This is a genomic window from Achromobacter sp. 18P8.1.1 (assembly GCF_057799415.1).
Genome location: NZ_JBYOKH010000023.1, coordinates 1 through 55,971 on the forward strand (window position 1 = coordinate 1; position 55,971 = coordinate 55,971).

54 protein-coding genes and 4 tRNA genes (1 of these 58 only partly in view) are annotated in these 55,971 nt (G+C 65.2%); 29 read left to right on the forward strand and 29 right to left on the reverse strand.

Annotated features, from left to right (window positions below; translation table 11 throughout):
• The 7 genes from AC27VE_RS15895 to AC27VE_RS15925 form a co-directional block, all read left to right on the forward strand.
• A partial coding sequence (locus AC27VE_RS15895; protein ID WP_488704397.1) for a 3-hydroxyacyl-CoA dehydrogenase family protein occupies window positions 1–1,350 on the forward strand: 1,350 nt, incomplete at its 5' end.
• 64 nt (window positions 1,351–1,414) lie between these two features.
• Window positions 1,415–2,737 (forward strand): OmpP1/FadL family transporter, encoded by a 1,323-nt coding sequence (locus AC27VE_RS15900; protein ID WP_088589072.1) that lies wholly within the window; start codon window positions 1,415–1,417, stop codon window positions 2,735–2,737.
• A 54-nt stretch (window positions 2,738–2,791) separates the two neighbouring features.
• A complete protein-coding gene (locus tag AC27VE_RS15905; protein ID WP_488704398.1) occupies window positions 2,792–5,182 on the forward strand; it encodes a 3-hydroxyacyl-CoA dehydrogenase/enoyl-CoA hydratase family protein in 2,391 nt (796 codons plus the stop codon).
• Window positions 5,183–5,344: 162 nt separating this feature from the next.
• Complete coding sequence (locus tag AC27VE_RS15910; protein WP_488704399.1) at window positions 5,345–6,544, forward strand: acetyl-CoA C-acyltransferase; 1,200 nt, start codon at window positions 5,345–5,347, stop codon at window positions 6,542–6,544.
• Entirely contained in the window at window positions 6,544–7,089 is a 546-nt protein-coding gene (locus tag AC27VE_RS15915) for a DUF4442 domain-containing protein (RefSeq protein WP_035213518.1), read from the forward strand. The genes AC27VE_RS15910 and AC27VE_RS15915 overlap by 1 nt, the downstream gene beginning before the upstream one ends.
• Complete coding sequence (locus AC27VE_RS15920; RefSeq protein ID WP_006225545.1) at window positions 7,053–7,643, forward strand: chalcone isomerase family protein; 591 nt, start codon at window positions 7,053–7,055, stop codon at window positions 7,641–7,643. The genes AC27VE_RS15915 and AC27VE_RS15920 overlap by 37 nt, the downstream gene beginning before the upstream one ends.
• A gap of 8 nt (window positions 7,644–7,651) precedes the next feature.
• Window positions 7,652–9,358, forward strand: coding sequence for an AMP-binding protein (locus AC27VE_RS15925; protein ID WP_488704400.1), 1,707 nt, complete (start codon window positions 7,652–7,654; stop codon window positions 9,356–9,358).
• A gap of 12 nt (window positions 9,359–9,370) precedes the next feature.
• Here AC27VE_RS15925 and AC27VE_RS15930 read toward each other — a convergent pair whose 3' ends face one another.
• Together AC27VE_RS15930 and AC27VE_RS15935 are read right to left on the reverse strand one after the other, a co-directional pair.
• Entirely contained in the window at window positions 9,371–10,939 is a 1,569-nt protein-coding gene (locus tag AC27VE_RS15930) for a sulfatase-like hydrolase/transferase (protein ID WP_488704401.1), read from the reverse strand.
• A gap of 11 nt (window positions 10,940–10,950) precedes the next feature.
• Window positions 10,951–11,925, reverse strand: coding sequence for a Bug family tripartite tricarboxylate transporter substrate binding protein (locus AC27VE_RS15935; protein ID WP_088589077.1), 975 nt, complete (start codon window positions 11,923–11,925; stop codon window positions 10,951–10,953).
• Window positions 11,926–12,053: 128 nt separating this feature from the next.
• Between AC27VE_RS15935 and AC27VE_RS15940 the strand changes: the two genes are divergently transcribed.
• From AC27VE_RS15940 to AC27VE_RS15965, 6 genes are all read left to right on the forward strand, one after another.
• On the forward strand, window positions 12,054–12,587 hold the full coding sequence (locus AC27VE_RS15940) for a MarR family winged helix-turn-helix transcriptional regulator (protein WP_088589078.1): 534 nt from the start codon (window positions 12,054–12,056) through the stop codon (window positions 12,585–12,587).
• A gap of 243 nt (window positions 12,588–12,830) precedes the next feature.
• Complete coding sequence (locus AC27VE_RS15945; RefSeq protein WP_488704402.1) at window positions 12,831–14,966, forward strand: TonB-dependent siderophore receptor; 2,136 nt, start codon at window positions 12,831–12,833, stop codon at window positions 14,964–14,966.
• A gap of 184 nt (window positions 14,967–15,150) precedes the next feature.
• Window positions 15,151–16,146 (forward strand): 2-keto-3-deoxygluconate permease, encoded by a 996-nt coding sequence (locus AC27VE_RS15950; RefSeq protein WP_315136115.1) that lies wholly within the window; start codon window positions 15,151–15,153, stop codon window positions 16,144–16,146.
• Window positions 16,143–17,360, forward strand: coding sequence for a D-threonate kinase (gene dtnK / locus AC27VE_RS15955; protein ID WP_488704403.1), 1,218 nt, complete (start codon window positions 16,143–16,145; stop codon window positions 17,358–17,360). The genes AC27VE_RS15950 and dtnK overlap by 4 nt, the downstream gene beginning before the upstream one ends.
• On the forward strand, window positions 17,357–18,409 hold the full coding sequence (gene pdxA, locus AC27VE_RS15960; protein WP_488704404.1) for a 4-hydroxythreonine-4-phosphate dehydrogenase PdxA: 1,053 nt from the start codon (window positions 17,357–17,359) through the stop codon (window positions 18,407–18,409). Before dtnK ends, pdxA begins: the two co-directional genes overlap by 4 nt.
• Window positions 18,410–18,414: 5 nt before the next feature.
• Complete coding sequence (locus tag AC27VE_RS15965; RefSeq protein ID WP_488704405.1) at window positions 18,415–19,323, forward strand: GntR family transcriptional regulator; 909 nt, start codon at window positions 18,415–18,417, stop codon at window positions 19,321–19,323.
• A gap of 78 nt (window positions 19,324–19,401) precedes the next feature.
• On the opposite strand, the gene AC27VE_RS15970 is transcribed toward AC27VE_RS15965, so the two are convergent.
• Genes AC27VE_RS15970 through AC27VE_RS15990 form a run of 5 tightly spaced genes read right to left on the reverse strand, consistent with a single transcriptional unit; the run spans window position 19,402 to window position 24,398 of the window.
• Window positions 19,402–20,907 carry a class I adenylate-forming enzyme family protein gene (locus tag AC27VE_RS15970; protein WP_488704406.1) on the reverse strand — a complete coding sequence of 502 codons (1,506 nt, stop codon included), beginning with the start codon at window positions 20,905–20,907 and terminating at the stop codon, window positions 19,402–19,404.
• Between the two features lie 9 nt (window positions 20,908–20,916).
• Complete coding sequence (locus AC27VE_RS15975) at window positions 20,917–21,651, reverse strand: CoA-transferase subunit beta (protein ID WP_488704407.1); 735 nt, start codon at window positions 21,649–21,651, stop codon at window positions 20,917–20,919.
• A complete protein-coding gene (locus tag AC27VE_RS15980) occupies window positions 21,644–22,477 on the reverse strand; it encodes a CoA transferase subunit A (protein ID WP_088589083.1) in 834 nt (277 codons plus the stop codon). Before AC27VE_RS15980 ends, AC27VE_RS15975 begins: the two co-directional genes overlap by 8 nt.
• A 32-nt stretch (window positions 22,478–22,509) precedes the next feature.
• Window positions 22,510–23,232 carry an enoyl-CoA hydratase/isomerase family protein gene (locus tag AC27VE_RS15985; protein WP_488704408.1) on the reverse strand — a complete coding sequence of 241 codons (723 nt, stop codon included), beginning with the start codon at window positions 23,230–23,232 and terminating at the stop codon, window positions 22,510–22,512.
• Window positions 23,229–24,398: a CaiB/BaiF CoA transferase family protein gene (locus tag AC27VE_RS15990; protein ID WP_315136131.1), complete on the reverse strand. Its 1,170-nt coding sequence runs from the start codon at window positions 24,396–24,398 to the stop codon at window positions 23,229–23,231. Before AC27VE_RS15990 ends, AC27VE_RS15985 begins: the two co-directional genes overlap by 4 nt.
• Before the next feature lie 300 nt (window positions 24,399–24,698).
• Here AC27VE_RS15990 and AC27VE_RS15995 point away from each other — a divergent pair, with 300 nt between their 5' ends.
• Window positions 24,699–25,664, forward strand: a complete 966-nt coding sequence (locus AC27VE_RS15995) for a Bug family tripartite tricarboxylate transporter substrate binding protein (protein WP_006225530.1) — start codon at window positions 24,699–24,701, stop codon at window positions 25,662–25,664.
• Window positions 25,661–27,322: an FAD/NAD(P)-binding protein gene (locus AC27VE_RS16000; RefSeq protein ID WP_488704409.1), complete on the forward strand. Its 1,662-nt coding sequence runs from the start codon at window positions 25,661–25,663 to the stop codon at window positions 27,320–27,322. The genes AC27VE_RS15995 and AC27VE_RS16000 overlap by 4 nt, the downstream gene beginning before the upstream one ends.
• On the opposite strand, the gene AC27VE_RS16005 is transcribed toward AC27VE_RS16000, so the two are convergent.
• Window positions 27,231–27,995, reverse strand: a complete 765-nt coding sequence (locus AC27VE_RS16005; protein WP_006225528.1) for an IclR family transcriptional regulator — start codon at window positions 27,993–27,995, stop codon at window positions 27,231–27,233. The genes AC27VE_RS16000 and AC27VE_RS16005 overlap by 92 nt on opposite strands.
• A 77-nt stretch (window positions 27,996–28,072) precedes the next feature.
• Entirely contained in the window at window positions 28,073–28,699 is a 627-nt protein-coding gene (locus tag AC27VE_RS16010; RefSeq protein WP_488704410.1) for a cysteine dioxygenase family protein, read from the reverse strand.
• Between the two features lie 169 nt (window positions 28,700–28,868).
• Between AC27VE_RS16010 and AC27VE_RS16015 the strand changes: the two genes are divergently transcribed.
• The 3 genes from AC27VE_RS16015 to AC27VE_RS16025 all read left to right on the forward strand — a co-directional run bounded on the left by AC27VE_RS16015 (window position 28,869) and on the right by AC27VE_RS16025 (window position 30,793).
• Window positions 28,869–29,654 (forward strand): SIR2 family NAD-dependent protein deacylase, encoded by a 786-nt coding sequence (locus AC27VE_RS16015; protein WP_488704411.1) that lies wholly within the window; start codon window positions 28,869–28,871, stop codon window positions 29,652–29,654.
• 196 nt (window positions 29,655–29,850) lie between these two features.
• Window positions 29,851–30,450: a helix-turn-helix domain-containing protein gene (locus AC27VE_RS16020; RefSeq protein WP_088589275.1), complete on the forward strand. Its 600-nt coding sequence runs from the start codon at window positions 29,851–29,853 to the stop codon at window positions 30,448–30,450.
• 94 nt (window positions 30,451–30,544) lie between these two features.
• Window positions 30,545–30,793, forward strand: a complete 249-nt coding sequence (locus AC27VE_RS16025) for a hypothetical protein (protein ID WP_175216741.1) — start codon at window positions 30,545–30,547, stop codon at window positions 30,791–30,793.
• Between the two features lie 9 nt (window positions 30,794–30,802).
• Here AC27VE_RS16025 and AC27VE_RS16030 read toward each other — a convergent pair whose 3' ends face one another.
• Window positions 30,803–31,687, reverse strand: coding sequence for a LysR family transcriptional regulator (locus AC27VE_RS16030; protein WP_488704412.1), 885 nt, complete (start codon window positions 31,685–31,687; stop codon window positions 30,803–30,805).
• A gap of 144 nt (window positions 31,688–31,831) precedes the next feature.
• On the opposite strand from AC27VE_RS16030, the gene AC27VE_RS16035 reads away from it, so the two are divergent.
• Window positions 31,832–32,428, forward strand: a complete 597-nt coding sequence (locus AC27VE_RS16035; RefSeq protein WP_088589092.1) for a short chain dehydrogenase — start codon at window positions 31,832–31,834, stop codon at window positions 32,426–32,428.
• A gap of 149 nt (window positions 32,429–32,577) precedes the next feature.
• Here the strand turns inward: AC27VE_RS16035 and AC27VE_RS16040 are convergent.
• Window positions 32,578–32,654, reverse strand: a tRNA-Arg gene (locus AC27VE_RS16040).
• A 185-nt stretch (window positions 32,655–32,839) separates the two neighbouring features.
• Here AC27VE_RS16040 and AC27VE_RS16045 point away from each other — a divergent pair.
• Window positions 32,840–33,070 carry a DUF3079 domain-containing protein gene (locus tag AC27VE_RS16045; protein ID WP_488704413.1) on the forward strand — a complete coding sequence of 77 codons (231 nt, stop codon included), beginning with the start codon at window positions 32,840–32,842 and terminating at the stop codon, window positions 33,068–33,070.
• Window positions 33,071–33,166: 96 nt separating this feature from the next.
• On the opposite strand, the gene AC27VE_RS16050 is transcribed toward AC27VE_RS16045, so the two are convergent.
• Both AC27VE_RS16050 and AC27VE_RS16055 read right to left on the reverse strand, forming a co-directional pair.
• Window positions 33,167–33,243, reverse strand: a tRNA-Arg gene (locus AC27VE_RS16050).
• Between the two features lie 125 nt (window positions 33,244–33,368).
• Window positions 33,369–33,445: transfer RNA gene (locus tag AC27VE_RS16055), tRNA-Arg, on the reverse strand.
• Between the two features lie 263 nt (window positions 33,446–33,708).
• Between AC27VE_RS16055 and acpA the strand changes: the two genes are divergently transcribed.
• On the forward strand, window positions 33,709–35,445 hold the full coding sequence (gene acpA / locus AC27VE_RS16060) for an acid phosphatase (RefSeq protein WP_488704414.1): 1,737 nt from the start codon (window positions 33,709–33,711) through the stop codon (window positions 35,443–35,445).
• Between the two features lie 42 nt (window positions 35,446–35,487).
• Here acpA and AC27VE_RS16065 read toward each other — a convergent pair whose 3' ends face one another.
• Together AC27VE_RS16065 and AC27VE_RS16070 are read right to left on the reverse strand one after the other, a co-directional pair.
• Window positions 35,488–36,291, reverse strand: a complete 804-nt coding sequence (locus AC27VE_RS16065; RefSeq protein ID WP_488704415.1) for an ankyrin repeat domain-containing protein — start codon at window positions 36,289–36,291, stop codon at window positions 35,488–35,490.
• A gap of 9 nt (window positions 36,292–36,300) precedes the next feature.
• The gene (locus tag AC27VE_RS16070; protein ID WP_488704416.1) at window positions 36,301–36,819 is read right to left on the reverse strand and encodes a DUF2199 domain-containing protein; all 519 of its coding nucleotides are present in this window, start codon (window positions 36,817–36,819) and stop codon (window positions 36,301–36,303) included.
• Between the two features lie 108 nt (window positions 36,820–36,927).
• On the opposite strand from AC27VE_RS16070, the gene mnmH reads away from it, so the two are divergent.
• Together mnmH and AC27VE_RS16080 are read left to right on the forward strand one after the other, a co-directional pair.
• Window positions 36,928–37,974: a tRNA 2-selenouridine(34) synthase MnmH gene (gene mnmH, locus AC27VE_RS16075; protein WP_488704417.1), complete on the forward strand. Its 1,047-nt coding sequence runs from the start codon at window positions 36,928–36,930 to the stop codon at window positions 37,972–37,974.
• Between the two features lie 61 nt (window positions 37,975–38,035).
• The gene (locus AC27VE_RS16080) at window positions 38,036–38,476 is read left to right on the forward strand and encodes a GNAT family N-acetyltransferase (protein ID WP_488704418.1); all 441 of its coding nucleotides are present in this window, start codon (window positions 38,036–38,038) and stop codon (window positions 38,474–38,476) included.
• Window positions 38,477–38,743: 267 nt separating this feature from the next.
• On the opposite strand, the gene AC27VE_RS16085 is transcribed toward AC27VE_RS16080, so the two are convergent.
• On the reverse strand, window positions 38,744–39,397 hold the full coding sequence (locus AC27VE_RS16085; protein ID WP_488704419.1) for a DUF2026 family protein: 654 nt from the start codon (window positions 39,395–39,397) through the stop codon (window positions 38,744–38,746).
• Window positions 39,398–39,558: 161 nt separating this feature from the next.
• Here AC27VE_RS16085 and AC27VE_RS16090 point away from each other — a divergent pair, with 161 nt between their 5' ends.
• Window positions 39,559–40,101: a hypothetical protein gene (locus AC27VE_RS16090; RefSeq protein WP_488704420.1), complete on the forward strand. Its 543-nt coding sequence runs from the start codon at window positions 39,559–39,561 to the stop codon at window positions 40,099–40,101.
• A 331-nt stretch (window positions 40,102–40,432) separates the two neighbouring features.
• On the opposite strand, the gene AC27VE_RS16095 is transcribed toward AC27VE_RS16090, so the two are convergent.
• The 3 genes from AC27VE_RS16095 to AC27VE_RS16105 form a co-directional block, all read right to left on the reverse strand.
• Window positions 40,433–40,609 carry a hypothetical protein gene (locus AC27VE_RS16095; RefSeq protein ID WP_488704421.1) on the reverse strand — a complete coding sequence of 59 codons (177 nt, stop codon included), beginning with the start codon at window positions 40,607–40,609 and terminating at the stop codon, window positions 40,433–40,435.
• 64 nt (window positions 40,610–40,673) lie between these two features.
• A complete protein-coding gene (locus AC27VE_RS16100; protein ID WP_488704422.1) occupies window positions 40,674–41,030 on the reverse strand; it encodes a hypothetical protein in 357 nt (118 codons plus the stop codon).
• Window positions 41,031–41,153: 123 nt separating this feature from the next.
• Window positions 41,154–41,528: a hypothetical protein gene (locus AC27VE_RS16105; RefSeq protein ID WP_488704423.1), complete on the reverse strand. Its 375-nt coding sequence runs from the start codon at window positions 41,526–41,528 to the stop codon at window positions 41,154–41,156.
• 219 nt (window positions 41,529–41,747) lie between these two features.
• On the opposite strand from AC27VE_RS16105, the gene AC27VE_RS16110 reads away from it, so the two are divergent.
• Window positions 41,748–42,011 (forward strand): VOC family protein, encoded by a 264-nt coding sequence (locus AC27VE_RS16110; protein WP_488704424.1) that lies wholly within the window; start codon window positions 41,748–41,750, stop codon window positions 42,009–42,011.
• Window positions 42,012–42,276: 265 nt separating this feature from the next.
• Here the strand turns inward: AC27VE_RS16110 and AC27VE_RS16115 are convergent.
• From AC27VE_RS16115 to cysS, 6 genes are all read right to left on the reverse strand, one after another.
• Window positions 42,277–42,369: transfer RNA gene (locus AC27VE_RS16115), tRNA-Ser, on the reverse strand.
• Window positions 42,370–42,459: 90 nt separating this feature from the next.
• Entirely contained in the window at window positions 42,460–43,725 is a 1,266-nt protein-coding gene (locus AC27VE_RS16120) for an aspartate kinase (RefSeq protein WP_006225514.1), read from the reverse strand.
• Window positions 43,726–43,871: 146 nt separating this feature from the next.
• Window positions 43,872–44,867 (reverse strand): tRNA lysidine(34) synthetase TilS, encoded by a 996-nt coding sequence (gene tilS / locus AC27VE_RS16125; RefSeq protein WP_488704437.1) that lies wholly within the window; start codon window positions 44,865–44,867, stop codon window positions 43,872–43,874.
• A gap of 150 nt (window positions 44,868–45,017) precedes the next feature.
• A complete protein-coding gene (locus AC27VE_RS16130) occupies window positions 45,018–45,983 on the reverse strand; it encodes an acetyl-CoA carboxylase carboxyltransferase subunit alpha (RefSeq protein ID WP_006225512.1) in 966 nt (321 codons plus the stop codon).
• Window positions 45,984–46,019: 36 nt separating this feature from the next.
• A complete protein-coding gene (locus tag AC27VE_RS16135) occupies window positions 46,020–46,664 on the reverse strand; it encodes a DNA-3-methyladenine glycosylase family protein (protein WP_006225511.1) in 645 nt (214 codons plus the stop codon).
• 20 nt (window positions 46,665–46,684) lie between these two features.
• On the reverse strand, window positions 46,685–48,139 hold the full coding sequence (gene cysS, locus AC27VE_RS16140) for a cysteine--tRNA ligase (RefSeq protein WP_488704425.1): 1,455 nt from the start codon (window positions 48,137–48,139) through the stop codon (window positions 46,685–46,687).
• A gap of 352 nt (window positions 48,140–48,491) precedes the next feature.
• Here cysS and AC27VE_RS16145 point away from each other — a divergent pair, with 352 nt between their 5' ends.
• The 3 genes from AC27VE_RS16145 to AC27VE_RS16155 all read left to right on the forward strand — a co-directional run bounded on the left by AC27VE_RS16145 (window position 48,492) and on the right by AC27VE_RS16155 (window position 50,579).
• Window positions 48,492–49,175 carry a tetratricopeptide repeat protein gene (locus AC27VE_RS16145; protein ID WP_488704426.1) on the forward strand — a complete coding sequence of 228 codons (684 nt, stop codon included), beginning with the start codon at window positions 48,492–48,494 and terminating at the stop codon, window positions 49,173–49,175.
• Between the two features lie 134 nt (window positions 49,176–49,309).
• A complete protein-coding gene (locus AC27VE_RS16150; protein WP_006225507.1) occupies window positions 49,310–49,819 on the forward strand; it encodes a peptidylprolyl isomerase in 510 nt (169 codons plus the stop codon).
• Window positions 49,812–50,579 carry a UDP-2,3-diacylglucosamine diphosphatase gene (locus AC27VE_RS16155; protein ID WP_427957223.1) on the forward strand — a complete coding sequence of 256 codons (768 nt, stop codon included), beginning with the start codon at window positions 49,812–49,814 and terminating at the stop codon, window positions 50,577–50,579. The genes AC27VE_RS16150 and AC27VE_RS16155 overlap by 8 nt, the downstream gene beginning before the upstream one ends.
• 84 nt (window positions 50,580–50,663) lie before the next feature.
• Here AC27VE_RS16155 and AC27VE_RS16160 read toward each other — a convergent pair whose 3' ends face one another.
• From AC27VE_RS16160 to AC27VE_RS16170, 3 genes are all read right to left on the reverse strand, one after another.
• Entirely contained in the window at window positions 50,664–51,527 is an 864-nt protein-coding gene (locus tag AC27VE_RS16160; protein ID WP_315136169.1) for an undecaprenyl-diphosphate phosphatase, read from the reverse strand.
• Window positions 51,528–51,545: 18 nt separating this feature from the next.
• Window positions 51,546–53,132, reverse strand: coding sequence for a TerC family protein (locus tag AC27VE_RS16165; protein ID WP_006225504.1), 1,587 nt, complete (start codon window positions 53,130–53,132; stop codon window positions 51,546–51,548).
• 154 nt (window positions 53,133–53,286) lie between these two features.
• On the reverse strand, window positions 53,287–54,072 hold the full coding sequence (locus AC27VE_RS16170; protein WP_088589102.1) for an inositol monophosphatase family protein: 786 nt from the start codon (window positions 54,070–54,072) through the stop codon (window positions 53,287–53,289).
• 132 nt (window positions 54,073–54,204) lie between these two features.
• Here AC27VE_RS16170 and AC27VE_RS16175 point away from each other — a divergent pair, with 132 nt between their 5' ends.
• Complete coding sequence (locus tag AC27VE_RS16175; RefSeq protein WP_085946950.1) at window positions 54,205–54,996, forward strand: RNA methyltransferase; 792 nt, start codon at window positions 54,205–54,207, stop codon at window positions 54,994–54,996.
• A gap of 64 nt (window positions 54,997–55,060) precedes the next feature.
• Here the strand turns inward: AC27VE_RS16175 and AC27VE_RS16180 are convergent, their stop codons facing one another.
• A protein-coding gene (locus AC27VE_RS16180) for a Bug family tripartite tricarboxylate transporter substrate binding protein (RefSeq protein ID WP_006225501.1) crosses the window boundary here: on the reverse strand, window positions 55,061–55,971 show its 3' portion. 79 nt of this gene lie beyond the right edge of the window; only the last 911 of its 990 coding nucleotides appear in the window; its start codon lies beyond the right edge, outside the window — the gene reads right to left on this strand; it ends in the stop codon at window positions 55,061–55,063.

The following is a 55,971-nucleotide window of genomic DNA, read 5'->3' on the forward strand; positions in this document are numbered from 1 at the left end:
TCGAACAAGCCGCCGCGCCGTGCGCGCGGCCTGGGCGGGCTGGCCAACCACTGGCCGCTCAAATCCATCGTGGCTAACCGGGCCCGCAAGCAGATCGCCACCAAGGATCCCCTGGGCCACTACCCCGCCGCGCCCGCCATCGTGACGCTGTGGGAAAAGCATGGCGGCAACGCCCTGCTGGCGCCCGAGCTGATCGACGGCATCATCGCGTCGGACACCGCCCGCAATCTGCTGCGCGTATTCCGCCTGCAGGAACGCCTGAAGGCCAATGGCAAGCAAACGGGCGTCACGCCCGCTCGCCACGTCCACGTGGTGGGCGCCGGCGTCATGGGCGGCGACATCGCCGCCTGGTGCGCCTTCAAGGGCTTGACGGTTACGTTGCAAGACCAGGACATGTCACGCATCGCCCCGGCCATCCAGCGCGCAGCCACGCTGTATGCGCGCCGCCTGAAAGACCCGCGCCTGGCGCGCGCGGCGTTCGACCGGTTGATCCCCGACCCGGCGGGCAATGGCGTGCCGCTGGCCGACATCGTCATCGAAGCCATCAGCGAACAGCCGGAAGCCAAGCGTTCGCTGTACCGGTCGCTGGAGCCCCGCATGAAGCCGGGCGCGCTGCTGGCCACCAACACCTCCAGCCTGTCGCTTGAAACCCTGCGCGCCGGTTTGGCGCGCCCCGAGCAACTGATCGGCATCCACTTCTTCAACCCGGTGGCCAAGATGCCCTTGGTCGAAGTGGTGCATGCCGAGGGCGACGCCAGCGACGCGCTCACGCGTGCCTGCGCCTTCGTCGGCCAGATCGACAAGCTGGCGCTGCCCGTCAAGAGCGCCCCCGGTTTCCTCGTCAACGCCGTGCTGGCGCCGTACATGCTGCAGGCCATGCGCAGCGTGGATGACGGCGTCGCGCCGGAGACCGTGGACGCCGCCATGGTGGCGTTCGGCATGCCGATGGGACCGCTGGAATTGGCCGACACCGTGGGCCTGGACATCGCGCGCGCGGCGGGCGAGGAACTGGCCGGCGGCGCCGAGCCTCCGCGCTGCCTGGCGGAACGGCTGGCGCGCGGCGACCTGGGCAAGAAAAGCGGCAAGGGCTTCTACACCTGGCGTGATGGCAAACCGGTCAAGCAAGGCGGGGCCAGCCCGGCCGCCGCACCGGCGGGCCTGGCGAAGCGCCTGATCCAACCGCTGATCGACGCTACCCGGCAACGTGTGGAAGCGGGCGTCGTGGCCGATGCCGACCTGGCCGACGCGGGCGTGATTTTCGGAACGGGGTTCGCGCCATTCACGGGCGGACCCCTGCATTACCAAGGCAGCAACCCCAAGCACAGCAGTGAAACGGCTCACGCCGATTAGACCGGCCCGACAAGCAGACCGGCAGTGCAATAGAGACATACATCCAACTCGAGGAGGCAGTACCATGCGCAGACGTTCATTGTCCCTGAGCACCTTGTCGGCCATTGTGGTCGGCCTGGGCGCATCCGCAACGTCCTACGCCGCCGGCTTTCAGCTTTTAGAGCAGAACGCCAGCGGGCTGGGCAACGCGTACGCGGGCTCGGCGGCAAACCCGGAAAACGCCAGCATCATCTACTACAACCCGGCAGGGATGACCTATCTGCCCGGCATCAACTTCTCGGGCGGGGTCAACCTCATCAAGCCCTCGTTCAAGTTCTCGGACAACGGCAACAGCCGCAACCCCAGCGTGCCCGGCATTCCCGGCTCTGGCCTGAACGGGTCGGTGCCCACCGGCGGCAACGGCGGCGACGCCGGCAACCTGGGCGTCGTCCCCAACCTCTACGCCTCCTGGCAGTTGAACGAGCAGTGGTACGTCGGCCTGGGCGTCGGCGCCCCGTTCGGCCTGATGACCGAATACGACGACGGCTGGGTCGGCCAGTACCACTCCAACAAGTTCGAGATCAAGACCATCAACGTGAACCCGTCGATCGCCTACAAGGTCAACGACAAGTTCTCGATGGGCTTCGGCGTGAACTGGCAGCACATCGACGCCAACTACAAGAAGAAAACGGTGGTGCCGATCGCCGGCCTGCCGCTGGCCACCAACGGCGATGCGGACCTGAATCTGAAGGGCGACGCCTGGGGCTGGAACGTGGGCTTCATGCTGCAACCGACGGAAGACACGCGCATCGGCCTGTCGTACCGCTCGAAGATCAAGCACACGGCCAAGGGCGATACCGACATCACCAGCATCGGCCCGACCAAGGCATCGGTCTCGTTCGACGCCAAGGCCTCGGTGGACCTGCCTGACTCGCTGATCCTCAGCGCCACGCATCAGCTGAACGAGCGGTGGGAGCTGCTGGGCGACGTGTCGTGGACGGGCTGGAGCAGCATCCCCGACCTGAAGATCCGCAACTCGGGCGCCGGCGCTCGCGACGACGACCTGCCACTGAACTTCCGCGACACGTGGCGCGTCGCCGTGGGCGCGAACTACAAGTTCGCTCCCGACTGGAAGTGGAAATTCGGCCTGGCCTATGACCAGTCGCCGGTCCACAAGGAAGCCGACCGCCCGACGTCGTTGCCCGACAACGACCGCTATTGGTTCTCGACCGGCGTGCAATGGGCCGCCACCAAGAACACGACGCTGGACCTGGGCTACACCTACCTGTACCTGCGCAAGACGGACATCGACACGACGTCCGGCAATCAGCTGACCAAGGGCCGCGTGGCGGGCACCTATGACAGCAGCGGCCACATCGTGGGCCTGCAACTGTCGTCCCGCTTCTAGCCTTGCACGGGCGGGCGGCCTCGCGCCGCCCGCCCGCTTTTCCAGGAGAATCCCTTGAGCAAGTTCGTCGTCAAACACGTCGCCGTCCTGGGTGCCGGCGTCATGGGCGCGCAGATCGCCGCCCACCTGGCCAATGCCGGCGTGCCCGTCACGCTGTTCGATCTGGCCGCGGCCGAAGGCGACCGCAACGGCATCGTCAAGAAGGCGCTGGCCGGGCTGAAAAAACTGGAACCCGCGCCGCTGGCCGGCGCGGCCCGCATCGCCCTGATCACCCCCGCGAACTACGACGACCATCTGGACGCGCTGCGCGGCTGCGACCTGGTCATCGAGGCCATCGCCGAACGCATGGACTGGAAGACGGCGCTGTACGAACGCATCGCCCCGCATGTGTCGCCCGACGCCATCATCGCCTCGAATACGTCCGGCCTGTCCATCGACGCGCTGGCCAACGCGCTGCCCGCGAGCTTGCGCGACCGCTTCTGCGGCATCCATTTCTTCAATCCGCCCCGCTACATGCGGCTGGTGGAGATCATCGCCACGTCCCACACCCAGCCTGCGGTGCTGGACCAGCTGGAAACCTGGCTGACGTCCACGCTGGGCAAGGGCGTGGTCCGCGCGCTGGACACGCCCAACTTCGTGGCCAACCGCATCGGCGTGTTCTCGATCCTGGCGGCCATGCACCACACCGCACGCCTGGGGCTGGGGTTTGACGAAGTCGATGCGCTGACCGGCCCGAAGATCGGCCGCCCCAAGAGCGCCACCTACCGCACGGCGGACGTCGTCGGCCTGGACACGCTGGCCCACGTGGTCGGCACGATGGAAAAGAACCTGCCCGACGACCCCTGGCACCGCTACTTTGCATTGCCCGCCTGGTTGTCCGCCTTGATCCAGAAAGGCGCGCTGGGCCAGAAGACCGGCGCCGGCGTCTACCGCAAGCAGGGCAAGGACATTCTGGTGCTGGACCTGAAGGCGCAAGACTACCGGCCCAGCGCCGGCAAGCTGGCCGATGAGGTCGCCGCGCTGCTGAAGGAACGCGACCCCGCCCGCCGCTTTGCCGCACTGCGCGCCAGCGAGCATCCGCAGGCGCAGTTCCTGTGGAGCCTGTTCCGCGACATCTTCCATTACAGCGCCGTGCAGCTTGAGCACGTGGCCGACAATGCACGCGACCTGGACCTGGCCATGCGGTGGGGCTTCGGCTGGGCGCAAGGCCCGTTCGAAACCTGGCAGGCCGCCGGCTGGCAAGCGATCGCCGCCGCGGTGGCCGAAGACATCGCCGCCGGCCGAGCCATGAGCGACGCCCCCCTGCCCGCCTGGGCGCTGGAACCCGGCCGCAAAGGCGTGCACACGCCGGAAGGCTCGTATTCCGCGCGCACCGGCCGCCTGCATCCGCGTTCGGCCCTGCCGGTGTACCGCCGTCAATTGTTCCCGGAACGCGTGTTCGGCGAAGGGGCCGACGACCGCGGCGTCACGGTGTGGGAGAACGAGGGCGTGCGCCTGTGGAATCTGCCCGACGTGGACACCGGGATCGCAATCCTGTCCGTCACGTCCAAGAACCACACACTGGGCGGCGAAGTGCTGGAAGGCGTGCTGCAAGCAGTCGCCCGCGCCGAGCGCGAATTCGACGGCCTGGTGATCTGGCACGAGCCCCCCTTCGCGGTCGGCGCCAACCTGCAGCAAGTGGTCGAGGCTTGCGCAGCCGGCCAATTCGACATGCTGGAAGCCATGGTGGAAAAATTCCAGCGTGCCTCCCAATCGTTCAAGTACGCGCAGATCCCCACCGTCGCTGCCGTGCAGGGCATGGCGCTGGGCGGCGGCTGCGAATTCCTGATGCACGCCTCGCACCGCGTGCTGGCATTGGAGAGCTATATCGGCCTGGTGGAAGCAGGCGTCGGCCTGATCCCGGCAGGCGGCGGCAGCAAGGAGTTCGCCGGTCGCGCGGCCGCCTTGGCCGCCAAGACCGCCACCCCCGGCGAGGTGTTCCCCTACCTGCAACCCATCTTCCAGACGATTGCTACGGCGCAAGTGGCCAAAAGCGGACTGGAAGCCATCGACACGGGTTTTGCGCGCGAGCAGGACATCGTGCTGTTCCATCCCGACGAGCTGCTTTATGTGGCCATCGGCCAGGCACGCGCCGCGGCCCAGGCCGGCTACACGCCGCCGCCCCGCCTGGCGAACATCCCGGTGGCGGGCCGCAACGGCATCGCCAACTTCGAGATGGTGCTGGTCAACATGCGCGAAGGCGGCATGATCAGCGCTCACGACTATCGCGTGGCGCGCAGTGCCGCCGTGGCCCTGTGCGGCGGCGAGATCGAAACCGGCACGAAGGTGGACGAGGAATGGCTGCTGGCGGTGGAGCGCCGCGAATTCGTGGCGCTCTTGCGCACGCCGGAAACCAAGGCCCGCATCCGCCACACCCTCGAAACCGGCAAGCCTCTACGGAATTAATCCCCCCCGCAGCGCCTGCGGCGCTTCCCCCCAGGGGCGCCGGCTGCGGACCGGCGGAGCCGGATCCGCGCGGCCCCGCTTGTATTGGACCGTGGAGCGTTGGGAGCGGGGTTTATAGGTCTCGCTGTTGATTGTCTCGCTGTAGAGATATAAGGAATGAACATGAGCAAGCAGATTCAGGACGCTTACATCGTCGCCGCCACGCGCTTGCCGGTGGGCAAGCGCAATGGCGCCTACATCACCACCCGCCCGGACGACATGCTGGCCGCCGCGCTGAACGGCGCGTTGGCCCAGGTGCCGGGGCTGGACACGGCGCGCATTGAAGACGTGATCGCAGGCTGCGCCATGCCGGAAGCCGAGCAAGGCATGAACGTGGCGCGCATCGGCCTGCTGCTGGCCGGCCTGCCGCAAAGCGTGGCGGGGGTCACCGTCAACCGCTTCTGCGCATCCGGCCTGCAAGCGGTGGCGGATGCCGCCGCCCGCATCCGCACGGGCGAAGCCGACATCATGATCGGCGCCGGCACCGAATCCATGAGCGCCATGCCGCAGATCATGGGCAACAAGGTGTCGATGAACCCGGCCATCTTCGCCCACGAAGAGAACATCGGCATGGCCTTCGGCATGGGCCTGACCGGTGAAAAGGTCGCTGAACGCTGGAAGGTCTCGCGCGAGGATCAAGACGCTTTTGCGCTGGCCTCGCACCAGAAAGCCTGCGCCGCCATCGCGGCCGGCCACTTCCGCGCGGAAACCACGCCGTTCGAAGTGGTGTCGCATCTGCCGGATGGCGCCAGCGGCGCCGTGCGCGTGGTGCGCCGCCTGGTTGAGGTGGACGAAGGCCCGCGCCCGGACAGCAGCGCGGAAGCGCTGGCCCGGCTGCGCCCCGTGTTCGCGGCGCGTGGCAGCGTCACCGCGGGCAACAGCTCGCAGATGTCCGACGGCGCAGCCGCCGTGGTCCTGGTATCCGACCGCATCCTGCGCGAATTCAACCTGAGCCCGCTGGCGCGCTTTGTCAGCTTCTCGGTGGCCGGCGTGCCGCCCGAAGTCATGGGAATCGGCCCCATCGCCGCCATCCCCAAGGTGCTGGAACGCGCCGGCATCACGCAAGATGCGCTGGACTGGATCGAACTGAACGAGGCCTTCGCCGCGCAGTCGCTGGCCGTGATCCGCGAACTGAAGCTGGACCCCGCCAAGGTCAATCCGCTGGGCGGCGCCATTGCGCTGGGCCACCCGCTGGGCGCGACCGGCGCGATCCGTACGGCCACGATCACGCACGGCTTGCGCCGCACTGGCGGCAAGTACGGGCTGGTCACCATGTGCATCGGCACCGGCATGGGTGCGGCTGGCCTGTTCGAGGCGATGTGATCCAGCCCTACTGGTTCAAGAGCCTGTCGCCGCAATGGCGCGCGCGCCTGATGCGGGTGGGGTTCAACCTGCACCCGGCGTTTCGTGCCACCGGCGGCCGCGTGCTGCATGTGTCGCCGGACTTCCAGCACATCCGCATCAAGCTGCCCCTGCAGCGGCGCACGCGCAATATCGTCGGGTCGATGTATGGCGGGTCGCTCTTCGCGGTAACCGACGGCGCGCATCCCACGATGCTGATGTCCGCCCTTGGCGCGGACCACATCGTGTGGGACAAGGCGGCGTCGATCCGCTTCCGCAAGCCCGCGTACACGACCCTGTATGTGGACTTCCGGCTGCCGCCCGGAGAGATTGCCGAGATCCGTCGCATCCTGGCGCGGGACCATGAGACGACCCGCACGTACACGGTGGAGTTGAAGGACAAGGACGGCGTGGTCTATGCCGTCGTGGAACGCACGATCTATATCGCCGACAAGAAGTTCTACAAGCGAAAGAACACAGGAGGAGACCCATGCATCCCATCTCTGGAGGGCGATCCGCCGCCCTGAGCTTCATCGTTGCCGCCACCCTGGCGGGTGCGCCTGCGTTTGCCGCCGACATGGATGTCGCGGGCGTGCGCGTGCCGGAACAGCTGTCCGAAGGCGGCCACGCGCTGGTGCTCAACGGCGCCGGCGTGCGCACCAAGTTCGTCGTGAAGGTCTACGTGGCCGCGCTGTACGCCACCGCCAGGAGCAGCGACGCCGCGGCCCTGGTCAACAGTGCGGAGCCTCGCCGCATGCGCCTGCAGCTGCTGCGCGACGTAGACAGCAAAAGCCTGGACGACGCGTTGCAGGAAGGATTGCGCGACAATACGCCGAAGCAGGAGCTTGCCGCGCTGAAAGCGCCGGCAGACCGGTTGTCCCGCCTGATGGCCGAGATCGGCACCGCCAAGACGGGCGACGTGGTCGACCTGGACTTCGACGCCCGGGGCGTCACGGTCTCGGGCAACGGCAAGCAACTGGGCCGTGTCGACAGCCCCGAGTTCGCGCGCGCCTTGCTGCGTGTCTGGCTGGGTGACAACCCCGCGCAGGCCTCCCTGAAGAAAGCCCTCTTGGGCAACTAGGCACGACGATGGAAAGAATCTGGCACAAGAGCTATCCCTTCGGCGTTCCCGCGGAGATCGAGATGGACGGCGTAACGACGCTGGTCTCGGTCGTGCAGGAAAGTTGCCGCCGCTTTGCGGACAAGACCGCCTACATCAGCATGGGCAAGTCGATGCGCTACGCCGAACTGGACGCGCTGACGCGCGACTTTGCCGCGTGGCTACACGCCAACGGGCTGGGCAAGGGCGACCGTGTCGCGCTGATGATGCCCAACCTGCTGCAGTATCCGGTCTGCCTGTTCGGCGCGCTGCGCGCCGGCTGCGTCGTGGTCAACTGCAACCCTCTCTATACCGCGCACGAGCTTGAACACCAGTTGGCCGATTCGGGCGCGCGCGCCATCGTGGTGGCGGACAACTTCGCGGCCACCTTGCAAAAGGCCCTGCCCCAAACTGCGATCGAGCGCGTGCTGGTGACGTCCATCGGAGGAATGCTTGGGCCCGTCAAAGGCCGGCTGGTGGATTTCGTGGTCCGCCGCGTCAAGCGCATGGTGCCGGCCTGGTCGCTGCCCGGCGCCGTCCGGCTGGGCGACGCTTTGCGTGCCGGCCGCAACATGCCATTCACTGAGGTACCGCTGGACCAGCGCGACCTCGCCTGCCTGCAATACACCGGCGGCACGACGGGCGTGGCCAAAGCGGCGATGCTGACGCACGGCAACCTGGTGGCCAACCTGAGCCAGGCCCATGCCTGGATCAAGCCATTGGTAAAAGAAGGCGAAGAGTGCGTCGTGACGGCCCTGCCGCTCTATCACATCTTCGCGCTGACGGCGAACTGCCTGACCTTCATGAAGATCGGCGCCAGCAACCTGCTCATCATCAATCCGCGCGACATTCCCGGCTTGGTCAAAGAGATGGGCAAGGTGCCATTTTCCGCCTTCACCGGGGTCAACACGCTGTTCAACGCGTTGCTCAACCATCCCGATTTTGCCAAGCTGGACTTCTCGCGCCTGCGCCTGACGATGGGCGGCGGCATGGCGGTGCAACGCGCCGTGGCCGACCGCTGGCGCGCCGTCACGGGCAAGTCGCTGGCGCAGGCCTACGGCCTGACCGAGACCTCGCCCGCCGTCACCGTCAACCCGCTGGACGTCAAGGTGTTCACCGGCTCGATCGGCCTGCCGGTGCCGTCCACCGATATCTCCATCCGCAATGACGAAGGCCAAGAACAAGGCATCGGCGAAAGCGGCGAGATCTGCGTGCGCGGCCCCCAGGTCACGCAAGGCTATTGGAACCGGCCCGACGAAACCGCGCTGGTGATGTACCCGGACGGCTTCCTGCGCACGGGCGACATCGGCTACGTCGATGAAAACGGCTACGTGTTCCTCATCGACCGCAAGAAGGACATGATCCTGGTGTCCGGCTTCAACGTTTATCCCAACGAGGTCGAAGACGCGGCCGCGCTGCATCCCGGCGTACGCGAAGTGGCCGCGGTCGGGGTGCCCGACGAACGCTCGGGCGAGGCGGTGAAGCTGTACGTCATCCGCAAGGACCCCGGGCTGGACGCGGAAACGCTGATCGCCCATTGCCGCACGCAACTGACGGGCTACAAGGTGCCGCGCTACGTGGAGTTTCGCGATGACTTGCCGCGCACCAACGTGGGCAAGATATTGCGGCGGGAGTTGAAGCCGGAGGCGCAGAATGCCGCCCCCCAATCCCAAACCCGATCCGCGGTAAAGGCCTGAGGGCCGCCCCTCCTACCACTGCCCGAAAAACACACCGGCGCGCTTGTGCGCGTTGGTGGCGTTTTCCACGGCTTCGTCGCTGATCGTGGTGCGGCGCTTGCCGCGCAGCATCCAGTCCAGCAAGCGTTCACGCAATTGCGCGCGCACCCCCGCGTGCGCGCTGCTCACGCCCAGATCCTGGAATTCGTCAGGATCGGCATGCAGGTCGAAGAGCTGCTCGGGCTCGTCCAGCCAATGCACGTAGCGCCAGCGGTCGGTCCGCACCGACCAGGCGCGCGCGTTCTGCGGCGTCTTGCCGCGCAGCACCCGCGCCTGCCGGAAGCTGTAGTCCAGTTCGGAAAACACGCAATCCCGCCAAGGTGTGGCGGCATCCCGGCCATGCAATAGTTCCTGCAGCGCCCGGCCCTCCAGCCGATGGCCCGGTCCGGCCATCCCCAGCGCGCGCAGCACGGTGGGCACCACGTCCACGCTCTCGACCATGTCCGCCAAGGCGCGGCCGCGCGTGGCATCGGCTGCGGCCGACGGGTCCATTACGATGAAGGGAACCCGCTGCACGGTGTCGTAGAACAGTTCCTTTTCGCCCAGCCAGTGGTCGCCCAGGAAGTCGCCATGATCCGCCGTGAACACGATCAGCGTGTTCTTCATCAGCCCCGCGCCTTCCATATAGTCGAAGAGCCGGCCCAGGTGGTCGTCCAGTTGCCGGATCAGGCCTTGATAGGCGGGCCGCACCACGCGCACGCATTCGTCCGTGGAGAAGCTGACGCTTTCTTCCTGCTGGCGGTATGCGGCGACAACGGGATGCGCGTCCACCAGTTCTTCGCGGTTGCGCCGCACGGGCAGGCATTGGTCGGCGGTATAGCGTTTGTGATAGGGTGCCGGCGCCATGTAGGGCCAGTGCGGTTTGACGTAGCTCAGGTGCAGCACCCAGGGCTGGCCGCCGCGCCGCTTCATGAAATCCAGCGCCTGGTCCGTCATGTACGCGGTCTCGGAATGCGGCTCGGCGACTCGCGATGCCAGATGCACGTTGCGCATGTTCCACCCGCTGACGACGTTACCGCCAGCATCCACGCCCGCGATCACGTAATCGGTCCAGGGGTCCACGCTGTCATAACCGTTGCGGCGCAGGAATGCGGGGTAGCCGCTTTCCTTGCCGGGCGTGTGATGGCCGTCATAGCGGTCCAGCTCGGTGAAGCCGCCCCGGCTTAGCAACACGCCCAATTCGGAGGCGCCATCGATTGCCAGCCGCTCCATTCCCGCTTTGTCGGGGATGATGTGGGTCTTGCCCGCCAGCGCCAACTCCCGCCCCTGCCCGGCCAGGTACTCGCCCAGCGTGATCTCGTTGACCGATAGCGGCACGCGGTTCCAGGTCGCGCCATGGCGCGACGGGTAGCGCCCCGTGTAGTAGCTCATGCGCGAGGGGCCGCAAACGCCGGAATTCACGAAAGCGCGGTCAAAGCGCACGCCGCGGGCCGCCAGCGCGTCCAGGCTGGGCGTCTGCAAGTAGGGATGGCCATAGCAGCTCAGGTGGTCGGCCCGTAGCTGGTCGGCCATGATGAACAATACATTCTGCACGGTGCCCATGCCGGCTCCTCTTATTGCGTGGCCGTGAAGCCGGAGGCCCGCACCACCGGTTCCCATTGCTTGCGGTACGCGGCCAGCGCGTCGGCGGTGCCGGCAGCATCGAGAGAAACCGGTTCCAGGAACACGCCGCGCACGGCCTCCTGCATGGCGGGTTCGCGCAAGATGGCCGCGATGTCCGCGCCCAGCCGGTCGACCTTGGCCTGCGGCATCGCGGCCGGGGCGAAGAAGGCGTTCCAGCCGTCGGCCGCCAGGTTCACACCGCTTTCCTTGAACGTGGGCACCTCCTTCAGATCCGCATCACGGGTGTCTCCGGACGTGGCCAGGATGCGGATCTTGCCCGCGCGGTGCTGCGGCAGCAGCGTGTCCAGCGTATCGATGCCTTGCGGCAGGATCCCACCGATCAGCTCCGAGATCAGCGGGGCCGATCCCCGGTAGCCGACCACTTCCGGCTCCTGCTCGATCTCGCGCCCGAGCATCAACGCGAAGAAGTGCGGCAGGCTGCCCGTGGCCGGCACGCCCACCGTGAACTGTTTGGGGTTCTGTCGCAGCCACTGGCGCAATGCCGCCACATCCTGAATCGGCGAACTGGCCGGCACCGCCAGCGCGAACTTGTAGCGGCTGGCCAGCGACACGGGCTTGAAGTCCTGCTGGGCGTCGTAGCCTGGTTGGGCATAGACCAGAGGCGCCACCACCATCACGGCCGGGTTGGCCAGCATCAGCACGTTCTGGCTGGCAGGCGCCGCATGCAACCCCTGCGCTGCGATACGGCCGCCGGCGCCGGTCTTGTTCTCGACCACTACCGGCACGCCGGCCCGGTCTTTCAGCCGGTCAGCCACCAGCCGCGCAATGCGATCCGAACTGCCGCCTGGCGGATAGCCCACCACGATGGTCAGCGGGCCGTCCAGCGGCGCTTGCTGCGCACAGGCCAGCGGGGCCAGCCCGGTCAACGCCGTCGCCACCAGGGCGCCCGTCATCCATTTACGCATTGTCTTCTCCTGGAGACAGTGGCCCGCTGTCGGTTATGGTTATCCATGCTTGGCCGATACCCGATTGAGTGAGCGGACTGTAGCAACGCGGCCGTTGGTTGATCTAATCCAGGACTTTCCATAACGATATGCACGCCATGCCTTCCACGCCCCTGTCCGAGCCGCCCCATCTGGCGGACATGCTGATGTACCGGCTTTACCAGGCCTGGTCGCAAAGCAATCCGGTCTTCGTGCGGCTGTGCGAAGGCCGTTTCGGCATCACGCGTCGCGAATGGCGGATCCTGGCCTGCGCCGTCGAAGGCGGCATCATGAACTCGGCCGAACTGGCCGCGGCCGCCAAGCTTGATTTACCCCGCACCTCGCGCACGCTTGGGACGCTGTGCGAAAAGGGCTGGCTGCGGCGGCTTCACGACAGCGCCGACCGCCGGGTCGTGCGCGTGGAGGCCACCGCCGAAGGCATCGACCGCTACCAGCGCCTGCTGCCCGAGGTCGCCCGCCTGAACGACCTGCTGGTGCAGGACCTGAACCACGATGAAATCGCGCTGCTGCGCGACTTCCTGGCCCGTATCGAACAGCGCGGGCGCCGCATGGCCGACGACAATATCGTCTCGGAAAAGGCCAGCCGCCGCGAAGGCGGCACGCGCCGGGCGCGGTACGCCTGAAACGCCATTTGTCGCGCATCGCCAACACATCTCCGCTGCGGGGCACCGAAACCAGCACCCGCTCCAAGCCGATGATAAATATGGGATTTATTGCAATAAAACTGCCCACGCAGCCAGTTTGCAGGGCTTTTTTACATCTGCGAGTCCCCTGATTTCGCGTGTCTGGCCGACGCCCAATTAATAATAATTATCGTTGCCATTCCTATATGTGATCGGCTGCCAAGCAGCCGCCGGGGAGATCTCTTGAAACGCCACCCTTATCCGACCGCGCGTCGAGCGCGGCCGCAGACCCTGTTGCCCGTCACCGCCTTGCTGGCCGCCTGCTTCGGCGCGGCGGCTCAGGCCCAACCCGCCCCACCCGGCCCGTCCACCGAGCCCGCCACGGTGCTGCCCGCCGTGCAGGTCACCGGCACGGGTGAAACCGCGACAGGCCCCGTCGACGGCTACGTCGCGACGCGCAGCGCCACCGGCACCAAAACCGACACCCCGCTGTCCGAAACTCCGCAGGCCATCACGGTGATACCGCGCGGGCAGATCGTGGACCAGGGATCCCAGAACGTGCAGGACGCCATGAATTACGCGGCCGGCGTGCGGCCCAATGCCTACGGCGTGGACAACCGCGGCGACTATGTCCGGATCCGCGGCGTGGAACCGGCGCAATATCTGGATGGTCTGCGCCAGTTCTTCAACTACAACAATCCACGCACCGAGATCTACGGGATGGAACGCGTGGAAGTGCTGCGCGGCCCGTCATCCATGCTGTACGGACAGGGCAGCACGGGCGGCATCGTCAACCTGGTCAGCAAGCGCCCGCAGGCCGAAGCCCAACGCGAGATCGGGGTGGTGCTGGGCAACGACAACCGCCGCGAGATCCAGGCGGACCTGACCGGGCCGGTGACGGAAGACGGCCAGTGGCTCTACCGCGTCGTGGCGGTGGGCCGCGACAGCGACACGCAGGTTCAGCACGCGCCCGACGACCGCCTGATGCTGGCGCCTTCCCTCACGTGGCGTCCCAGCGCCGCCACCTCGCTGACCCTGCAGGCCCTGTGGCAAAAGGACAAGGCCGGCACCACGCAATCGTTCCTGCCCTGGAGCGGGTCGGTGCAGGAAAATCCGAACGGCCGCATCCCGACCCGCCGCTTCGTCAGTGAACCGGGTTTCGATGCTTACGATACCGAGCAATTCAGCGTGGGCTGGCTGTTCGAACACCAGTTCAACGACACCTGGAAGTTCCGCCAGAACTTCCGCAACACGGTCAGCCGGGTCGACTACCAGTCGCTGTATCCGAACGTCTACGGCGACCGGCGCGGCAATTCGTACATCGATGCGGACCAGACCACCACGGACCGCTTCTTCTACGTCAACAAGCCGCGCATGCGCACGCTCTTGGCCGACCAGAACATCGAAGGCAAGCTGAACTGGGGCCGCACCGAGCACACCGTGATCTTCGGGATGGATTATTCGCACTACCGCGAAACCAGCCAGACGGCCAGCGGCCTGGGCGCGCCGCTGAACCTGTATCACCCGGTCTATGGCAATCTGCCGGAATACGAACTGTCCGACACGCCGAAACAGAAACAGCAACAGTTGGGCTTCTACGCGCAGGACCAGATCAAGTTCGACAAGAACTGGATCTTCCTGGCCGGCATCCGGCGCGACCGCGCCGACAACCGTATCGACGGCCAGGACAAGGAAACCGACTACGCCACGACCAAACGCTTCGGCCTGATGTATGCCGCCGACAACGGCTGGTCTCCCTATCTGAGCTACAGCGAATCCTTCACCCCGATCGCGGGTTCCGACTTCTACGACCAGCGCTGGAAGCCCATGCGGGGCAAGCAGGTCGAGGCCGGCATCAAGTACATGCCGAAGGATGCCGACATCGAGTTCACGGCCGCCGCCTACGACTTGCGGGAAAAGAACCGCCAGACCAACGACCCGAACAACCCCAACAACCAGATCCAGGCGGGCAAGACGCGCACGCGCGGCGTCGAACTGGAGCTGCGCGGCCGGGTCACCAAGGACGTGGACGTGATCGCCAACTACATCTATACCGATCCCGATCCGCAGCTGGAAGGCCTGCCCAAACACATGGCGTCGCTCTGGGGCAAATACCGCTTCGCCCTGGCCGGCCAGCCCGGGTTCGCGGTGGGCGCGGGGGTGCGCTACCTGACGGCATTCCGCGATGGCGGCGCGCCGCAGACACCGGCCGTGACCTTGTTTGATGCCATGGTCAGCTACGACAATGGCCCATGGCGCTACGCGTTGAACGTCAACAACATCGCCGACCGTACCTATGAAGTCGTCTGCCTGGACCGTGGCGACTGCTTTTACGGGGCGCGCCGCACGGTCATGCTGAGCGGGGCCTACCGCTTCTAAGGCAGCACACGAACTCCAGGACGGGGAAAACCTGTACGTACCGGCTGTACGTACAGGTGTACACTACGGTTTTTCAACCCCACTGACAGACGCATCAACGAACGTCTGCAACCCACCAGAACCGTCCTGGAGACTCCCGCAAGTGTCGACCGCCGCCTCTTCCCGTTCGCCTTTTTTAGGCACCATGCAGAAAATCCCCGGTGGATTGATGCTGGTGCCGCTGATCCTGGGTTCCCTGATCGGCACCTTCGCCCCTGATGCGCTTGCCATCGGCGGCTTCACCACCGCGCTGTTCAAGAACAGCGCCATGCCGCTGATCGCGTTGCTGATCTTCGCAACCGGCACCCAAGTCAACACCCGTACCGGCGGCCCCATCCTGGCCACCGCCGGCACCATCCTGCTGATGAAGACCCTGGTGCCCGCCACCCTGATCATCATCCTGGGCAGCTACGTGGGCCTGGACGGCATCTACGGCATCTCGATCCTGGCCATGCTGGCCGCGTTCGACAACAGCAACGGCGGCCTGTGGCTGGCCTATACCGGCCAATACGGCGATGCCCGCGACCGCGGCGCCTATGTGGCCAGCGCGGTCAACGACGGCCCCTTCTTCAGCCTGCTGTTCCTGGGCGCCTCGGGCCTGGCCGACATTCCGATGATTGCGCTCGTCGCCGCGCTGGTGCCGTTCCTGCTGGGCGTGTTCGTGGGCAACCTGGACCCCAAGTGGCGCGACACGCTCAAGCCCGTGCCCAACATCGTCATTCCGTTCTTCGCGTTTGCCCTGGGCACCGGCATCAACCTGGGCGCGGTCGTCAGCGGCGGCATCAGCGGTCTGATCCTGGGCCTGATCATCAGCCCCATCACCGGCGGTCTGGTCTATCTGGGCTATCGCCTGATCCTGCGTCGAGGCGGCAAGAGCGGCCTGGGCTTTGCGGCGGGCACCACCGCTGGCAACGCCATCGCCACCCCCGCCGTCGTGGCCGCGGCGGATCCCAACTTCCAGCAATACGTATCGGCCGCGACCGCGCAAGTCGCCGCCTGCGTGCTGATCAGCTCGATCCTGGCGCCGATCCTGGCATCGTGGTTCCTGAAGCGCGCCGGTGAGCTCAAATCCGAAGACGCTGACGTGACGGACGCCCCGCCGCCTGCCGGCCTGCGCGAGGCCCGTGGAGAAGCGCTTTGACGCCCACCATCGCCATCGTTGCCGATGACCTGACCGGTTCCGGCGACACCGCGGTGCAGTTCGTCCGCGCCGGCTGGAGCACGCATCTGTCCATCGGCGGCGCCGACGAAGCGCTGTCGGGCCCGGCGACCGAGGGTGTCGAAGTGCTGGCGGTCACGACCAACAGCCGCGCCCTGGCCGCCGCCGACGCCGCCGGGGTCATCCGGCAGAACGTCGAACAACTGCGCGCCGCCGGCGTATCGCGCCTGTACAAGAAGGTGGACTCCACCTTGCGCGGGGCCTTCAAGGCCGAGATCGACGCGGCGCGCGACGCCTGGGGCCCGGACACGGTGGCGGTGATCTGCCCCGCCTTTCCTGCCACGGGCCGCACCGTCGAACAGGGCATTCTGTATGTGAATGGCAAGCCGGTCACCGAGACCTCGGCCGCGACCGACCCGGTCACGCCGGTGACCGAAAGCCACATCCCCACCCTGCTGGGCTGCGCCCACGTCGCGGCGCAAGCGGGCGATACGCCCGACACGCTGGCCGCGCGCATCCGGCAGGCCGGCAACACGGTCGTGGTCGACGCCGCCACCGATGCCGACCTGGAACGCCTGGCGCGCGCCATCGGCCTGCTCGGTGAACACGCGCTGCCCGTGGGCGCGGGCGGCCTGGCCGTGCCGCTGGCCCGCGTCTGGGCTGGCGCCGACCAGACGGCGCCCGTCGTCGTCGTCGTGACCTCGCAGCACAGCGCGGCGCGCGCGCAAGCCGCCGCTCTGCAAGCCTCGGGCGCAGACACCTGGACACCGTCGCTGGCCCAACTGGCCGACGACGCGGCATGGCAGGCCTGGAGCCAGCCGCTGCTGCAACACCATGCGCAGGCGCCGGCCGAGGCCGGGACCGTGCTGTTGCTGGCGCCCGAAGGGCAACTCGCGGGGCTGGATTCCGAAACGGTTGCCGAGCGCCTGGGCAGCCTGGCGGCGCAGTTGATCACGACGTCGCGCGCGGCGGGCGTGATCGCCACCGGCGGCGACGGCGCGCGCAGCGTGCTGGTGGCGCTTGCCGCCCGCGGCATTGCGCTGGTGGATGAAGTGATGGGCGGCGTGCCCCTGGGCACGCTGACCGGGGGCATGGCCGCGGGCCTGCCCGTGGTGACCAAGGCCGGCGGCTTTGGCACCGAAGACGTATTGGTTCGCGCAGTACGCGCGATCCGCGACAGGAGATTCAAGCGATGACACAACCCCAACCCAACAAGCTGCCTTTGCTGGCTGTCACCCTGGGCGACGTGGCGGGCATCGGGCCGGAAATCACGGCCAAGATGCTGATGGGCCACGACGAACTGCGCCAGAAGGCCCGCCTGCTGGTGGTCGGCGACGTGGACGTCATGATCAAGGCCGTGCAGGGCCTGGGCGGCGACGCCGCCATCGTGCGCAAGCTGGACCGCGCAGCGGACTGCACCAACACACCGGGCACGATCGAAGTGCTGCAAGCCGGCCCGTCGCTGGCCCACGTCAAGCTGGGTGAAATCAGCGCCGATGCCGGCGACGGATCGGTGCGTTTCGTCACCACGGCCTGCGCCCTGGCGCGCGCCGGCGAAGTCGACGGCATCGTCACCGCGCCCTTGAACAAGGCCGCCATGCACGCCGCCGGCCACAAGTGGCCCGGCCACACCGAACTGCTGGCCCACGAATTCGGCGTCAAGACGTTCTCGCTGGTGCTCTCGGCCGGCGACCTCTACATCTTCCACGCCACCACCCACGTGTCGCTGCGCCAGGCCATCGACGACCTGACCCCGGCCCGCATGCGCGCCGTCTTGCGCCTGGCCGGATCGTTCGCCAAGGCACTGGGCCGTGGCGACCAGCCGGTGGCCGTATCGGGCCTGAACCCGCACGCCGGTGAAAACGGCATCTTCGGCAGCGAAGACGCCGATATCCTGGCGCCCGCCGTGGCCGAAGCCAACGCGGCCGGCATCCTGGCCGCCGGCCCGATCCCGGCAGACGCCCTGTTCCCGCAAGCGGTGCGCGGCAAGTGGCAGTTCGTGATCGCCTGTTACCACGATCAGGGCCACGCGCCCTTCAAGGCGGTCTATGGCGACGACGGCGTGAACATCACGGTAGGCCTGCCAGTCGTGCGCGTGTCCGTCGACCACGGCACCGCGTTCGACATCGCCGGCAAGGGCATCGCCCGCGAAGACAGTTTGATCCTGGCCGCCGAGCGTGCCGCGCATCTGGCCCCGGGCTGGACGCATGTGTGGGAAACTGCGCGGGCACAAACCGGAGGTTGATTCCCATGGCGCCCGCCACGCACGACGCATTGCCCGTTCTTGATCGCACAGGAGACATCCCGCTGCACGCCCAGGTGGCGACCCTGCTGCGGGGCTATATCCGGACGAACAAGCTCGCGGCTGGCGCCGTGCTGCCCAGCGAGGCCGCGCTGTGCGATCGCTTTGGCGTCGCGCGCAGCGTGGTGCGCCAGGCGCTGGCCGCCCTGGCCACCGAGGGGCTGATCCAGCGCGAGACCGGACGCCCCGCGACCGTGGCGGCGCCTCAGGAACACCGGCGGCTGGTGCAGCGCTCAACCGGGCTGTACGAACAGTTTGCCCAATCGGGCGTGGCCTTGCAGACCCGCGTACTGGCGTTTGCGCGCGCCGAGCCGCCCGATGACGTCGCCGCCTTTTTCGGCACGACCCAGTTGCTGATGCTGGAGCGCCTGCGCCACGTGGCAGACGCCCCGCTCGCCTACGTGCGCACCTGGCTGCCCGCCGACGCGGTGCCCGGTCTGCGTGCCGATGATCTGACCGATGCATCCTTGCACGGCGTACTGACGCGACGCTTCGGCCTGCGCCCGGGCGCCGGCCGCAACCAGATCCGTGCGGTTGCCGCGGACGACCGGTTGGCCGGCTTGCTGGATACCCGGGCAGGCACACCGCTGCTGATGCTGCAAGGCCAGGGCATGGACCAGCACGGGCGGCCGCTGGAATGGTTCACGACCTGGCACCGCGCCGAGCAACTGGTGTTCGACGTGGATGTCAGTGTGGGCCACGAAAGCGTGCAGCCCCGGCTGCAGGACGCTCCAACCGAACCCGGCCATGCCGCCCCCGCCGGCATCGTGCCCGAAGGGCATGACCCGCTGGCCCGCGCGCAGGCACTGGTGGCGGAACTTTCGGCCGAGCTGGCCCGGCTGCGCGGCAAGTCCTGATCGGATCTTGCGGGCGAGGGCGGGACGATTGCCGACCTGACTTCCCCTACCCGGCCTGGCGACCTGCCCGCGCGACCTTCATGCGCTGGCAGCCTGCGCGGCCACCTGCCGCGCCAAGGCCTTGCGATCCACCTTGCCTACCGCATTTTCCGGCAGCCGATCGATCCACACGATATCGCGCGGCACATAGATGCGGCCCAGGCGGGCCAATACCTCGGCCTGGATCGCCGACGCCTGCAACGCGTCATCCACCATGCCATCGCCGTCACGCTGCACGAAAATCACCGGGACTTCCCCCAGGTCCTCATCGGGCGCGCCGACCACGCAGCACGCCGCCACGCCGGCCAAACCGGTGACCACACCTTCGATCAACGCCGGCGAAATGTTCTCGCCGCCCCGGATGATGACGTCCTTGATGCGGCCGGTGATGCTTAGATACGCCTGCTCATCGAACCGGCCCAGGTCCCCGGTACGCAACAGCAAGGGCGCCCCGCCGTCCGCGTCGTCCACGCCCAGATAACCCAGCATCAGGCTGTCTCCTTCGATGCAGATCTCGCCTTCGCCGCCCGGTGCGGCCTGCGAGCCGTCCGGCAGCCGCAAGGTCACGCCCTGGCCCGCCAGCACCGTGCCGACCGAGCCCACGCGCCGCGCCCCGGGCGGATTCATCGTGGACGTGCAGGTCGCCTCCGACAAGCCATAGGACACCACCAGCGGGCAGCCCAGAAAGGCCTCAATACGCCGGTGCAATGCCTCGGTGATCGGCGCCGACCCGCAGCGTGCGAAGCGCAAGCCCGCCAGGCTTTGCGGGTCGAACGTTAATTCCAGCATGCGGGCGTACATGGTGGGCACGCCGGTGATGATGGTGGGCAGGAACGCGCGCAGCAGGCCTGGCATGTCGTCCGCCCGGAAGCGGCCGGCCAGCGCCACGCTGGCGCCCGCCAGCAGCGGCGTGAAAATCTGGTTGTTCAGGGCGTTGGTGTGATGCAGCGGCATCACGTGCAGCAGGCGGTCGTCCGGCGTCAAGCCGGTGTGCGCCAACACGCCGCGCGCATTGTTCGCCAGGCCCCGGTGGCTGAGCAGCACACCTTTGGGGTTGCCCGTGCTGCCGGAGGTAAAAAGCAGCAAGCCAGGGTCGGCTGCCGCAACGTCGCTGCCCGACCAATCCACCGGCCCCTGCTCGATGTCGCTGGCTGCCAGCAGGCGCGCTGGCGGCAGGCCGCAAGCCTCCGCCGTCGCGGCGTTGGCCACATCGTGCAGCATCCAGGCCAGACCCACCGCCGACACGCGCCGCGCCGTCTCCTCGACCGACAGGCGCGGCTCCAGCGGGCAAGGGCAGGCCCCCGCCGCCATCACGCCCAGGATGGCCAGCACTTGCGCCAACGAACGCTCCATCGCCACCGCCACGAAGGCGCCGCGTGGCACACCGGCGGCACGCAGGCCGCCGGCCACCTGCCCCACCCGGCGATACAACGCCGCATAGGTCAGCGTTTCGTCTGCCGTCACGATGGCGGGCCGCGCCGACCATTCAGGCTGGCGCCACGCGCGTTCGCACGCCGCCGCGAGCGTGGCCTCGGCAATCGTCATGGCGGTCTCCTAGCGCAGCGCGACGGCAGCGTCGCGTTCGAATTGACCGTCCGCATCCAGATCGCGCAGCGCACGGGCTTCGGCCGCCGTGGGCGGTTCGGACGGCACGGCGCCGGTGGCGTCGAACTCGAACCCCGTGCGTTCGCGCACTTCAGACAGGCTGGACTCCGGATGCCACGACTGCAAGGCCAGCTTGCCATCGCGCTTCACGAACACGGCGATCGGCGTCACCACACCATGGAAGCCGCCCCAGGACGTCATGAAATCCAGCTTCTGCACGAACGTGCGGCGCGAGTGTTCCGTGCGCCACGTGCACGCGCGCCGCGCCGTGGGCAGCATCACCGCCCCGCCCCCGCCGCCCGGCAGGCGCACCTTGGGCTCGTGCCAGTCACCGATGCAGGAATTGTTGGCGCAACCCGCGCCGTCGATCTGCGCCGCCCCCAGGAAGGTCAGGTCCATGCGGCCCCGCGTGCACAGATCGTAGAAATCCTCGTTCGAGAAAATCGACGCCGTGTGCTCGGCCAGCACCGGGTCCGAGCTGGATATCGGAATGTGCGACGGTCGCGGATTCACGCCGCCGGCCACGTTGATGTAGACGAAGTCCCAGTCATAGGCGCGTTTCGCCAGCAGGCACGCCAGCATCGGCATCGTGGAATTGACGCCGCTGAACGTGATTTCGTCGGGGCGGATAAAACGCGCCAGGTTGGTGACGATGTACGAAAAGCCCGACCATTGCTCAGCCATGATTGCCCCCTTGCGCTTCGGGCGCCGCGGCCAGGTGCGCTTGCAGATCGCTGTTCTTGTCCATGTATGCCTCTACCGCGGGATAGTCGATCGCGTAATCCGGCCAGCACGATCCCGGCCACGCGCTGCCCGGCGCCACGGCGTAGGCCTGCACCATGAAGTACGGCACCAGCGTGGATTCCGGCTGCGCTTCGAACACCGCGCTGTCGACGACCTTCTCGGCCACCACCAGCACGCTGCCTGCGGCGCGCGACATGATGCGGTCCCAATGCGCCGTGCCGTGCACGCGCACATTGCCCAGCGCGTCCACTTCAGAAGCCTGGATCACGGCAAAGTCCGGACGAATGGCGGGCACGACATACGTCTTCTCGCCGCTGCCATAAGGGTCGTCCAGGCAGGCCCAGCCATTGAGCGCCGGCAAGCCGCTGCCATGCAGGCCGCCGCAAGGCTGGAACGGCACGCCGAACGCCGCCGCCCGCAGCCCCGCCGTCAGGCTGGCGCAGGCATGCTCTTCCAATTCGACCTCGCGGCGCTCCACGGCGCGCCGATACCACGGCGCCAGTCCGAAGTTGCCTTCCATCGCCACGATGCCCGCGCGCACGCGGCGCAGCACGCCGGCGCGGCACAGGATGTCCACGTCGTAGCCGGGCGATTGCTTGATCAGTTCAAGATCGCGCTTGCCCTGGCGGATCAGTTCGCGCACGAACGCGAACGGCCCGCGGTGCAGGAAGCTGCCGCCCAGCGCAATGGATGCGCCATCCGGCACCAGCGCGGCCAGCTCCGCCACCGAGCACTGCTTGTTCTTTTGATTGAAACCCGAAGCCATTGTCTTGTCCTCCCCTGCTGATTCTTGGTGCCCTAGCGCGCCTGCAGATAGGCGGCCACGCGGTCCTTCAACCCCGGCGCCGCCGCCGAACGCACCAGGCGCGCCAGGTCGGCGTCCGGCGTCTCAAGCGACAGGGCCGCATACAGCTGAACCCGGCTGGCGTCCGTCAACGCGGCTGCCGTTTCCGCCGCCTGTTGCTCGATTTCAGGCCATTCCTGCTGCTCGGCAAGCCGGCTGGCGAAGCCGTCACGCAACGCCTCTTCCGCATTGAACGTCGCGGCTTGCTCCAAGACCGTGCGGGCCCGTTCGGCGCCCACCAGCGCGGCAAAGCGGCGCGTACCCAGCACCAGGCCGAACTTCAGCCCCGGCATGCGGAACGTGGCATCCGGCGCGCTGATGCGCCACTTGCACGCACCGAACAGGTCAACGCCCGCGCCGAAATTGCGACCATGCGCCAAGGCCACCGTCAGGCAAGGCGATGCCGCCAGGCGCTGCAGCAAGGTTTCGATGCGCACGAAGCGCAGCAGCAGGTCGCCCTCGCTTTGCGCCTGCCAGTCGCCGAAGTCGAAACCCGCGCTGAAGTTCTTGCCCTCGCCCTTCAGCACGATCAGCCTGGCACCCTGGGCCTCGGCCGCGTCCAGCGCCGTGATCAGCGCCTCCACCAATTCGGCCGACAGCGCATTCATCTTCTCGGCGCGCGTGAGCGTCAGCACATGCCGCGCGCCCTGCTTGTCGATATGCAGAACGCCGCTCATGCCGTCGCCCCTTTCTTGGCGCCGCGCAAGGCGCCCAGCACCTCGTCGTTGTGTTCGCCCAGCGCGGGCGGACGCAAGCGCAGCGCCGTGGTCTGGCCGTCGAACCGCACCGGCAGGCCAAAGGTGCGGGTCTGCACGCCGTTGGGCAGTTCCACCGGCTGCACCCACCCCATGTGCTCCACCTGCGGGTCGGCCAGCACTTCGGAATATGTGTTGATCGGCGCGCACGGCACGCCGGCCGCACGGAAGCGCGCCAGCCAGGTCTGCGCATCGTCATTGGCGAAGATGGCTTCAAGGATTTCGCGCAGCGCCGTCTGGTTACGGGCGCGGGCGCTGGTGTCGGTAAAGCGGGGGTCGGCCAGCAGGTCCTCGCGGCCCACGGTCGTGCAAACGCCCTTCCACAGCGCCTGGTTGCCCGCGGCCATGCCGAAGTAGCCCCCCTTGCATCGGAACGCCTGGTACGGCGCGTTGCGCGGGTGCGCCGACCCGAGCTTGACCGGGTCCTTGCCGCTGCCGAAGAACTCCGACGTCTGCAAGGCGGCGATGCCCAGCGTTGCGCCCAGCATCGGCACGTCGATGTGCGTGCCCTGCCCGCTGGCCTGGGCTGCGCGCAGCGCCGACGCGATGGCGAAGGCGCCGTACAGCCCCGCTGAAAAGTCCGCCACCGGCACGCCGCATTTCACGGGTTCGCCGCCGGCCTCGCCCGTCACGCTCATGATGCCGCTCATCGCCTGGATGGTCAGGTCAAACCCCCCTTCCTGCGATCGCGGGCCCGATTGGCCGTAGGCCGAGATCGAGCAATAGACCAGCTTGGGATTGGCTTCGCGCAATTGCGCATAGCCCAGCCCCAACCGGTCCATCACGCCCGGCCGGTTGTTTTCGATCAGCACGTCGGCGGTCAGCGCCAGTTCGCGCGCCAGGGCCAGGTCGCCCGGATCTTTCAGGTTCAGCGTCACCGACTTCTTGTTGCGGTTCAGGGACGCGAAGTTCTCGCTGTAGCCGTCGGAGATGGGCGGCCAGCTGCGCAAGGTGTCGCCGCCCTCGGGGTTTTCCACCTTGATCACGTCGGCGCCCATATCCGCCAACAACATGCCGCAAAACGGCCCCGCCGCGACATTGCAAATCTCCAGCACCGTGATGCCGGCAAGCGCCGAACTGGGTGTCATGTCTGACCTCTCGTTATAAAAATTCAATATTTAGGATTCAAAAAATATTATAAGAGCGCGGTTTGCAGGATGGCATCATGCCGGACGGATTTATGCCATTCACCCGTGTTTCCTAGTGCAATCCCTAGGTGACGCGCTTAATTGTTGACCAGCATATCACCGTGTGGAATTCTACGTAAACCATTTATTGGAATACGAGTCCTATATTTTAGGACTTATAGAACAGGATCGCAGCGCCGCAAGCCCCCGCAGCCGCAGGGGCCCGCGCAGGACGGTCCGACCACACCAAGGAGACTCCCCATGAAGCAAACGTGGCGCATTGCGCTCGCCGGCGCCGTTCTGGCGCTGGCCGCCGGCCCAGCCCAAGCCCAGGCCTGGCCCTCGAAACCCGTGCGCATGGTCGTGCCGTTTCCCCCAGGCGGCGCCACGGATGCCGCCGCGCGCATCTACGCGCAACACCTGGGAGATTTCCTGGGGCAAGGCGTGGTGGTCGAAAACAAGGCGGGTGCGGGCGGCGAGATCGGTGCCGAGTACGTCGCCAAATCGGCGCCCGACGGCTACACGCTGCTGATGGGGGCCGTAGGCAGCCACGCGATCCACGCCGCCATGCCGGACAAGCCTGGCTATGACTTCGCCACCGCGTTTGTCGGCGTCTCCATGGCGACCAGCATGCCGATGGCGGTCGCCGTGAACAGCAAGGTGCCTGCCACGAACGTGCAGGAACTGATCGCGCTGGCCAAGAGCAAACCCGGCACCATCACGTTCGGATCGGCGGGCCCGGGCACGTCGCAACACATGGCGGGCGAACTCTTCCAGGTGGTGACGGGCACCCGCCTGATGCATGTGCCCTACCGCGGCAGCGGCCCGGCCATCACCGACTTGCTGGGCGGCCAGATCGACATGGTGATCGAAACCCTGCCCGCGCTCCTGCCGCAGGTCGCCAGCGGCAAGATCCGGCTGCTGGGGGTAACCACCGCCACGCGCGCCACCGCGCTACCCGACCTGCCCACACTGATGGAGCAAGGCGTGAAGGACTATTCCGTCGCCACCGCCTACGCGTTGCTGGCGCCCGCCGGCACGCCGCCTGCCGTCGTCGACAAGCTGTCGGCTGGCATGCAGAAGGCCGCCGCCATGGCCTCGGTGCAGCAGGCCGCGTTGAAGCTGGGCGCCGATGCCGTGGCCACATCGCCCGCCGACACCAGCCGCGTGCTCAAGCAGGAAGTCGCCCGCTGGGCGGACGTGGTGCGCATGTCGAACGCCAAATGACGCCTGCCCACGCATCCTCCCCATCGATGGCCGCGGACCTGGCCATCGTGGGCGGCGGCTCGGTCGCCGTCAGCCTGCTCTACCAATTCCTGCTGGCACTGGAAGCGGCGGGGCGCGGCCCCGCCTCCCTCCCCTTGCGCGTTGCGCTTTTCGAACCGCACGCGGAGCCGGGCCCGGGCGGCGCCTACCAGTCAGACCTGCCCAGCAATTTGCTCAACATCCCCGCCGGCAACATGTCGGCGCGGGCCGATCAGCGGATGGACTTCGTCGACTGGCTGCGCGAGCAGGATCCCGCCTGGCTGCGCGGAGCGGGCATCGAGACCGTTGCTCCGTCGGACTTCCTTCCGCGGCCGCTATTCGGCGCTTATATGCGCGCCGTCCATGCGCGTTGCCGCCAGTTGGCGCCATCGTTGGGCGTGACGCTGCTGCACGTGCAAAGCCGGGTCCAACGCGTGTCGCCGCTCCCCGACGGCGGCGTCTACGTGAATCCGGACGAGGGGCCGCCATGGCGTGCCCTCCATGCGGTACTGTGCAACGGCAACCTGCCTTCGCAGGCCTTTCCGCATCTGGAAGGCGCGCCAGGCTATTTCAACAGCCCCTACCCCGTCGCCGAATTGGCAGACACGATCGCGCGGGATGACGCCGTGTGCGTCGTGGGCACCAGCCTCAGCGCCGTGGACGCCATCGCCGCCCTGCAGCAATCCGGCCATCGCGGCCCCATCCTCTGTGTATCGCGCAACGGGCGGCTGCCCTCCGTGCGCAGCCCCCACAATCAGCCGCCCGCGGCGTTGCGCCACCTGAGCCGCGACGGCGCCTTGCAACTGGCCGCACGCCACGGCGGGGCGCTCTCCGTCGAGGTCATCACGCAAGCGTTGAAAGACGAGGTGCGGGCGATGGGCGGCACGCTGGACGCCGACGACGTGTTGGGCGTGGACGCAGACGCGCACACGGCGCTGGAAGAAGAGATCCGCCGTTCGTCGCAAGCGGCCCGCCCCTGGCAAGCGGTGGCCGCCGCCACCAACGCCGCGGTCGATCAGATCTGGCATTTGATGCCCGCCACTGAACGCCGCGTTTTCCAATCGCAATGGCGATCCCTGTGGATGGCGCGCCGCGCCACCTTTCCGATGCGCAATGCGCTGAAACTTCAGGCGCTGTTCCAAAGCGGCCAGTTGCAGGTGCGGGCGGGTTATGTGGACAGCCGCTACGACCCGGCGGACCAGCAGTTCCACACGCGCCTGCGCAGCGCCGATGGCCTCATCACGCAGGCCAGCCGCCATCTGGTAAATGCCACGAGCTTCTCGGTCGATACCGCGGCCACCCGCGATCCCTTGGTGGCGGCGTTGCTGCAGGACGGCCATGCGCAGGCGGACCCGTTCGGCGGGCTCGCGCTGGACTACGAATCGGGTTGCCTGAAAGATGCGCGGAACGCGGTGCTGACGCAGATCTCGGTGCTGGGCAGCCTGGCCGGCGGCACCTACTTCTGGACCACGTCGATGGATGTGAACGCGCGCTTGGCGCGGGATCAGGCACAGCGCCTCGCAATTGCGCTCGCGCGGCCGGCGCCGCTTACTGATCCAGGAAACCCCGCCGATAGCCCATCCCCTGCGAGATGGCCTGCGCACAGGCCGACACATCCGGCGCCAGCTGCTTCATCCTAGCGGCGCTCAGGCGGTCCAGCGGGCCAGAGATGCCCACGGCCGCCACGGGCTGGTCCAGGCTGTTGAACAGCGTCACGGCCAGCCCGCCCACGCCTTCGCGCCATTCGCCGCGGTTCACGGCGTAGCCCGCGCGGGCGATCTTGCGCAGCTCGTCTTTCAGCAGCGCCATGGACACGATGGTGGACGGCGTGTGGCGCACCAGTTGCTCGGCATAGCGTTCGACATAGCCGTCAGGCTGGTAGGCCAGCAAAGCCTTGCCGGTTGCGACGGCGTAAGCGGGTGCGCGGCCGCCCACCATGGAATAGGCCCGGATCGGCTGCGGGCTGTCGATCTTGTCGACGTAGACCACATCAAACCCGTCCAGTACCGACAAGTGCACGGTTTCGCCCGTCTGGTCAGCCAGCGTGCGCATGAACGGGGCCGCCAGTTTGCGCACGTCAAGTTGCGCAAGCTGGCGCGCCGCCAATTCGAACAGGCGCACCGCGCCACGGTATCCGCCGCCGTCATCGTCCTTGATGACGTAGCCGGCGTGGATCAGCGTTTGCAATGTGCGATGCGTATTGCTGCGGGTGAGGCCAACCCGCGCGGCCAGCGCATCAATGGTGCGCGGCGGATTGTCCACGTCGGTCACCGCTTCCAACACCATCAACCCCTTGAGCAGCGTCTTGTCCATGCTATTTTTTCCTAATATTTAGGACGGGAACATAGCATGAGACGCCGCGCGCGAACAGCGCTTTCGGGGCGCGGCGCTCAGCCTTTCAGCCCAGGGATGGTGGCACGCACGGCGGCGGACCGGTCCCACAGATTCGGCAGGCTGGGCGACGAATAGCCGGAGACAAACGGCTTGGGCTGCCCCGTCTGCGGATCATAGACATGGCGCGACACCGCACCGATGTTGCCGCCGTACAGGTGCACACTGATCGACACGCGATCCGCGAAGGCGTTGGACACGCGATGGATGTCGCCCTCTTCAGGCGACAGGCGTTCGACGTCACCAGGCTGCAAGGTGGTGGCCTCGCCCGCGGGCGTCAGTTGGCCGTCCGCATGGCGCGCATAGCGCTGATTGATTTCAGCGCCCCGCAGCATGCCCACATAGCCCCAGACCTCATGGTCATGCACCGGCGTGAACTGCCCTGGTCCCCAGACGAAACTGACCAGCGAAAACCGCTCCAGCGGATCGCAATGCAGCAGGAACTGCTGGTAGTACTGCGGATGCGGCGTGGTACAGGCCTCGGGCAACCAATCGTCGTGGCGCACCAGGTCGGCGAAGGCCGCTTCCAGCGCCGGCGTCTGCGCCAGCCCGTCCGGGGTGGCCAGGCGCGTCGCGGTGGCGATAAAACGGCGAAGCCGGTCCAGACCGGGTGAAGCGTCGGGCATTGCGTGTCTCCGTGTCGGCGGGAAAATCCCAGATGAGAAAACCAGTATCCACCATTCGGGATACTTGCGCACGTTTATCCCTGCCGCGTTCACGGCGATGGGAGCCAAGCCGCGCTTGACAGGCGTGGGCGTAAGCGCGCAGCGTATCGGACTATCTTCCAGGTTGAAAATGACGAGTACTTATCAAGATATTCCGCCCACGCTCGTGGAGACGTTACGCGGCGCGCAGCGCGTCGTCGTCTTCACCGGCGCCGGGGTTTCCGCGGAAAGCGGCATCGCCACCTTCCGCGATGCCTTGACCGGTTTGTGGTCGCGCTTTGACGCGCAAGCACTGGCCACGCCCGAAGCGTTCCGCGCGCATCCCGATGTCGTCTGGGGCTGGTATGAATGGCGCCGCGCACAAGCGCTGCGCGCCGAACCGAACGCCGCGCACCGCGCCATTGCGGCGTTGGCGCGCCACGTGCCCGAATTGATTGTCGTCACGCAGAACGTGGACGACCTGCACGAGCGTGCCGGCAGCCCTCAGGTAGCGCACCTGCACGGCAGCCTGCATGCGCCGCGCTGTTCATCTTGCGGTACGCCGCAAGCGTTGTCCGGCGGCGTGCCGGAGGAACCCCACGAAGGACGCCGCCTCGCGCCGCCCGCCTGCACGCCTTGCGGCGCGCCGGTGCGGCCGGGCGTCGTCTGGTTTGGCGAAAGCCTGCCTGCCGACGCATGGCGCGACGCGCTGCGCGCGGCCGAACAATGCGATCTGCTCTTCTCCATCGGCACGTCGGCGCTGGTCTACCCTGCCGCTGAATTGCCGCAACGCGCACTGGCCGCAGGGGCCACGGTCGTTCAGGTCAACCCGACCGTGACGCCGCTGGACCGGCAAGCGCACTGCAATTTGCACGGCGCTGCCGCCGACGTCATGCCCCGCCTGCTGGCGGCGGCTTTCGGCGCCACGGGCCGCTGACCACCCTCCGCCACACTCAAGCAACAGGCCCCTGGCCGATGGGCGACGCGGGCTTGATCGCGTCATGTCTAGTGAAGATTTGTGAAGATCTTTAGGGCCGTTGTGGGGTAGAAACAAGGTTGCTGCAGCAGTCGAGGGGAAACCCCAAATCTCACCGCTTCGTCACCGGATTACAGTGGCGCAAGCTGTTTCGGCCGTGGAGAGCATCATCCCTTTTTCCTGGAGACTTCCCGATGTTTTTGTGCGCTCATCAGACGGTGTCCTGCATCGTGTGGTGCGCCACGCCACGACCACCGAAACCATCGCCAAACTTGAGAGCGTTCCCAGCAATTACCACCTGGATTGCGAGTGCATGCTCGATAACGGCGAAACGCTTTCCTGGATAGGAAATAACCAGTATCGTCAGACTAATGGCGGTGCGATCTACACCGCCGAATCCGATATCACGACGCCCCGAGGCGAATCCCGCAAAAGCGGCGCCGCCAAGCGAAGTGGGCCGGATGCATACAGGGCAACCCCGCACAAGAAACTGACTGCGGAGCGCGCCCCTTTACCACTAGCTGTCGTCAATCTAAAAACCGGCAACGATTGGAGCCTGATACGCGCCTGGCGCGAGCACCTCAATATCAGCACTGCGGATATGGCTGCCCGGCTTGGCGTGGACCACTCTATCTACATTGAATTGGAACGGCCGCGTCCACGGCCTCGCCAGGTCATCCTGGATCGCGTTTCGGAAGCATTGGGCGTGTCACCCGACCAACTCGATGATTCATTGTTAGGGGGACGTTTTCAGTAGCGCAGCGAGGGGATTCCCCTTGGCTTCGGAAATTGAAGCGTCCACGTGACTTTGGCGCCGCATGAAAGACGGCCCCGCGCAGGAGGTAAGCAGTATGCTCGGCACCGCAAGACGATTGACGGACGTGCTGGTCACGTCCCCCGATGGCACCCTGTACCGCATTGAACGTTTCGTGGCCGACCTTGACGCGTATTCCGCGCTGGGGACGTCGCGCTTTGATCCGAAGATGCATTGCATCTGTCGGACCAGTTCAGGCGAAAAAGTCACCTGGCTTGGCGGCCAGGCCTACGAGATGCTCAAGAACGGCATCTCGCTGACGGCGGTCGACCGACGACGGCGGTGAGCCCGTGCCCTACCGCGTGAATCGATCCACCAAAAAGTCCACGAAGGTCGTGAGCTTGGGCAACGCCTGCCTGTCCTTGGGATACAGCAGCGAGATCGGGCGCGCGGCGGGCCAGTACGGCTGCAAGATCGGCACCAGCCTGCCTGCGCGCACGTCATCGCCCAGCAACAGTTCGGGCTGCAGCACCACCCCAAAGCCCGCCAGCGACGCTTGCCGCAGCGCCTGGCCATTGTTCGACACGAACCGGCCGGTGGGATACCCCACCTGATTGCCATCCCCGCTGTTCAACTGCCAGCCAGTGCGACGGCTCCAATAGGAAAAATCCAGGCATTGATGCCGCACCAGGTCGTCCGGCGTGGCGGGCGTGCCGTAGCGCTCCAGATACGCGGGTGCCGCGCAGACGATCATCTGGTAGCGCCCGATCGTGCGCGCGACGAGCGTTGAATCCGCCGGCTCGCCGATCCGCACCGCCAGGTCATAGCGCGCCGCGACAATGTCTTCCACCACATCGCTCAGCACCAGCTCCACACTGACATCGGGATAGATGGACAAGTAGTCGGCAATGGCCGGCGTCAGCGCAAATGAACCGAAAGTCACGGTCGAGGTGATACGCAAATGACCTCTGGGCGTCAGGCGCAAGGCTTCGGCGCCCTGTTCAGCATCGCGGATCTCGCCCAGGATGGTCTTGCAGCGCGCGAAATAGGCCTGGCCCGCTTCAGTCAGGCTTTGCCGGCGCGTGGTGCGGTTCATCAGGCGCACGCCCAAGCGGGCCTCCAGGCCCTTGACGTGCTTGGCCGCCATGGCCGCCGACATCTGGTGCCGCGCTGCCGCCGCGGTCAGGCTGCCCAGCTCCACGACCGCCACGAACACTTCCATGCTTAGCAACCGGTCCATGAATTACGCACCCTGAGTATGAAGTGTTTCCACCATTCCTGGATTTTTCCATGGAAATCGAACGGCGAGAATGCTTGCATGCACTGGCGCTCGGCCGGTGCGCCCCAAAGCCAACAGATTTCGGGCAATCCCCGGGAGACCCTTATGAAAATCATCCTTATCGGCGCCACCGGCACCATCGGCCGCGCGGTCGCACAAGAGCTCGGCCAACGCCACGACATCATCGCCGTGGGCAAGACCCAAGGCCAGTATCAGGTCGACGTGACCCGCAGCGACAGCATTCGGAACCTGTTCGAACGCGTGGGCAAAGTGGATGCGATCGTCTCCACGACCGGCACCCTGCACTTCGGCCCGCTCTCCGAAATGACGGCAGACCAGTTCAAGATCGGCTTGCACGACAAACTGCTGGGCCAGGTGGATCTTGCGCTGATCGGCCAGCACTACGTCAACGCGGGCGGCTCCATCACGCTTACCAGCGGCATCGTCAGCGATGAACCCATCCGCTTCGGCGCCAACGCCTCGGCGGTCAATTCCGCCATCGACGGTTTTGTGCGCGGCGCGGCCGTGGAACTGCAAGGCATCCGCATCAACTCCGTCAGCCCGACCGTGCTGCAGGAGTCGATGGCAAGCTATGGCCCCTACTTCCCCGGCTTCGAAGCCGCGCCCGCCAGCCGCGTGGCCCTGGCCTACAGCCGCAGCGTCGAAGGCGCGCAGACAGGGCGCGTGATCCGGGTGTGGTGATGCACGATTGACCTGCTGCAGCGGACTTGGCAGCAGTCGCCCGGACAAAAGAAAAGCGGCTTGATGGATGACCATTAAGCCGCTTTTTGTATTGCTTCTGCCTTTCGGCTGAACCGCGGCATCGTCGATACCGCGTGTTCAAAATAAGGTGGCGCGCCCGGCAGGATTCGAACCTACGACCCCCTGGTTCGTAGCCAGGTACTCTATCCAGCTGAGCTACGGGCGCTCCGAAAGAGGCGTGTTTATAACATGAATAAATACCATCGTGCAAATCGGGGGCCGAAAACCCGCGGTTTTCGGGGATGCACGATGCCTTGCGCCAGATCAACGATGGCCTGCGCCCCCGCGCAGTACGCTGAATGTGCAGCAATGCAGGACCCGATCCTGCCCCACCCCGCACGCAGGCAAACCATGGCCAAGAAATTTCCGATGCATCCCAAGCACCCCGAACGCATCTGCTGGGGCTGCGACCGCTATTGCCCGACCGACGCGATGAGTTGCGGCAATGGCTCCGACCGCACCATGCACCCCATCGAACTCCTTGGAGACGATTGGGCAAGCGTGGGGGATTGGGGATTCGAAGACACCGATGATGCGCGGCACGCCGCGCAAACTGCGGCCACACAGGCGCCGCAGCACTGAATTTCCCTGCGCAGTTTCAATACGCATGCACGCCATGCGCCGGAAAAACAAAAAGGCCTTCGATACGAGATCAAAGGCCTTTCCATTTTCTTTCTTTGGCGCGCCCGGCAGGATTCGAACCTACGACCCCCTGGTTCGTAGCCAGGTACTCTATCCAGCTGAGCTACGGGCGCTCCGACAAAGAGGCAAAATTATATCAGAATAATTAAGCCGTTGGGGCTGCTGCTACCCCTATTTGCTTTTTCTTTTAAGTTTTTTCGCATCCTGCGTTCACAAGGAACATGGGGTACTGAAAACTTGGCGCGCCCGGCAGGATTCGAACCTACGACCCCCTGGTTCGTAGCCAGGTACTCTATCCAGCTGAGCTACGGGCGCATCAAAAAGCAAGCCTTGAATAATAGCGTTGTTTCAGAAAACGTGCAAGTCAGGGGCGGGAATATTTCATACCGATCCGCATCGCGCACGCTGCATACCGCTGCCTGCCGCCCTTGCGTACAGCTTTCTGACAGCGGATGGTCACACCGATAGAACGTTGGCTCTTTAGCCTAGCGGCCGTTAACGATGCCGGCTGTCATCCGGCGATCCCGTGGCGCAATGACAGTGCGCCACGTTACCCGCAAGCTCAAGAGTCCATCCTCATGTCTGACAAAGAAAAGAACACCGGCGCGCCGTCCGCCGCTCCCACGGACGCGGAATCTCCCGTACGCCCCACGCGCCGCGGCTTCCTGACCGGCATCGCCGCGCTGGGCGCCAGCGCTGCAGCGATGGGCGCCTTGTCCGGTTGCTCGAGCGATGACGACGATGACAGCCCCGCCACGCCCACGCCGGATCCCACGCCGACGCCCACTCCCGCGCCGGATCTGACCCAGCAGTTGCGTGCCAACGTGAAGACGGTGGTCGTGATCTTTGCCGAGAACCGCAGCTTCAACAACTTGTTCGCCAATTTCCCCGGCGTGGAAAAACCGCTGTCCGCATTGACCGCGGCAGACTACGCGCAGAACGACCGCGACGGCACGCCGCTATCCGTCCTGCCGCCCGTGTGGAACGGCATGGTGCCCACGTCGCAACAGGCCAACCACATCACGTACCAGGTGGATCAAGCCGCGCCCTACATGAACAATCTGCCTAACGCGCCGTTCGCGCTGCTGGGACCGCAGGGCGAACCGCTGCCCCAGGGCGTCGTCACGCGTGACCTGTGGCACGTGTTCTATCAAAACCAGATGCAGATCAACGGCGGCAAGAACGACCGCTTCGTCGCGTGGGCCGACTCCGGCGCGCTGGTCATGGGCCACTACAGCGATTCCGCCTACAACCTGCGCCTGTGGAAGCTTGCCCAGGAATTCGTGCTGTGCGACAACTTCTTCCAGGGCGCATTCGGCGGTTCGTTCCTGAACCATCAATATCTGGTCGCGGGCCGTCCGCCCTTCTACCCCGATGTGGCGGACTCGGTCGCCAAGACCCAGATCGCGCAACTGCAAAGCGCCGATCCCGCCGATCCGCGCCTGCAGCCCAAGCCCGCATCACCCGCAAGCGCGCTGACCGGCATTCCGCAATTCGGCGCCAGCGCGCTGACGCCGGACGGCTACGGCGTGAATACCATGGCCCCGCCCTACTGGCCTTCGTTCAGCCGCGACGCCACCGACCCGACGCAGGCTGACGCCACCAATCCGCAAACGATGGTGCCGCAAACTCACAACAACATCGGCGACCTGATGACCGCCAAGGGGCTGGACTGGGCCTGGTACGCGGGCGGCTGGCAAGCCGCCGTGGACTCCACGGCCAACACGGGCTTTCCGTCGTCGCCTAATTTCCAAGCGCATCACCAACCCTTCAACTACTTCAAGAGCACCGCACCCGGCACCGCCGCGCGCACCGCGCACCTGCGCGATGGCGGACTGGGCGACCTGTCGTCCACCAACAAATTCCTGGCCGACGCCGAAGCCGGCAAGCTGCCCGCGCTGACGTTCTACAAGCCGCAAGGCAACCTGAACATGCATGCGGGCTACGCGGACGTGGACTCGGGCGACCGCCATATCGCCCACATCGTCGACAGCCTGCGCAAGAGCGCGCAGTGGGAGAACATGGTGGTGGTGGTCACCGTCGACGAAAACGGTGGCTGGTGGGACCACGTGGCGCCCCCGCAGGGCGATCGCTGGGGTCCGGGCACCCGCATCCCCGCGCTGGTGATCTCGCCCTTCGCCAAGAAGGGCACCGTCGACCACACGGTGTACGACACCGGTTCGATCCTGCGTCTGGCGACGCGCGTGTTCGACCTGCCGATGCTCGAAGGCCTGAAGGCACGCGACGACGCGATGTCGGCACGCGGTCAGCACCCCATGGGCGACCTGAGCAATGCGCTGACGTTCAGCGCCTGAGCGCGGTTGCCGACGGCGCGTGCGCCGTCGGCCTTCGGCGACCTAGAAAAGTGTGAGCGTGGGCCGCCGGGCGCTGCTGCCGTTCCATGCGGCGGGCAGCCCGGCCGCCTCCGCGGCGCGCACGATCAGTTCCCCTACCCGCACCATGTCGGCATCCCCGCCTTCCGGCGCGCCCCAGAACGCCAGTTCCAGCCGCCCTTCCCTCTTGGCGCGGTTGCGGTCCTGGCGCGTATAGAAGCAGAATCCGTGCAGGCCGGCGGCTGCACCGCCGCGCTCGTGAAAGATTTCCGAGCAATCGGCAAAGCCATCGGACTGCGTCGTGCCCGCATCCTGGAGGGCCACCAGCCCCGCCTGCGTCAATGATGCAAACAACGCATCCAGCCGCGCCTGCGCGTCGCGCCATTGCGCGGCAGTGAGCTTGACGGGTTCCGGCTCAGGCTCCGGCACTTCCAGCGTCACGCCGGTCAGCGCGGACAGCAGCTCCTGCACTTCGGGCATCATCGCGTTCACGGTGATGTGATTGCCATGGGCATCGCGGATATCCGCGCGGGCGCCCGCGTCGATCAACAATTGCACCGCGTCCGTGCTGGGCGCGAACTCGGCCGCCAGATACAGCGCCGTGCGCCCTTCACGATGAAATTCCAACGGACTGCCGGCGTCGACCAGCAGCTTCAACACCGCCAGGTTCTCGGAGATCGCCGTGTCGTTGGCGCCCATCGCCGCTTGCTGCAACGCTGTGAATCCATACGCATCGACCGCCGCCGGGTCCGCGCCCGCCTCCAGGCAAGCCTGCACCCCTTTCACATGGCCGCGGCGGGCGGCGTCGAATATCTTGCTGACTTTCAAAGGCGGCTCCTAGGTCTGCGCGTCGCCTGCGCCGTGCACAAGCATTGCATAGATTTCCGCGACCCTCTCCACCGTGATGCCTTCGCGTTGTTCGACGGCAAGCGGGTGGTTGGTCGGCTCCAGTTCAATCGATGGCCTGACCCCGCCATCGCGCAAGTGCACGTGCGTCTTCAGGCTCAACGTATCCGGATAAGGCGCCAACTGCGTATTCAGCCAGCCGAACAGGGGTGGTGTCTGCGCGCGTTCAGAGGCGTCGAAAGTGCGTACCCAGGTTTCGAAGCTGGCCAGGCTGACCGACACCCATACGCCCCACACAAAGGGCTCGGGATGGCCATGGATGGGCAGCTCGATGCAGCCCCGCACGAAGAAATGCTCCTCGTCGATCACGCAGTCGTCGCTGCCCAGGTCGCCGCGCTGCTGGCGCTCTTCCGGCGCAAGGCGGTAATAGCTTTCAGGCGCGTCGGCGCCAAAGCTGGGCAGGCCGTGATGGACCTGATCGCACGAAGCGCATTTGAATGAGAATTCCATATTCCGGGCAGGCAGGGAGAATGCGCAGATGATAGCAACCGGCACGGCGGGAAAGCTTTATCCTAGGGAGCTCTTCCCATCCATCGCATCCCCGAAACGGCTCCTGACGTGAAACACCTGCTCGCCAGCTTGGACAAGCTGGCAGATTTCGACGAAATCATCGATGTGCGCTCGCCGCTGGAATACGCCGACGACCATATTCCCGGAGCGATCAACGCGCCCGTGCTCAGCAACGAAGAACGCGTGCAGGTCGGCACCCTGTACCGTCAGGTCTCGCCCTTCGAAGCGTCGCGCATCGGTGCGGCCATCGTGGCGCGCAACATCGCGCGGCATCTGGAGACCACCTTCGCCGCCCGGCCGCAAGGATGGCGCCCGCTGGTCTATTGCTGGCGCGGCGGCAAGCGCTCCGGCTCGATGACCGTCATGTTCAACATGATCGGCTGGCGCGCACGGCAATTGGACGGCGGCTACAAAACCTACCGCGGCGCCACACTGCAGGCGCTGGACACGTTGCCCGCGGCGCTGCGCTGTGTAGTGCTGGTCGGCCCCACCGGCAGTGGCAAGACGCGGCTGCTCAACGCGCTGGACCAGGCGGGCGCGCAGACGCTGGACCTGGAACAGCTGGCCTCGCATCGCGGATCGCTGCTGGGCGCCCTGCCCGACATCACACAACCCTCGCAAAAGCGCTTCGACACGCTGCTGGCCGCGCGCCTGCGGGCGTTCGACGCCAGCCAACCCGTGTACGTGGAAGCGGAAAGCCGCAAGATCGGCTCGGTCGCGCTGCCGCCCGCGCTGCTGCAGGCCATGCACCGCGGCGCCTGCATCGAAGTCGTCTCCTCGCGCGAAGACCGCGCCGCGTTCCTGCAGCAGGATTACGCGCAGCTGTTCGAAAACCCGGACTGGCTGAAAGCCCAACTGCAACGCCTGCTGGGCCTGCACAGCCGCGACGTCATCAACGGCTGGCTGAAGATGGTGGACGAAGGGCGACGCATCGACCTCGCCCGCGAACTCATCGACCGCCACTACGACCCCGCCTACGCTCGCAGCAGCCACACGCACTTCACGCAATTGCCGCAAGCCACACGGATGGCTTTTCGGCCGAATGACGCTGACGGAGTAGAACAAGCACGCGCGCTCTTGAAGGCGTTGGCGTGAATCTATCAACGACGCCCCGCCCGCAGAACTATCAATCTTTCGCACAAGGAACCCGGCAACCATGACCGAACCACGCAGCAATATCCTGCTGGAAATCAGACGGCTCACGCCTGCAGAATGGGGTCACGCCTACCCCGTGATCGCCCAACTCCGATCGTTGGACGAAGCAGAATTCCTGGCGCGGGCACGCCGCCAATCGCATTCAGGTTACGAGCTTGTCGCGGCCTTTCTGGACGGAAAGATCATCGGGGTCCTGGGGATGCGGCCCGTTCACACGTTGGCGCGCGGACCACACCTGCATGTTGACGACCTCGTCGTCGACGCGGCGGTGCGTGGCAGTGGTGCTGGCCGGGCCTTGATGGACTACGCTGAACGCGACGCGCGCGCTCGTGGCATGACGGCGGTGTTTCTCGATGCGAGGCCGGACGCCGTTGCGTTTTACGAACGGGAAAACTATCAACTGCATGGGGCGCCTTCGATGAAGAAGGTGCTTGCGCCCTGAAGGAAAGGCGGCCACGGTCGGGCACCGAGCAAATAACCTCAACCCATGAAAAAACCCCGCAATCACTTTCGCGATTGCGGGGTTTTTATCTTCAGCACTGGCCAGAAGCCAGTACTAAAGCTTATCTGGCGGAGACGGTGTCATTCAAACTTACCAAATAAGCCGTTGAAAACACTTAACAAATTACACACGACTTACAAACACATCCGCAAAAATACCCTCGATTACCATCTTTGTTAGACCGCCAAGCCCCAGCAGTGGTGGCACCTACCAAACGCCGACAATTGGTTTCGCGTCTACCTTCACTTTGATTACCTCTCCTAGATCATTCCCTATCACTAGGGACGTAGGTAGGGGCTTCGGCGGTGCAACAAACCACTGTGCGCAACTGAGCACAAGGTCCATCGCCGCGGCGTGGCGTTCAAGTTTGCTGACATATAGGCGCGTAAGTTCGATATTGGGCTCAAAAAAGAAATCGCCCGGCCGCTCCACCTCTCCCCATGATCCAGCCATCGCAGCCTTTGGCCTCTGAAACATCTTTCGAGGGACGTTAGGCTTGGCCGAGCCATCTGCGCCCATGTAGTCGCCATATAGCGGCGCCGCGAAGTCAAGGTAATGCCGTTCGGTCATAACCCAGCAATGGAACCCGTCGTGGTCGCTGTACAGACTCCCGCTCTCTGCATGGATGTGGCCCATCACCAAAGCCTGGCTGGAATCTGGCGCCACCTTTAGCATTGCCGCACCGCACACAGGGACGGCCTTAATCTTCAACTTCTTGAGCAGGATGTAGGCTGCGGCAAAATTGTAAAAGAGGCAGTTCGGCTTCCCCTCATAGCCCTGGGTAGATGCATGCGCAGAATGCACGATTTTGAATATCCGTTCATACGTTTGCAACGTAATCTGAGGTGGCAGGAATTTCATAGGCATCTTGGAATGTTGGCATGGGGCTTGTTTATAACCCGGCGACTATAAGCCTCAAAAAGCGCGTTGGATGAGCCTAGGCATCGGCCGCATTCCGGCCAAACTGGCAGTACCGATCGGTTTGCCATACGATTGCCCATCACCGCAGGGGCGTTGGAAACATGGACATCGATATCTCTTGGAACTTGCTTGGCAAGGCAGTCTTGGCTTGGCTCGGCTTGTACTTGCTTTCTCCAGCCTTGCTAATTGCCCGTGACCAGGTTCTATGGTGGGCCATGAGCCGATGGCTGCTGAATAGGCAACTTCGCGATGCTATCGTGACAAAGGCAGCATGGGAAAGCCGATCCAAGGACAAACGTACCCTATTGTTTGCAATCGGCACAGGCGATCTGGCGGAGTATTACGTGGGAGGTAAGCAGATTTCCCAGGCAGAATTCTTAGCCGCTCACAAAGAGGATACCGAAGTCGACCGCAAGCTTCAGGAGGCCGACGACCTCATAGCGCGACGACGCGCCAACGTGGACACCCTCCTCCGCTACTTCAAACAACCTCCCGAATTGAATCCGATTGAACGCTGGATTGCTGAACAGCGAGCTACTGTACAGATGTATGCGGAGCATTTTCGCTCCCCGGCGGGAGTCGACGCGATATCTCGGCAGTTGGAGAAACGCTCCAACGGCGCGGCGCAATCGCGCAATTCCTAAACTATCGGAAACGCGTCGTAGCTGCGTCCATGTGCGTACATTGCCATGCCTCGCCCATGGGCCGTAGTGCCGCAGCAAGGCTGGCGCCAAGGGGTGACGCAAAGATGAGTCGTTTCTGCCCCATTTAGCGCGCAGGAGTGGAGGGGGAAGACTGCGCGCCAGGGGGGTGCTGTTGACTAGAACACTGTATATTCATACAGTACTTTGAGGCACCCCTATGGACTTCTTCGACCGCCCATCACCAGCGCCCCTGCCTGCGGCCCGTATACGGGCGCTTTACGCTCAAAACCCAACCGCTGAGGCCTGTGCGCTGGCCTGGGAGATATGGCGCCTACAGCGCGTCGTAGTAGCCCTGGAAGCTGGTCTCAGAAGCGCCAGCACCCTGCGCCATCGGCAAGACATCCTCGACCGTGTGGCCGAACTGCGGGAATACGTCCAGGCCGAACCGTGCTTGAACGAAGCGCTCGCCGTGAAGCCTGGGCGCAAGTGCGGCGAAGAGCGGTAGCAACAGCGCCGCCTACCGACGAAAAAAAGCCCCGCCGAAGCGGGGCATGTGATCAATGTCGGGCGGCCTATTCGCTCTCGCCCGTATGCACGACATAGGGCCGAAACTTCACCACCTCCTGCCCGAGCCATTCATTCAGGCCCAAGAGTGTCGCCTGTAGCGGCTCCAGCTCGTTGCGTGCGAACGCCTGCGCGGCCGGTAGGATCGCGCCGAACCCGCCGCTATTGCTGGGCACCAGCCCCATGAGTTGGGGCGGCACCCGGTGCGCGGCGAGCATGTCATCGCGGCTGATGTTCTTGATGTTGAAGAAATCATCACGCGCTGCAACTTCGCTTACCGGGATGATCTGCAAGCCGTCCCTCTTTCCACCAGGGGCATAGACAAACAGGTTGCGGAAGTTGCCCGGGCCTTTCGAGTTCTTCAAAGCCTAACGGATGCCGTTCACATAGCTTTCATCTTGGATGGTGTCCGTCACGTACATGACGAAGCCCGCATGACTGCCGTTCTGGTAATACTTGCGCCGAAACAGCGTCGCGGACTCGTTCAGCTAGGCCGAATTCAGTGCCGCAAGATACTCGGGCATGCGGTAGATTTCCTGGTTGATATCGGCCTGCACGAGGTGGGCCACGGTCCCCCGCTCGAATTCGTGCTCCTGCCCGATGGTTGGGACATAGAAATATTGATCGCCCTCCACCCCGCGCCGCGAGTACTTGGCCAGGGCATGGCTCACACCCAGCAGCTTGCCGGTCACGCTGTCCTGCCGCTCCGCCTGCGCGTTGCCGAAGATCAGGAAATCAACCGCCATCTTGTGGCACGTCGCCCTGCTGAAAAGGCGATTCGGCGCCAGCGTGGACGCCAGGATATTGGCCCTGAAGGAGACGGCCGGACCGTGGAGCGGAATCGCGCGAAACGACTTGGCCAATCCGCCAAAATTGACGGTTGGCTTATACCAGCGACCGTTTTTCCAGCATTCCAGATAGTCCAGCGTGGAGTATGGCTGTCAGACCGCACGTACGCCTGAGGCCAAATTTAGATACGTCCACCATGGCGAAATTCGCAGGTACGCACTACGCTCCGCGCTTAACCTTCCAGCCCGCCACCATAGTCGCGTAGATCCCCTGCCCTGCCCGAAGGAGCCGATGTGTTTTCACATATTTTCGTGAGCGTGACCGATTTCGAGCGAGCGCTTCGCTTCGACACCCCGCTTATGGACAGCCTGGGTATTGAAATGCGATTTTGCGACCGCAGGCCGTGGGCGGGCTGGCACACCGCCGATCAATCGCGTCCCTTTTTCGTTATCTGCACACCTTACGACGGCAAGCAGCACGAGCCGGGGAACGGTCAGATGATCGCCTTCGGCTGCGTCTCGGGCAATGGTCGACGCAGCTCACAAAGTGGCGCTTGAGAACGGCGGGGCATGCGAGGGTCTACCCGGAGCAAGACCGCGTTACCATGCTTATTACTACGGCGCGTCTTTCGCGATCCGGACAGGAACAAGTTTGGCGTGGCATGCCATGCGCCGGCATTCGAAAGACCTTAACGAATGCTTCAAACCTAAAGGTGTCAGATGATGGTGGACAACCTGAGGAATGAAAAAACCCCGCAATCACTTTCGCGATTGCGGGGTTTTTATCTTCAGCACTGGCCAGAAGCCAGTACTAAAGCTTATCTGGCGGAGACGGTGGGATTCGAACCCACGATGCAGTTTTTAGCCACATACTCCCTTAGCAGGGGAGCCCCTTCAGCCTCTCGGGCACGTCTCCGAAAAGAGAACGAGATTCTAGCACGAATTTTTGGAGTATTTCCCGCGAAGCGGGCTATCGATCAAAAAAAACGTGCCGGAACCGTTGTCTTTATTCCTTGGCGCCCGGCGTCTGGTCCAGGCCGAAGGCCTTATGCAGCGCGCGCACGCCCAATTCCATGTACTTGTCGTCGATGATGACGGACGTCTTGATTTCGCTGGTGCTGATCATCTGGATGTTGATGCCTTCTTGCGAAAGCGTCTGGAACATCAAGCTGGCCACGCCCACGTGCGAGCGCATGCCGATGCCCACGATCGAGACCTTGGCAACCTTCTCGTCGGTGGACAGTTCGCCTGCGCCAACGGCTGGGATCACTTCGCGCTTGAGCAGGTCCACGGCGCGCGCAAACTCGTTGCGGTTCACGGTGAACGAGAAGTCGGTCGTGCCAGCCACGGACTGGTTCTGCACGATCATGTCGACGTCGATATTGGCGGCGGCGACCGGACCCAGGATGGAGAAAGCGATGCCCGGTTTGTCGGGCACGGCCAGCAAGGTGATTTTGGCTTCGTCGCGGCTGAAGGCGATGCCGGAGACAACGGCGGCTTCCATTTTTTCGTCTTCCTCAAAAGTAATCAGCGTGCCCGAGACCATTTCTTCGTCGAGCGGGATGAGCGGGTCGGTCAGCGAGGACAGGACCCGGACCGGTACACGGTATTTGCCGGCGAATTCAACCGAGCGGATCTGGAGGACCTTGGAACCCAGCGACGCCATTTCCAGCATTTCCTCGAAGGAAACGACGGCCATGCGGCGCGCTTCGGGCACCACGCGCGGATCGGTCGTGTAGACGCCGTCCACGTCAGTGTAGATCAGGCATTCGTCGGCCTTGATAGCCGCTGCCACGGCCACGGCCGAGGTATCCGAACCACCACGGCCCAGCGTCGTGATGTGGCCTTCCGGGTCGATGCCCTGGAAGCCCGTCACGATGACCACCCGGCCAGCGTCGAGGTCGGCGCGGATGCGCGCGTCGTCGATGGAGCTGATGCGCGCTTTCGTGAAGGACGAATCCGTACGCACGGGCACTTGCCAACCGGCATAGCTGCGCGCTGGCACGCCTTCGGCCTGGAGCGCAATAGCCAGCAAGCCGCTGCTGGCCTGCTCGCCGGTGGCGGCGATCATATCGAGCTCGCGGCCGTCGGGCTGAGGCGCGATTTCGCGTGCCAGGCCAAGCAGGCGATTCGTTTCGCCCGCCATTGCCGACGGCACAACAACAACCTGGTGGCCTGCGGCGTGCCACTTCGCGACGCGACGCGCCACGTTTCTGATGCGCTCGACCGAGCCCATCGAAGTACCGCCATATTTGTGAACGATCAGGGACATCTCGTACTCTGGCTGGGAACCCGCCGCAAAGTGGTGGCGGGCAAAACCATATATTCTAGCGCGGCGGTAAAAATTTGCTCAGTTTGAGGAAATTTATGTTCATTACGCGGCTATTTTTCTGCGGATTCTTTCCAAAGCAGCCGTTTTTATCCTCTGGGCTCGACCCAGACCCGTCCCCGATGGCATCGGACCACATGCCCCGCCTGCTCCACACGCAGCTGGCGGTCATGGCCCAGGCTGTGCAGTTCGCGTAGCTGGCGCAACAGGTCGCGCAGGCGCGCGTCGGTGGGCATGCGGGCGCCGTTTTGCGCCAGCCAATGGCGCAGCACCTGGGCCTGGCGCGCCGCCGACAATCCGCGCCACGCCTGCAGCGAAAAACTGGCGCCGTCCGGGCTGGGCTCCAAGCGGGCGAAATCCTCGCGCGCGACCTCGTCCAGGATTTCGGCCGCTTCGGCCATATGCGCCGCATGCCGGGCGACGATGCCCCGCCATCCGGGCCAGCGGCCGTCCAGCACCGGCGCCAGCAACTCGCGCACCGCGGCGCGCGTATAGCGGGGATCGGAATTGGTGGGATCTTGCACCGCTTGCCAGCCGCAGGCGGCCTCAACAGCCGCCGCAGCCTGCAGGACCGTAGCGCGGTCCTGGCCTAGCCAGGGCCGCAGGTACCAGACGCCATCGCGCTGCGTGGCCGGCGACATGGCCGCCATGCCTGCCAGCCCGGTGCCACGCAACAACCGAAGCAACACGGTTTCGGCCTGGTCGTTGCGATGGTGGGCCAGCAGCACATGACGAATTCCGTGCGCATGGGCCAATTGGGCCAGCGCTGCGTAACGCGCGTCGCGCGCCGCCGCTTCGATACCCTTGCCGGCCGCTTGCTCGACCTGCACTCGTGCCTCGGCGACAGGCACGCCCAGCAAGCTGCCCAGCGCATGCACCTGGCGCCCCCACGCATCGGCGGCGGCCTGCAAGCCGTGATGCACATGGAACAAGGACAGACCGATGCCCAGCTCGCGGGCCACCGCCGCCGCATGCACGGCAAGCATGGCTGAATCCGCGCCGCCGCTGACGGCGACCGCGATACGCGCGGGATGCGCGGGCCGCTCGGGCAAGGCCAGCAAGGCCTGGCGCAGCGCGGCGGCCAATTCCGCGGACACGGGCGGCAAAGGCGGGCCGGAATGCACAACGCCCGACTCGCCCTGTGCGGGCGTGTCGGGCGTTGGCCGGACGTTCATGGGAATGGCGCGGGTAGCGCGGTCGCGGCGCCGGCTGGCTTGCCGACGCCCCTGCCCGCCTTACGCACGCACTTCCTGGTAGGCGCCGTAGGACAGCAGGCGCTGGACGCGCTGTTCCACAAGCTGCTCGGGCGTCATGCCCTGCAGTTGGCGCAGGGCATCGCCCAATGCGCGGCGCAGCAGGCGCGCCATGACGCGGGGGTCGCGGTGTGCGCCGCCCACAGGTTCGTTGACCACGCGGTCCACCAGGCCCAGGTCCTTCAGGCGCGGAGCGATGATGGCCAGCGCTTCGGCGGCGTCAGGCGCCTTGTCGGCGCTGCGCCACAGGATGGAGGCGCAGCCTTCCGGCGAAATCACGGCGTAGGTGGCGTACTGCAGCATCAGCACGGCGTTGCCCACGGCAATCGCCAGGGCGCCGCCCGAACCGCCTTCGCCGATGATCGTGCAGATCACGGGGACCTTGAGTTCGGCCATGGCGTACAGGTTGTGGCCAATGGCTTCGGACTGGCCGCGCTCTTCGGCGCCGATGCCCGGATAGGCGCCCGGGGTGTCCACGAAGGTGAACACGGGGATGCCGAATTTTTCAGCCAGGCGCATCAGGCGCAGGGCCTTGCGATAGCCTTCAGGACGCGGCATGCCGAAATTGCGGGCGGCGCGTTCCTTGGTGTCGCGGCCTTTCTGATGGCCGATCACCATGCAGGGGGTGCCGTTGAAGCGCGCGAGGCCGCCGATGATGGACTGGTCGTCGGCGTACATGCGGTCGCCGTGCAGTTCATGGAAGTCGGTGAACATTTCGCGCACGTAGTCCAGCGTGTAGGGACGCTGGGGGTGGCGGGCGACAAGGGCCGTCTGCCACGGCGTGAGCTTGGCGTAGATTTCCTTGGCCAAGGTCTGGCTCTTCTGCTGCAGACGTCCGATCTCGTCGGAGATGTCTACCGCTGAATCGGCCTGCACGTAGCGCAGCTGCTCGATCTTGTTTTCAAGTTCGGCCAGCGGCTGTTCAAATTCCAGAAATGTATTGCGCATGTAGTGTGGTTCCGTAGATGGGCTGCCTGGTGTGCATCAGTATTGAACCGGTGTCGGTTCCAGACTGCGCCATAAGTACCAGGTTGCCACGGTACGCCAGGGCTGCCACGCCAGCGAGACTTCGCGAGCCTCGAAGCGCGAGACAGGCTCGCCACTGAAATAGTGTAGCGAGATTGCCTTGAGCAACCCGGGATCATCCAGCGGCAGGACGTCAGGCCGCTGTAGATTGAAAATCAAAAACATCTCCGCCGTCCAGCGCCCGATGCCCCGGATGGCGACCAATTCAGAAATAACGGCCTCGTCGTCCATGGCCGCCCACTTTTCAGGGTGGACGCGGCGTTCGCCGAAATGCACGGCCAGGTCCAGCACGTATTCGGCCTTGCGTTGGGACAAGCCCGCCTTGCGCAGCCCGTCCACGCCTACGCGCAGCACGGCGACCGGCGTGGGGCGTTTGCCCACGGCATCGATGAACTTGGTCCAGACGGCGTCGGCCGCCTTGGTGGAGATCTGTTGCCCGATGATCGCCCGCGCCAGCGTCACGAACGGCGTGCCGCGCGAGGTCAGCCAGACCTCGGGATGCTGGGGGATGACCTTTTTCAGGATGCGGTCGCGCCGCATCAGGTGGGCGACGGCGGCCTCCCAATACTCGGGTTTGGGGATGTCGAGATCGGCGGTGGACATATCGGGCGTATCCACTGGGCTCACGCCCGGCGCCATTGCGTCAAGCCACCCGGCTTGTCGTCGAGTTCAATGCCGGCATCGCGCAATTCGGCGCGGATGCGGTCGGCTTCCGCGAAGTTGCGGGCCGCCTTGGCAGCTGCGCGCGCGTCGATCAACGACTGGATCGCGTCGGCGTCCAGGGTGGCGCGCTGGCCTTGCTCGATGGCCGCTGCGGAATAGCGGGTAGGCGACTGGAAGTACGTCGCCGGGTCCTGTTGCAGGAGGCCCAGCAACGCGGCCAGCGCCTTCAATTGGCCGGCGCTGCGCGCGCTCTTGCCGCGGTTGGCCTCGGAGGCGAGCTCAAACAGGGCCGCAATGGCGCCCGAACTGTTGAAGTCGTCGTCCATGGCGGCCTTGAAGGCCTGGGCCTGCGGCTCGTTCCAGTCGATGCCCTGGTCGTCGGCCGCCACGTTCTGCAGCGCCTGGTACAGGCGGTCCAGCGCGTTCTGCGCGTCGACGAGGTTGTCAGGCGTGTAGTTTTGCGGGCTGCGGTAGTGGTTGCGCACGATGAAGAAGCGCACCATTTCGGCTTCACGCGGGTTGACCGGGTAGGACGCCACGTCCGCGGCCGGGTCGCCCTGGGCGATGGTCTGGCGGATGGTGCGGAAATTGCCCAGGGACTTGGACATCTTGTCCGAATCGACCATGAGCGGGCCGCAATGCATCCAGATATTGGCCAGCGTGCCGCCAAAGGCGCCTTCGGTCTGGGCGATCTCGTTTTCGTGGTGCGGGAATTTCAGGTCCGGACCGCCGCCGTGGATGTCCAGGGGCAGGCCCAGCAGGGACTTGCTCATGGCCGAGCACTCGATGTGCCAGCCCGGACGGCCCAGGCCGTACGGCGACTCCCACTTGGTGTCGTCGGGCTCCTCCGCCTTGGCCGATTTCCACAGCACGAAGTCCAGCGGGTCGCGCTTGGCCGAACCCACGGCCACGCGTTCGCCAGCGCGCAGGTCGTCCAGCGTCTTGCCGGACAGCTTGCCGTAGCCGGGAAAGCCGCGGACGGCGTAATTCACGTCGCCGTCGTCGGCCTGATAGGCCAGGCCGTTCTTCTCGAGCTTGCCGATGATGTCCAGCATATCGCCCACGTACTGGGTGGCGCGCGGCTCGCGGTCGGGCGACTCCACGCCCAGCGCTTGCTCGTCGGCATGCATGGCGGCGATGTAGAACTCGGTGACTTCTCCGATGCGGCGGCCGGTTTCAACGGCGCGGCGGATGATCTTGTCGTCGATGTCCGTGATGTTGCGCACGTAGTCGACGGCCAGCCCGCTGGCGCGCAGCCAGCGCTGCACGACGTCGAACGAGACCAGCATGCGGGCATGGCCCAGATGGCAGAAGTCATACACGGTCATGCCACACACGTACATGCGCACCTGACCAGCCTGGGCCGGTTTGAACGGTTCTTTGGTACGCGATAACGTGTTGTAGATTTGCAGCATGGCGCTTTAGGATTCGTCTAATTGCTTCCGGGGCGGATTCGGAAAGTTGCTTGCGAAGGACAATACCTTCGCAGCCTGCCGCCAACACCATCATCATCGAATACCGACGACTGGTCTTGCCTGGCCTTCAAGTGCGGGTCGGCATTTGCCGGGCTCTATGCCTTGCAAATACCCGGAATTTGCTCAGCTTTTGCTCGGCATTTGTCCCACACTCTGGGTCCCAGACCCTGGCCCTACGCCCAATGTCGAGCCAAAAACTCAACCGGGGCTAAAATGGCGGTCGTCAAGTATAGCAAGCGGCCCGGTCGCGCGCGTAAGTGCAAGCCGGCCACGACTTTTAACGGATACCCACGTGACTATCAAGCCGCGTTTTTATGTCGCCCTGCTCGCCCTGGCTGTCGCCGGCGCGCCGGTTGGAGTCGCCCTTGCCCAGTCGATGGCCGGCGGCGGGGGTGCCAGTCCCAATGCCACCCGCACCACACTGGACCCGATTCCTCCCGAGGGCGGCTGGGACGGCCTGGCCAAGCTGCTGGAAGCCGCCAAGCCCGGTGTCGACACGCGGCTCGCGCCCTCGCCTTCGCAGGTCACCTCGCGCATCGAAATGCTGTTGAACCGCGGCGACGTCAATGAAGCCCTGGCGTTGATCGAAAAACGCGAAGCAGAGATCAAGGACCAGCGTGGCACCGACGTGCAACTGATGTTCCAGCACGCGCGCGCCCTGGCCGCTTTGAACCGCACGAACGAGGCCATCGACATCTACACCGACATGACCACGCGTTTCCCGGAGCTTCCGGAACCTTGGAACAACCTGGCGGCTCTATATGCCAGCCGCGGCGAACTTGAAAAAGCGCAAGATGCCCTGCAAATGGCATTGCGCGCCGACCCCGGCTATGCGGCTGCCCGAGCCAATCTGGGCGACCTGCAACTGCTGCAGGCCCTGCAAACCTACAAGAAGGCCGCCAGCGACGGCGTGCCGGGCATGCAGGACAAAGCCCGCGAAGTCGAAACCATGCTGAAGGATAAACAAGGCAAATGATGTCCCGTTACTCCCCCTTCCACCTGCTGCGCCTCACGGCGTGCTCGTTCGCGCTGGCCGCATTTGCCCCGGCCGTAGTCAGCGCCGCTCCCGCAGCCACTTCATCCACCTCCACCTCTGAAGGCACAAAAGCCATGAGCACCAATCCCCGCGTCAAGCTCGTCACGAACCAAGGCGACATGGTCATCACCCTGGACGCCGCCAAGGCGCCCAAGACCGTCGAAAACTTCCTGACCTACGTCAAGGAAGGCTTCTACAACGGCACCGTGTTCCATCGCGTGATCGACGGCTTCATGATCCAGGGCGGCGGTTTCGAACCCGGCATGAAGCAAAAGCAGACCCATGCGCCGATCGAAAACGAAGCCAACAACGGCTTGAAGAACGACAAGTACACCCTGGCGATGGCCCGCACCAGCGACCCGCACTCGGCAACCGCGCAGTTCTTCATCAACGTGTCGAACAACGACTTCCTGAACTTCACGTCGCCCACGCCGAACGGCTGGGGCTACGCAGTCTTCGGCACCATCACCGAAGGCACGGACGTGGTCGAAAAGATCAAGGGCGTGAAGACCGGCAACAAGGGCTTCCACCAGAACGTGCCGAACGAAGACGTGATCATCGAGAAGGCCGAAATTCTTGAATAAGATTGCCCTGTCCGGCCCGATCTGGCTGGCGTCCGACTTGCACCTGGGGCCGGCCACGCCGGCCACCTTGGAGGCCTTCCTGGCCTTTTTGCTAGCGGCGCAAGAAGAAGCTGCCGCCCTGCTGCTGCCGGGCGACATCTTCGATGCCTGGATCGGCGACGACGTGATCCGCGCCGCACCGCCGTGGCTGGCCACGGTGGTGACGGCGCTGCGGGAAACCGCCGCACGCATTCCGGTCTGGCTGGGCCGCGGCAATCGCGACTTCCTGATCGGGGAAGAACTGGCCAACACCGTGGGCGCCAAGCTGTTGCCCGAACCCGCCCTGCTGGAAACGGATTTCGGCCAGGTGCTGCTGACTCACGGCGACGAATTCTGTACGGACGACGCCGCGTACCAGCAGTTTCGCAAGATGGTCCGCGATCCGCGCTGGCAGGCCGAATTCCTGGCCAAGACCATTCCGGAACGCCTGGCGATGGCGCAGCAGGCCCGTGGCGAAAGCCAGGCGGCCAACCAAACGAAGTCCATGGAGATCATGGACGTCAACGGCGCCGCTATCGACGCCATCTTCCGCGAGACCGGCGTGCGCGTGCTGGTGCATGGTCACACGCACCGCCCTGCCCGCCACGTGCTGGAAGTGGATGGCAAGAAGCGCGAGCGCTGGGTGCTGCCCGACTGGGATTGCGACCACGTGTCGCCGGCCCGGGGCGGTTGGCTCATCATAGACCGCGATGGCCTGGAGTTCTACGATCTGGAAACGTAGGATGGATGCCGCGCGCAGCCGATCCCACGATGCAAAAAGGGCCTCGCAATTGCGAGGCCCTTTTTTATCCCGTCGCCCGAAGGCTTAGCGGGTGAAGATCCAGGCCGCCACCACCGCACCGAACACGATGCGGTACCAGGCGAACACGCGGTAGGTGTGGTTGGCCACGAAGCGCAGCACGGCGCGCACCACCACCATCGCGCTCAGGAAGGCGGCGATGAAACCCACGGCGATGCCGGACAGGTCGTGCTGGGTCAGCACACCGAAGTTCTTGTACATGTCGAAGACGGCCGCGCCCAGCATCGTGGGCATGGCCAGGAAGAACGAGAACTCGGTGGCCGTCTTGCGCTGGATGCCGGCGATCATGCCGCCGATGATGGTGGCGCCCGAACGCGAGGTGCCCGGGATCATGGCGAAGCACTGCGCCACGCCCACGCCCAGCGCCTGTTTCCAGGTGATCTGTTCCAGCGTGTAGGCGGAGGCCCGTTCGTCGGATGCCGTGTCATCCGCCGCGCCCGGCTGATCGCCCGGCGTGTGGTGCGTCCTGCGCTCGACGTACAGCATGATCAGGCCGCCCACCACCAGAGTCACCACCACCACGCCAGGGTGGTAGAACACCGACTTGATCGTCTTGATGAAGATCGCGCCAATGACGGCAGCCGGCAGGAAGGCGATGATCAGGTTGCGGGCGAACGCCACTTCGCTGGGCACGCCGGTCAAGGCGCCCCGGATCAGCTGCAGCAGCCGCGCGCGGAACACCCACATCACGGCCAGGATGGAGCCCAGCTGGATCACCACCTCGAACACCTTGCCGTCGCCAGACTGGAAATTGATCCAGTCGCCGACCAGGATGAGGTGGCCCGTACTGGACACGGGGATGAATTCCGTCAGGCCTTCCAGAATGCCCAGGATGAATGCCTTGATCAAATAGAGCGCGTTTTCAGTCACGATAGGTAGGAGTTCCGGTTAATCGTTGGCAAGCGATGCTTCATCGGAAAGCATTTCCTGGGGCCGCTTCTCGACGCGCACCAGCGCGATGCGGCGCCCGTCCATTTCCAGGACTTCAAAACGGAAATGCTGGTGATGGATTTCGTACTCGCAGACATCTCCCGGCTTGGGCAGATGCCCGAAGCGCGACAGCAGATAGCCCGCCAGGGTCGAAAAGTCCTGGGCCTCATCGACCAGGCCTTCGGTTTCCAGCACCTGCTCGACATGGTGCAGGTCGGCCGCCCCGTCGATCTTCCAGGTGTTGTCGCCGTCGGCGACGATGTCGGGCAGTTCGTCCTCGTCGGGAAATTCACCGGCGATCGCCTCGAAGACGTCGATGGGCGTGACCAGGCCTTCGATGGCGCCGAACTCGTCGGCCACCAGCACCAGTTGGCCGCGCGAACGCTTGAGCGTGTCCATCAAACGCAGGATGCCGATGGCCTCGTGCACGATGATGGGGTCGCGCAGGCGATTGCGGCGCACCCGGCCTTCGGTGATCAGGTCGGCCACCAGGTCCTTGGCGCGGGCAATGCCCAGCACCTCGTCCAGCGACCCCCGGCAAACGGGGAAGAAGCTGTGCGGGGCCTCGGTCAGTTGGCGACGGATCAGTTCGGGATCATCGTCGATGTTGATCCAGGACACGTCCGTGCGCGGCGTCATGATCGAGCGGATGGAGCGTTCGGCCAGGGTCAGCACCCCGCTCACCATGTTGCGCTCTTCAACGCCGAAGGCCGGCATGGACGGACCGTCCGCGTTGGGCAGGTCGGGCTCATCACTGGCGGGCGGGCGCTTGCCCAGCATGCGCAGCACGGCCGAGGCCGTGCGCTCGCGCATGGGGCGGCGGGCGTCCAGCTTCAGCAGGTTGCGGCGCGCCACCTGGTTGAGCGCTTCGATGGCCACCGAGAAACCGATGGCGGCATACAGGTAGCCCTTGGGCACCTTGAAACCGAAGGCTTCAGCCAGCAGCGAAAAGCCGATCATCAAGAGAAAGCCCAGGCACAGGACCACCACGGTCGGGTGCGCATTGACGAAGCGCGTCAGGGGCTTGGAGGCCAGCAGCATGATGCCGATGGCGATGATGACGGCGATCATCATGATGGCCAGGTGATCCACCATGCCCACGGCGGTGATCACGGAGTCCAGTGAGAACACCGCGTCCAGCACCACGATCTGCGTGACGATGACCCAGAAGCTCGCGTACACGCGCGGCCCGGACGAGCCGGCGTGCTGCCCGCCCTCCAGGCGCTCGTGGAGCTCCATCGTGCCCTTGAACAGCAGGAAGAGGCCACCCACCATCAGGATCAGGTCGCGTCCCGAGGGGGACAGCGGACCGACGGAAAACAGGGGGGTGGTCAAGGTGACCAGCCACGACATGACGGACAAGAGGCCAAGCCGCATGATGAGGGCCAGGCTCAACCCCATGATGCGCGCGCGATCGCGTTGCGCAGGAGGCAGTTTGTCCGCCAGGATGGCGATGAAAATCAGGTTATCAATGCCCAGGACGATCTCAAGGACGACCAGGGTAAGCAAGCCGACCCACGCAGCGGGGTCTAGCAGCCACTCCATCAGGAGCTCCAGAAGTTACACGACCGGTAATCGTACATGGAAATGCCATGACACGCCGGTGACACGCCTCGTCCGTATGCCTGATGGGCAGTGGCGCGCCTTAAAAAAAAACGGCCCGAAGGCCGGTTTTCGTACTGCGTGATCCGTGTCGGGATCAGGCGGCCGACGGCGGGTTCAGCGACGTCAGCATTTGCGTGAAGATCTTCGGGCTGGCGGCCAGCACGTTGCCGCTGTCCATCCAACCTTGTTCGCCGTCGAAGTCGGCGATCAGGCCGCCGGCTTCCAGAACCATCAGGCTGCCGGCAGCCAGGTCCCAGGGCTTCAGGCCCACGCCGCAGAAGCCGTCCAGGCGGCCGCAGGCGACATAAGCCAGGTCCAGGACCGTGGCGCCCAGGCGGCGCACGCCCGTCGCGCCTTCGGCCATCTGGCGGAAGCGCTGCGAGCCCTGTTCGGGGTCGCCGGCGCTGGGCCAGTGGGCGCCCAGCAGCGCCTCGTGGTAGCGGGTGCGGCCCGAGACGCGCACGCGGCGATCGTTCAGGAAGGTGCCGCTGCCACGGCTGGCCGTGAACAGTTCGTTGCGCGAGGGGTCATAGATGACCGCTTGCGTGACCTGGCCGCGCTGCGTCAGCGCAATCGACACGGCGTAGTTGGGCAGGCCGTGGATGAAGTTCGTCGTGCCGTCCAGGGGATCGATGATCCACTGGAATTCGGCCTGGTCGGGACCTTGCAGCCCGAATTCCTCGCCCAGCACGGCATGGTCCGGGTAAGCGGCATGCAGTGTTTCGACGATGGACTCCTCGGCGGCGCGATCGACTTCCGTGACATAATCGCGCGGCCCCTTGCGAGCCACGGTGAGTCGTTCCAAATCCATGCTGGCACGGTTGATAATGGTGCCGGCACGCCGGGCCGCCTTGATGGCGATGTTGAGCATCGGGTGCATAAAATTCCGTACGTATGCGGTGGGTTCGCGTGATGGTAGGCCACTTGCCGCCCCCCCGGGTCCGTCGTTGCCCCAACCGGGGAAATCGACCCAAAAAACCAGGAAGGCACTAAGCCAAACGTGCCATTTTAAATGACTCAAGCATTTTCACGTGTTCGCTTCGTTATGGTGAACCCCAGCCACCCCGGAAACGTCGGTTCTGCGGCCCGTGCAATCAAGACAATGGGCTTCTCGGAACTGGTGCTGGTCGAACCTAAGTTCCCAGATGTAACAAGCCAGCCGGAGGCCGTGGCGCTTGCCAGCGGCGCGCTCGACGTGCTGGAAAACGCGCGCATCTATCCGTCGCTGGAAGCTGCCCTGGCCCCCGTCACGATGGCGTTCGCCCTGACCGCCCGGGTGCGCGACCTGGGCCCCCCGCCCTGCGACATCCGGCAGGCCGCGGATCTGGCCTGCGCCCATCTGGGGGATACCGCAGAGGGCGTGGCCGCCATCGTGCTGGGCACGGAGCGCGCCGGGCTCACCAACGCCCAGATCGCGTTGTGCCACCGCATCTGCCACATCCCCGCCAACCCCGAGTACAGCTCGCTGAACGTCGCCCAGGCCCTGCAATTGGCCGCCTGGGAGCTGCGTTACGCGTTGCTGGTGGACCAGGGCGCGGCGCTGCTGCCCGCCTCCACCGCCCAGGAACCTGCGCGCGGTGCCGAGCCGGCCTCCAGCGAAGCGGTGCAGGCGTTCCTGGCCCACTGGGAAGAGGCGCTGATCGGCGTCCAGTTCCTGGACCCCGCGCACCCCAAGAAGCTGATGCCGCGCATGCGCCATCTGTTTTCGCGCCCGGCGCTGACCCGCGACGAGGTGGACATGATGCGCGGCGTCTGCACCGCGATGCTGGCCACCGCCAAGCGCAACGGCGGCGCAAAAAAATAGGGACGGGCATCGCCCGTCCCTGGTGCATCGAACTCCCGGCGGCAGGCCGCCGGGAGTTCGATGATCAGTCCACCGTGGCGCCCGAGGCCTTGATCACAGGCGCCCAGCCATCCACTTCCGACTTGATGAACTGGCCGAATTCGGCCGGCGTGGTCTTCACGCCCACGGCGCCCAGCTTCTCGAAGCTGGTCTGTACAGAAGCCTTATCCAGCGCTTGCTGCATGGCCGCGTTCAGCTTGTTGATCACTTCCGGCGGCGTGCCGGCGGGTGCCAGCAGGCCAAACCAGGACGACACGTCGAAATCGGTGAAGCCCGATTCCTTCATCGTGGGCAGGTCCGGCGCGCTCTTGGAGCGGTCGCTGGTGGTCACGGCCAGGGCACGCAGCTTGCCCGATTGGGCATGCGGCCATGCCGAGGGCATGTTGTCGAACATGAACTGCACCTGGCCGCCTATCAGGTCGGTCATGGCCGGGGCGCTGCCCTTGTAGGGCACGTGCAGCACGTCGATGCCCGCCTTCATCTTGAACAACTCGCCCGCCATGTGGATGGAGGTGCCGCTGCCCGACGAGGCGAACGCCAGCTTGCCGGGGTTCTTCTTGGCGTATTCGACCAGCTCTTGCACCGATTTCACCGGCACCTGCGGGTTCACGACCAGGATGTTCGGCACCTTGGCGCCCAGCGCCACGGGTGCGAAGTCCTTCGTCAGATCGAACGTGACGTTCTTGTACAGCGTCTGGTTGATGGCGCTGGTCACTGCCACGAACAGCAGCGTGTAGCCGTCAGGGGCAGCGCGCTGAACTTGGTCGGTAGCGATGTTGCTGCCAGCGCCCGGCTTGTTCTCGACCACGAACGATTGGCCCAGGCTCTCGGTGAGTTCCTTGGCCATGATGCGGGCAATCACGTCCGTCGTGCCGCCGGCGGAAAAACCGACCACGATACGGACAGGCTTGTCAGGATAGGCAGCGTGGGCGGAAC

Excerpts from the sequence above, each read along its gene's own strand:
- AC27VE_RS15900 (WP_088589072.1), top strand. The coding sequence starts at position 1,415 with ATGCGCAGACGTTCATTGTCCCTGAGCACCTTGTCGGCCATTGTGGTC.
- AC27VE_RS15910 (WP_488704399.1), top strand. The coding sequence starts at position 5,345 with ATGAGCAAGCAGATTCAGGACGCTTACATCGTCGCCGCCACGCGCTTG.
- AC27VE_RS15920 (WP_006225545.1), top strand. The coding sequence starts at position 7,053 with ATGCATCCCATCTCTGGAGGGCGATCCGCCGCCCTGAGCTTCATCGTT.
- AC27VE_RS15925 (WP_488704400.1), top strand. The coding sequence starts at position 7,652 with ATGGAAAGAATCTGGCACAAGAGCTATCCCTTCGGCGTTCCCGCGGAG.
- AC27VE_RS15930 (WP_488704401.1), bottom strand. The coding sequence starts at position 10,939 with ATGGGCACCGTGCAGAATGTATTGTTCATCATGGCCGACCAGCTACGG.
- AC27VE_RS15935 (WP_088589077.1), bottom strand. The coding sequence starts at position 11,925 with ATGCGTAAATGGATGACGGGCGCCCTGGTGGCGACGGCGTTGACCGGG.
- AC27VE_RS15940 (WP_088589078.1), top strand. The coding sequence starts at position 12,054 with ATGCACGCCATGCCTTCCACGCCCCTGTCCGAGCCGCCCCATCTGGCG.
- AC27VE_RS15950 (WP_315136115.1), top strand. The coding sequence starts at position 15,151 with ATGCAGAAAATCCCCGGTGGATTGATGCTGGTGCCGCTGATCCTGGGT.
- pdxA (WP_488704404.1), top strand. The coding sequence starts at position 17,357 with ATGACACAACCCCAACCCAACAAGCTGCCTTTGCTGGCTGTCACCCTG.
- AC27VE_RS15965 (WP_488704405.1), top strand. The coding sequence starts at position 18,415 with ATGGCGCCCGCCACGCACGACGCATTGCCCGTTCTTGATCGCACAGGA.
- AC27VE_RS15970 (WP_488704406.1), bottom strand. The coding sequence starts at position 20,907 with ATGACGATTGCCGAGGCCACGCTCGCGGCGGCGTGCGAACGCGCGTGG.
- AC27VE_RS15975 (WP_488704407.1), bottom strand. The coding sequence starts at position 21,651 with ATGGCTGAGCAATGGTCGGGCTTTTCGTACATCGTCACCAACCTGGCG.
- AC27VE_RS15980 (WP_088589083.1), bottom strand. The coding sequence starts at position 22,477 with ATGGCTTCGGGTTTCAATCAAAAGAACAAGCAGTGCTCGGTGGCGGAG.
- AC27VE_RS15985 (WP_488704408.1), bottom strand. The coding sequence starts at position 23,232 with ATGAGCGGCGTTCTGCATATCGACAAGCAGGGCGCGCGGCATGTGCTG.
- AC27VE_RS15990 (WP_315136131.1), bottom strand. The coding sequence starts at position 24,398 with ATGACACCCAGTTCGGCGCTTGCCGGCATCACGGTGCTGGAGATTTGC.
- AC27VE_RS15995 (WP_006225530.1), top strand. The coding sequence starts at position 24,699 with ATGAAGCAAACGTGGCGCATTGCGCTCGCCGGCGCCGTTCTGGCGCTG.
- AC27VE_RS16000 (WP_488704409.1), top strand. The coding sequence starts at position 25,661 with ATGACGCCTGCCCACGCATCCTCCCCATCGATGGCCGCGGACCTGGCC.
- AC27VE_RS16005 (WP_006225528.1), bottom strand. The coding sequence starts at position 27,995 with ATGGACAAGACGCTGCTCAAGGGGTTGATGGTGTTGGAAGCGGTGACC.
- AC27VE_RS16010 (WP_488704410.1), bottom strand. The coding sequence starts at position 28,699 with ATGCCCGACGCTTCACCCGGTCTGGACCGGCTTCGCCGTTTTATCGCC.
- AC27VE_RS16015 (WP_488704411.1), top strand. The coding sequence starts at position 28,869 with ATGACGAGTACTTATCAAGATATTCCGCCCACGCTCGTGGAGACGTTA.
- AC27VE_RS16025 (WP_175216741.1), top strand. The coding sequence starts at position 30,545 with ATGCTCGGCACCGCAAGACGATTGACGGACGTGCTGGTCACGTCCCCC.
- AC27VE_RS16030 (WP_488704412.1), bottom strand. The coding sequence starts at position 31,687 with ATGGACCGGTTGCTAAGCATGGAAGTGTTCGTGGCGGTCGTGGAGCTG.
- AC27VE_RS16035 (WP_088589092.1), top strand. The coding sequence starts at position 31,832 with ATGAAAATCATCCTTATCGGCGCCACCGGCACCATCGGCCGCGCGGTC.
- AC27VE_RS16045 (WP_488704413.1), top strand. The coding sequence starts at position 32,840 with ATGGCCAAGAAATTTCCGATGCATCCCAAGCACCCCGAACGCATCTGC.
- acpA (WP_488704414.1), top strand. The coding sequence starts at position 33,709 with ATGTCTGACAAAGAAAAGAACACCGGCGCGCCGTCCGCCGCTCCCACG.
- AC27VE_RS16070 (WP_488704416.1), bottom strand. The coding sequence starts at position 36,819 with ATGGAATTCTCATTCAAATGCGCTTCGTGCGATCAGGTCCATCACGGC.
- AC27VE_RS16080 (WP_488704418.1), top strand. The coding sequence starts at position 38,036 with ATGACCGAACCACGCAGCAATATCCTGCTGGAAATCAGACGGCTCACG.
- AC27VE_RS16085 (WP_488704419.1), bottom strand. The coding sequence starts at position 39,397 with ATGAAATTCCTGCCACCTCAGATTACGTTGCAAACGTATGAACGGATA.
- AC27VE_RS16090 (WP_488704420.1), top strand. The coding sequence starts at position 39,559 with ATGGACATCGATATCTCTTGGAACTTGCTTGGCAAGGCAGTCTTGGCT.
- AC27VE_RS16120 (WP_006225514.1), bottom strand. The coding sequence starts at position 43,725 with ATGTCCCTGATCGTTCACAAATATGGCGGTACTTCGATGGGCTCGGTC.
- AC27VE_RS16130 (WP_006225512.1), bottom strand. The coding sequence starts at position 45,983 with ATGCGCAATACATTTCTGGAATTTGAACAGCCGCTGGCCGAACTTGAA.
- AC27VE_RS16135 (WP_006225511.1), bottom strand. The coding sequence starts at position 46,664 with ATGTCCACCGCCGATCTCGACATCCCCAAACCCGAGTATTGGGAGGCC.
- cysS (WP_488704425.1), bottom strand. The coding sequence starts at position 48,139 with ATGCTGCAAATCTACAACACGTTATCGCGTACCAAAGAACCGTTCAAA.
- AC27VE_RS16150 (WP_006225507.1), top strand. The coding sequence starts at position 49,310 with ATGAGCACCAATCCCCGCGTCAAGCTCGTCACGAACCAAGGCGACATG.
- AC27VE_RS16165 (WP_006225504.1), bottom strand. The coding sequence starts at position 53,132 with ATGGAGTGGCTGCTAGACCCCGCTGCGTGGGTCGGCTTGCTTACCCTG.
- AC27VE_RS16170 (WP_088589102.1), bottom strand. The coding sequence starts at position 54,072 with ATGCACCCGATGCTCAACATCGCCATCAAGGCGGCCCGGCGTGCCGGC.
- AC27VE_RS16175 (WP_085946950.1), top strand. The coding sequence starts at position 54,205 with ATGACTCAAGCATTTTCACGTGTTCGCTTCGTTATGGTGAACCCCAGC.